The organism is Dyella sp. 2HG41-7 (assembly GCF_021390675.1).
GTDB lineage: Bacteria > Pseudomonadota > Gammaproteobacteria > Xanthomonadales > Rhodanobacteraceae > Dyella_B.
The window spans coordinates 1,206,642-1,263,917 of the sequence record NZ_JAJEJV010000004.1 but is presented as its reverse complement, the minus strand read 5'-3'; the positions used below and the strand labels follow the sequence as shown (position 1 = coordinate 1,263,917).

Annotated in this window: 54 protein-coding genes and 1 tRNA gene (2 of these 55 running past the window's edge); 27 read left to right on the top strand and 28 right to left on the bottom strand. The window is 60.6% G+C overall.

The annotated features are described in order from the left end of the window. Together L0U79_RS06945 and L0U79_RS06940 are read right to left on the bottom strand one after the other, a co-directional pair. Positions 1–1,142 carry the 5' portion of a hypothetical protein gene (locus L0U79_RS06945; protein ID WP_233841146.1) on the bottom strand. It extends 2,992 nt beyond the left edge of the window, so 1,142 of the gene's 4,134 nt are visible here — the first part of the coding sequence; it begins with the start codon at positions 1,140–1,142; its stop codon lies beyond the left edge, outside the window. A gap of 119 nt (positions 1,143–1,261) precedes the next feature. Then, positions 1,262–3,946 (bottom strand): M1 family metallopeptidase, encoded by a 2,685-nt coding sequence (locus L0U79_RS06940; protein WP_233841145.1) that lies wholly within the window; start codon positions 3,944–3,946, stop codon positions 1,262–1,264. 159 nt (positions 3,947–4,105) lie between these two features. On the opposite strand from L0U79_RS06940, the gene L0U79_RS06935 reads away from it, so the two are divergent. The 7 genes from L0U79_RS06935 (at position 4,106) to L0U79_RS06905 (ending at position 11,476) form a co-directional block, all read left to right on the top strand. Continuing rightward, a complete protein-coding gene (locus L0U79_RS06935) occupies positions 4,106–4,834 on the top strand; it encodes a winged helix-turn-helix domain-containing protein (RefSeq protein ID WP_233841144.1) in 729 nt (242 codons plus the stop codon). Between the two features lie 206 nt (positions 4,835–5,040). Further along, on the top strand, positions 5,041–6,447 hold the full coding sequence (locus L0U79_RS06930) for a S8 family serine peptidase (RefSeq protein WP_233841143.1): 1,407 nt from the start codon (positions 5,041–5,043) through the stop codon (positions 6,445–6,447). Between the two features lie 129 nt (positions 6,448–6,576). After that, positions 6,577–7,638 (top strand): hypothetical protein, encoded by a 1,062-nt coding sequence (locus L0U79_RS06925; protein WP_233841142.1) that lies wholly within the window; start codon positions 6,577–6,579, stop codon positions 7,636–7,638. 165 nt (positions 7,639–7,803) lie between these two features. Further along, entirely contained in the window at positions 7,804–8,748 is a 945-nt protein-coding gene (gene oxyR, locus L0U79_RS06920) for a DNA-binding transcriptional regulator OxyR (protein WP_233841141.1), read from the top strand. A 147-nt stretch (positions 8,749–8,895) separates the two neighbouring features. Beyond that, positions 8,896–9,312: a rubrerythrin family protein gene (locus L0U79_RS06915; RefSeq protein WP_233841140.1), complete on the top strand. Its 417-nt coding sequence runs from the start codon at positions 8,896–8,898 to the stop codon at positions 9,310–9,312. Between the two features lie 181 nt (positions 9,313–9,493). Then, positions 9,494–10,837 carry a heterodisulfide reductase-related iron-sulfur binding cluster gene (locus tag L0U79_RS06910; protein ID WP_233841139.1) on the top strand — a complete coding sequence of 448 codons (1,344 nt, stop codon included), beginning with the start codon at positions 9,494–9,496 and terminating at the stop codon, positions 10,835–10,837. A gap of 57 nt (positions 10,838–10,894) precedes the next feature. Further along, positions 10,895–11,476 (top strand): DUF3501 family protein, encoded by a 582-nt coding sequence (locus L0U79_RS06905; protein WP_233841138.1) that lies wholly within the window; start codon positions 10,895–10,897, stop codon positions 11,474–11,476. A gap of 58 nt (positions 11,477–11,534) precedes the next feature. On the opposite strand, the gene msrA is transcribed toward L0U79_RS06905, so the two are convergent. The 10 genes from msrA to L0U79_RS06855 form a co-directional block, all read right to left on the bottom strand. Continuing rightward, on the bottom strand, positions 11,535–12,188 hold the full coding sequence (gene msrA, locus L0U79_RS06900; protein ID WP_233841137.1) for a peptide-methionine (S)-S-oxide reductase MsrA: 654 nt from the start codon (positions 12,186–12,188) through the stop codon (positions 11,535–11,537). A gap of 49 nt (positions 12,189–12,237) precedes the next feature. Further along, positions 12,238–12,756 carry an adenine phosphoribosyltransferase gene (locus L0U79_RS06895; protein WP_233841136.1) on the bottom strand — a complete coding sequence of 173 codons (519 nt, stop codon included), beginning with the start codon at positions 12,754–12,756 and terminating at the stop codon, positions 12,238–12,240. 11 nt (positions 12,757–12,767) lie between these two features. Next, positions 12,768–13,700, bottom strand: coding sequence for a DMT family transporter (locus L0U79_RS06890; RefSeq protein WP_233841135.1), 933 nt, complete (start codon positions 13,698–13,700; stop codon positions 12,768–12,770). Between the two features lie 9 nt (positions 13,701–13,709). Continuing rightward, entirely contained in the window at positions 13,710–13,988 is a 279-nt protein-coding gene (locus tag L0U79_RS06885) for a DUF2007 domain-containing protein (RefSeq protein WP_233841134.1), read from the bottom strand. A 40-nt stretch (positions 13,989–14,028) separates the two neighbouring features. Next, positions 14,029–14,967 carry a Nudix family hydrolase gene (locus L0U79_RS06880; protein WP_233841133.1) on the bottom strand — a complete coding sequence of 313 codons (939 nt, stop codon included), beginning with the start codon at positions 14,965–14,967 and terminating at the stop codon, positions 14,029–14,031. A gap of 33 nt (positions 14,968–15,000) precedes the next feature. Further along, entirely contained in the window at positions 15,001–15,489 is a 489-nt protein-coding gene (locus L0U79_RS06875; RefSeq protein WP_233841132.1) for a dihydrofolate reductase, read from the bottom strand. A gap of 143 nt (positions 15,490–15,632) precedes the next feature. After that, complete coding sequence (locus L0U79_RS06870) at positions 15,633–16,427, bottom strand: thymidylate synthase (RefSeq protein ID WP_233841131.1); 795 nt, start codon at positions 16,425–16,427, stop codon at positions 15,633–15,635. A 10-nt stretch (positions 16,428–16,437) separates the two neighbouring features. After that, a complete protein-coding gene (gene lgt, locus L0U79_RS06865; RefSeq protein ID WP_233841130.1) occupies positions 16,438–17,334 on the bottom strand; it encodes a prolipoprotein diacylglyceryl transferase in 897 nt (298 codons plus the stop codon). A gap of 110 nt (positions 17,335–17,444) precedes the next feature. Next, entirely contained in the window at positions 17,445–18,581 is a 1,137-nt protein-coding gene (locus L0U79_RS06860; RefSeq protein ID WP_233841129.1) for a transglycosylase SLT domain-containing protein, read from the bottom strand. A gap of 246 nt (positions 18,582–18,827) precedes the next feature. Continuing rightward, a complete protein-coding gene (locus tag L0U79_RS06855) occupies positions 18,828–19,544 on the bottom strand; it encodes an AraC family transcriptional regulator (RefSeq protein ID WP_233841128.1) in 717 nt (238 codons plus the stop codon). A 205-nt stretch (positions 19,545–19,749) separates the two neighbouring features. Between L0U79_RS06855 and L0U79_RS06850 the strand changes: the two genes are divergently transcribed. The 7 genes from L0U79_RS06850 to L0U79_RS06820 are packed head-to-tail and all read left to right on the top strand — an operon-like array spanning position 19,750 to position 27,287. Then, positions 19,750–20,694, top strand: a complete 945-nt coding sequence (locus L0U79_RS06850) for a 4-hydroxyproline epimerase (protein ID WP_233841127.1) — start codon at positions 19,750–19,752, stop codon at positions 20,692–20,694. Beyond that, positions 20,691–21,788 carry an FAD-dependent oxidoreductase gene (locus tag L0U79_RS06845; protein WP_233841126.1) on the top strand — a complete coding sequence of 366 codons (1,098 nt, stop codon included), beginning with the start codon at positions 20,691–20,693 and terminating at the stop codon, positions 21,786–21,788. Before L0U79_RS06850 ends, L0U79_RS06845 begins: the two co-directional genes overlap by 4 nt. Then, positions 21,785–22,033, top strand: coding sequence for a (2Fe-2S)-binding protein (locus L0U79_RS06840; RefSeq protein WP_233841125.1), 249 nt, complete (start codon positions 21,785–21,787; stop codon positions 22,031–22,033). The genes L0U79_RS06845 and L0U79_RS06840 overlap by 4 nt, the downstream gene beginning before the upstream one ends. Beyond that, positions 22,026–23,315 (top strand): FAD/NAD(P)-binding oxidoreductase, encoded by a 1,290-nt coding sequence (locus L0U79_RS06835; protein WP_233841124.1) that lies wholly within the window; start codon positions 22,026–22,028, stop codon positions 23,313–23,315. The genes L0U79_RS06840 and L0U79_RS06835 overlap by 8 nt, the downstream gene beginning before the upstream one ends. Then, positions 23,312–24,217 (top strand): dihydrodipicolinate synthase family protein, encoded by a 906-nt coding sequence (locus L0U79_RS06830; protein WP_233841123.1) that lies wholly within the window; start codon positions 23,312–23,314, stop codon positions 24,215–24,217. The genes L0U79_RS06835 and L0U79_RS06830 overlap by 4 nt, the downstream gene beginning before the upstream one ends. Before the next feature lies 1 nt (position 24,218). Then, entirely contained in the window at positions 24,219–25,799 is a 1,581-nt protein-coding gene (locus L0U79_RS06825; protein WP_233841122.1) for an aldehyde dehydrogenase family protein, read from the top strand. Between the two features lie 45 nt (positions 25,800–25,844). Continuing rightward, positions 25,845–27,287, top strand: a complete 1,443-nt coding sequence (locus L0U79_RS06820; protein ID WP_233841121.1) for an amino acid permease — start codon at positions 25,845–25,847, stop codon at positions 27,285–27,287. A gap of 80 nt (positions 27,288–27,367) precedes the next feature. On the opposite strand, the gene L0U79_RS06815 is transcribed toward L0U79_RS06820, so the two are convergent. From L0U79_RS06815 to grxD, 7 genes are all read right to left on the bottom strand, one after another. Beyond that, a tRNA-Asn gene (locus L0U79_RS06815) sits at positions 27,368–27,444 on the bottom strand. Positions 27,445–27,512: 68 nt separating this feature from the next. Then, positions 27,513–28,913 (bottom strand): nucleotide 5'-monophosphate nucleosidase PpnN, encoded by a 1,401-nt coding sequence (ppnN, locus tag L0U79_RS06810; RefSeq protein ID WP_233841120.1) that lies wholly within the window; start codon positions 28,911–28,913, stop codon positions 27,513–27,515. 203 nt (positions 28,914–29,116) lie between these two features. Further along, on the bottom strand, positions 29,117–31,561 hold the full coding sequence (locus tag L0U79_RS06805) for a TonB-dependent receptor (protein ID WP_233841119.1): 2,445 nt from the start codon (positions 31,559–31,561) through the stop codon (positions 29,117–29,119). Positions 31,562–32,043: 482 nt separating this feature from the next. After that, positions 32,044–33,756: a lysophospholipid acyltransferase family protein gene (locus tag L0U79_RS06800; RefSeq protein ID WP_233841118.1), complete on the bottom strand. Its 1,713-nt coding sequence runs from the start codon at positions 33,754–33,756 to the stop codon at positions 32,044–32,046. 178 nt (positions 33,757–33,934) lie between these two features. Next, a complete protein-coding gene (locus L0U79_RS06795; protein ID WP_233843856.1) occupies positions 33,935–34,531 on the bottom strand; it encodes a YhgN family NAAT transporter in 597 nt (198 codons plus the stop codon). 59 nt (positions 34,532–34,590) lie between these two features. Then, on the bottom strand, positions 34,591–35,358 hold the full coding sequence (locus tag L0U79_RS06790; RefSeq protein WP_233841117.1) for an SDR family NAD(P)-dependent oxidoreductase: 768 nt from the start codon (positions 35,356–35,358) through the stop codon (positions 34,591–34,593). Next, entirely contained in the window at positions 35,355–35,681 is a 327-nt protein-coding gene (gene grxD / locus L0U79_RS06785; protein ID WP_233841116.1) for a Grx4 family monothiol glutaredoxin, read from the bottom strand. The genes L0U79_RS06790 and grxD overlap by 4 nt, the downstream gene beginning before the upstream one ends. A 117-nt stretch (positions 35,682–35,798) precedes the next feature. Between grxD and L0U79_RS06780 the strand changes: the two genes are divergently transcribed. Then, positions 35,799–36,380, top strand: a complete 582-nt coding sequence (locus tag L0U79_RS06780) for a Fe-Mn family superoxide dismutase (protein ID WP_233841115.1) — start codon at positions 35,799–35,801, stop codon at positions 36,378–36,380. 174 nt (positions 36,381–36,554) lie between these two features. On the opposite strand, the gene L0U79_RS06775 is transcribed toward L0U79_RS06780, so the two are convergent. Next, positions 36,555–37,703, bottom strand: a complete 1,149-nt coding sequence (locus L0U79_RS06775) for a 5-(carboxyamino)imidazole ribonucleotide synthase (protein ID WP_233841114.1) — start codon at positions 37,701–37,703, stop codon at positions 36,555–36,557. Next, on the bottom strand, positions 37,700–38,203 hold the full coding sequence (gene purE / locus L0U79_RS06770; RefSeq protein WP_233841113.1) for a 5-(carboxyamino)imidazole ribonucleotide mutase: 504 nt from the start codon (positions 38,201–38,203) through the stop codon (positions 37,700–37,702). The genes L0U79_RS06775 and purE overlap by 4 nt, the downstream gene beginning before the upstream one ends. Positions 38,204–38,271: 68 nt before the next feature. On the opposite strand from purE, the gene L0U79_RS06765 reads away from it, so the two are divergent. The 4 genes from L0U79_RS06765 (at position 38,272) to L0U79_RS06750 (ending at position 42,530) form a co-directional block, all read left to right on the top strand. Further along, the gene (locus L0U79_RS06765; protein WP_233841112.1) at positions 38,272–38,544 is read left to right on the top strand and encodes a Trm112 family protein; all 273 of its coding nucleotides are present in this window, start codon (positions 38,272–38,274) and stop codon (positions 38,542–38,544) included. 212 nt (positions 38,545–38,756) lie between these two features. Next, positions 38,757–41,036 (top strand): DUF1631 domain-containing protein, encoded by a 2,280-nt coding sequence (locus L0U79_RS06760; protein WP_233841111.1) that lies wholly within the window; start codon positions 38,757–38,759, stop codon positions 41,034–41,036. A 183-nt stretch (positions 41,037–41,219) separates the two neighbouring features. After that, complete coding sequence (gene nadC / locus L0U79_RS06755; protein WP_233841110.1) at positions 41,220–42,077, top strand: carboxylating nicotinate-nucleotide diphosphorylase; 858 nt, start codon at positions 41,220–41,222, stop codon at positions 42,075–42,077. 36 nt (positions 42,078–42,113) lie between these two features. Further along, the gene (locus L0U79_RS06750) at positions 42,114–42,530 is read left to right on the top strand and encodes a DUF3301 domain-containing protein (protein WP_233841109.1); all 417 of its coding nucleotides are present in this window, start codon (positions 42,114–42,116) and stop codon (positions 42,528–42,530) included. An 18-nt stretch (positions 42,531–42,548) separates the two neighbouring features. Here the strand turns inward: L0U79_RS06750 and L0U79_RS06745 are convergent, their stop codons facing one another. From L0U79_RS06745 to petA, 5 genes are all read right to left on the bottom strand, one after another. Then, entirely contained in the window at positions 42,549–42,974 is a 426-nt protein-coding gene (locus L0U79_RS06745) for a ClpXP protease specificity-enhancing factor (RefSeq protein WP_233841108.1), read from the bottom strand. A 139-nt stretch (positions 42,975–43,113) separates the two neighbouring features. After that, positions 43,114–43,740 carry a glutathione S-transferase N-terminal domain-containing protein gene (locus tag L0U79_RS06740; protein WP_233841107.1) on the bottom strand — a complete coding sequence of 209 codons (627 nt, stop codon included), beginning with the start codon at positions 43,738–43,740 and terminating at the stop codon, positions 43,114–43,116. Between the two features lie 88 nt (positions 43,741–43,828). Beyond that, entirely contained in the window at positions 43,829–44,572 is a 744-nt protein-coding gene (locus tag L0U79_RS06735) for a cytochrome c1 (protein WP_233841106.1), read from the bottom strand. Next, positions 44,565–45,869, bottom strand: coding sequence for a cytochrome bc complex cytochrome b subunit (locus tag L0U79_RS06730; protein ID WP_233841105.1), 1,305 nt, complete (start codon positions 45,867–45,869; stop codon positions 44,565–44,567). Before L0U79_RS06730 ends, L0U79_RS06735 begins: the two co-directional genes overlap by 8 nt. Continuing rightward, entirely contained in the window at positions 45,869–46,474 is a 606-nt protein-coding gene (gene petA / locus L0U79_RS06725; protein ID WP_233841104.1) for a ubiquinol-cytochrome c reductase iron-sulfur subunit, read from the bottom strand. Before petA ends, L0U79_RS06730 begins: the two co-directional genes overlap by 1 nt. 237 nt (positions 46,475–46,711) lie before the next feature. Here petA and L0U79_RS06720 point away from each other — a divergent pair, with 237 nt between their 5' ends. Further along, a complete protein-coding gene (locus tag L0U79_RS06720) occupies positions 46,712–47,938 on the top strand; it encodes a trypsin-like peptidase domain-containing protein (RefSeq protein WP_233841103.1) in 1,227 nt (408 codons plus the stop codon). A gap of 22 nt (positions 47,939–47,960) precedes the next feature. On the opposite strand, the gene L0U79_RS06715 is transcribed toward L0U79_RS06720, so the two are convergent. Then, positions 47,961–48,986 carry a lytic transglycosylase domain-containing protein gene (locus L0U79_RS06715; protein WP_233841102.1) on the bottom strand — a complete coding sequence of 342 codons (1,026 nt, stop codon included), beginning with the start codon at positions 48,984–48,986 and terminating at the stop codon, positions 47,961–47,963. A 239-nt stretch (positions 48,987–49,225) separates the two neighbouring features. Here L0U79_RS06715 and miaB point away from each other — a divergent pair, with 239 nt between their 5' ends. The 7 genes from miaB to corA all read left to right on the top strand — a co-directional run bounded on the left by miaB (position 49,226) and on the right by corA (position 56,038). Continuing rightward, positions 49,226–50,572: a tRNA (N6-isopentenyl adenosine(37)-C2)-methylthiotransferase MiaB gene (miaB, locus tag L0U79_RS06710; RefSeq protein WP_233841101.1), complete on the top strand. Its 1,347-nt coding sequence runs from the start codon at positions 49,226–49,228 to the stop codon at positions 50,570–50,572. A 9-nt stretch (positions 50,573–50,581) separates the two neighbouring features. After that, a complete protein-coding gene (locus L0U79_RS06705) occupies positions 50,582–51,082 on the top strand; it encodes a GNAT family N-acetyltransferase (protein WP_233841100.1) in 501 nt (166 codons plus the stop codon). After that, positions 51,079–52,080: a PhoH family protein gene (locus L0U79_RS06700; RefSeq protein ID WP_233841099.1), complete on the top strand. Its 1,002-nt coding sequence runs from the start codon at positions 51,079–51,081 to the stop codon at positions 52,078–52,080. The genes L0U79_RS06705 and L0U79_RS06700 overlap by 4 nt, the downstream gene beginning before the upstream one ends. Positions 52,081–52,091: 11 nt before the next feature. Then, positions 52,092–52,565 (top strand): rRNA maturation RNase YbeY, encoded by a 474-nt coding sequence (gene ybeY, locus L0U79_RS06695; RefSeq protein WP_233841098.1) that lies wholly within the window; start codon positions 52,092–52,094, stop codon positions 52,563–52,565. A gap of 191 nt (positions 52,566–52,756) precedes the next feature. Continuing rightward, positions 52,757–53,596 carry a transporter associated domain-containing protein gene (locus tag L0U79_RS06690; protein WP_233841097.1) on the top strand — a complete coding sequence of 280 codons (840 nt, stop codon included), beginning with the start codon at positions 52,757–52,759 and terminating at the stop codon, positions 53,594–53,596. Positions 53,597–53,761: 165 nt separating this feature from the next. Continuing rightward, positions 53,762–54,976 (top strand): DUF4105 domain-containing protein, encoded by a 1,215-nt coding sequence (locus L0U79_RS06685; protein WP_233841096.1) that lies wholly within the window; start codon positions 53,762–53,764, stop codon positions 54,974–54,976. A gap of 42 nt (positions 54,977–55,018) precedes the next feature. Continuing rightward, positions 55,019–56,038: a magnesium/cobalt transporter CorA gene (gene corA / locus L0U79_RS06680; protein WP_233841095.1), complete on the top strand. Its 1,020-nt coding sequence runs from the start codon at positions 55,019–55,021 to the stop codon at positions 56,036–56,038. Between the two features lie 85 nt (positions 56,039–56,123). Here corA and L0U79_RS06675 read toward each other — a convergent pair whose 3' ends face one another. Next, on the bottom strand, positions 56,124–57,276 hold the 3' portion of the coding sequence (locus L0U79_RS06675) for a S9 family peptidase (protein ID WP_233841094.1). The gene runs 965 nt beyond the window's last position; only the last 1,153 of its 2,118 coding nucleotides appear in the window; the start codon falls outside the window, past its right edge — the gene reads right to left on this strand; the stop codon is at positions 56,124–56,126.

Here is a 57,276-nt window from a genome sequence, read left to right as displayed (position 1 = left end):
TGCAAGCGCCACGGTTCGGCGACATCAAGACGTTGCGCGCGTTGCAATTTGCCGGTGAGATGATCGCTGATGCTCAGGCCGCGACCGTTGAAGTCCAGCCACATCTCGCGCTGAAGATGAATTTGATCGCCAGGACCGCCTTCGCCGCCGCGCACGCCTTGCTCGACGGTGAGACCATTGCTGTTGTCGAGCACATAGGCTGGCAGTTGATCCCAATCCCCAGGGACATCCGCTTGCCCCGCGTCGGTGAGGCGGCCGTCGACACGCGTTGTGCGCAACGCCGGTGCGTCGCTATAGCTCCATATTTCCTGCTTCGGCCAAGGCGCAGCGGGGAGCGACAAATTGACTGCATGCAATGTCTCGATGCCGCGCGCATCGAGCGTCACCGTCCACTCCCCTGGGCGCAGTTGCATGCGCAGACGTCCGTCGCTGTCCAGCTGCACCGGCAATTCGCTCTGCAGCGACGTCGCGACGAAGCCTTTCGGCAAAGCCGGCCCCAACAGTTGCTCGCGCGCACTGCCGGTGACGTTGACTTCGACTTGCGTTTCCAGCAACGCCGGCATGCCATCGGAGAGATGCCGATATACACGCACCGAAATCGCGTCGGCCTGGCGTTGCGCCGCAGCGGCTTCGCCCAGCGTAAGTTGATCGCCGTTGCGTTCGATGCGCTCTACAGGATGACCATCCACTTCAAGGGAAACCAACCCGATCTCAGGCGGTACGCGCAAGCGCGCGGGGCGGGAATCCCATGGCAGGCTGCCGCGCACGGTGTCATCGCCAGGCTCCAACCAAAGCGCCGGATGACCGTCGCGACTCAGCACCGGCAACACCTTGTTGTTGACCGATACTCCCTGCGGCCAGCTGTGATCTCCGCCGGGAAGTTCGACCCAGCTGGGCGCATCGATCTGTACATCGAGAATGAATCGCCCACCGTCCTTGGCCGCCTCGACACTCAATCGACCGGGCCAGATGCATTGATAGGAACCCGCATTCGGATTGCTATTGGCTAAGAACGGGCATGCGTGCGCGGGCACATCGTGCAATACCCAACCCTGCCAATCCCGCAATGCGGTCGGTATGTCTTGCGCATGCAACGACACGGCGACGAACAACAGCCCAAGCATCCATTTCCACTGGCGCATAAGGTCCCCCTGGTCGAGTCCCTTTCAGTGTACCGAGAATTGCCGGCCGCCCGGCGTGGGCAAAAAAAAGCCGGACGGCACGGGCCGTCCGGCGTTCATCGACTGCGATTAACCGATGATCAGCGCATGATCGCCGACGGATCCTGCTTGGCCTTCAACGCGGCGCACAGCAAGGTCTGTTCGCGCGTTTGCGCCAGCCCGCGATCCGCACCCGTGATGTCCTTCAAGCGCGGCTCGAAGTAGGTCTGCAAACGATCGGCTTCGGCCTTGGAACAGCCGCCACCGCCCACCAGTCGCGGCAGCATGCCGCTGCCGAAGCTGCCGGTGCGACCCAGCACTTGGTCGTAGTGACCGGTAAACCAATGCCACAACGCGTCGCGCTGCGCAGCGGTATCGCGGCTGCCACGAAGAATCGCCGCCATCTCGCCGACCTTCACTTGCTTGGTCAACGCGAAATCGCGCGCTTCGTCCGCCAGCTCAGGCGTTTCGGCGGCGCTCAAACCTTGCAGCATCGCATTGCGCAACGCCGGGTCCGTGGTTTGCGGAATTTCTGCGATCAACGCATCAACTGCCGGCTTGCCATGTTCCTGCACGGATACGGACAACGCTTCGCCGAGCAAATCCGGATCGGCGGCGGTGAGATTCAAATGGCCATCCGCTTTCTTCGTCATGGCCGCATCGCCCTGCTTGAGCAATGCCGCGCGCACTTCCGGAACCTTGAAGTCCAACGCCAGTTCGTGCGCGAGCGCCGTGCGCAGCAGGCTGTCGCCATCGGCTTCGCCTTGCTTGCGCTGATAGCCCAGCTGCTCCATACGCGGCAGATAGGCGTCTTTCACCCATGCTGCGACTTTTGCGCGCTGCGCGTCGGTGATCGCTTCGTTGCTATAGATCCAGCCGATGGTTTCCAGCGGCGTAAGTACCACTTCGCGCGTCTTGGCGCTGGCGAGCGGCTTGAGTGCGGCGAGCGCATCGCTTGCATCCAGATCGCCGTGTTGGAAACCTGCCCCGATACCGTCCGCATACGCCAACTGTTCGGTGTCGCTCAACGATCCGATGTGCTGCGTAAGATCGGCCCACTCCGACTTGGCCAGACTGAAGCGGTAATAGCCGCGACCATTCGCGTTGGGCATCACCCACGTCGGGTTGCTGGCGTCGGCAAGTTCCATGCTGCCGGTGGCCTTATCCAACATTTCGCACTGAACCTTACTGCCGTCGGCCGTGCCGTAGCGCACACAAACCGGAATACCCCACACGCGCTTGGCGTCGCCCATGCTGCCGACCGGCAGATAGCGGCTTTGCGTCAGATGCAGAACGGTTTTGCCGTTCTTGGTTTCCATCTTCGTCTGCACGTAAGGCACGCCGGACTGATTGAGGAAGCTGTTGAACGCGTGCTTGAACGCGTCGCCCTGATTGGCGGCCGTCGCAATGGAACCGACCAGATCGCTGGCCTCGACGTTGCCGAATTTATGCGCTTGAACGTACGCGCGCATGCCTTTCTGGAACACGTCTTCGCCAACATACCCTTCGAACATGCCGATCACGGCCGCACCCTTCTGATAGGTGATGCCGTCAAAGGCGGTTTCGATATCGCCATTGCCGGTAATCGGCTGACGGATCATGCGCGCGCTGACCAGGCTGTCGTTATGCATCGCGCCCTGCGCACCGAGGATGCGATCCAAATCGGCGCGGTATTCCGGATGCACCTTCATGGTGACTTTCTGCTGCATCCACGTCGCGAAGGCTTCGTTGAGCCAAATGTCGTTCCACCACGCCAACGTGAGCGTATCGCCGGTCCATTGGTGCGCGAGTTCGTGCGCCGTCACATTGAACGAACCGCGCACGTATTTCGCCGGAGAATCCGGATCGAGCAACAGCAGCCAATCGCGGAACGTAACGAGGCCCGGGTTTTCCATCGCGCCGGCGGAGAAATCAGGCGCAGCGAGCAGATCGAGCTTGCCGAACGGATAACCGAAGCCGTAGTAGTTTTCGAGTGTGTGGATGATGCTCGGCGTTTCGCTCAGCACATGCTGCATGCGATGGCCTTCGCCGTGCGCGGCGATGCCACGCAGCGGAAGCACTTCAGTGCGGTAATCGTCCGGTGCAATATCCGGACCGTTGACGATATCCCACGGACCCACCGCAAACGCGACGAGATACGTCGGCAGCGGCTGCGTCTGCGCGAACGTCAAGGTTTTCCATTTGTCGCCGGCGGCGGTGTCGCTGATCTGCTTGGTGTTGGCCACCGCAACCAGATCCGACGGAATCGTCAGCGTGATGTTGTATGGCGTCTTGAAGCCCGGCTCATCAAAACCCGGGAACGCGTAGCGCGCGCTGATCGGTTCCATCTGCGTCATCGCATACGGCACGCCGGCGTGGCTCACTTTGTACAAGCCCTGCAGCTGCTGATTGAGCGGCGCGGTATAGTCGATGGTCAGCGTCAACGCCTGCGGCTTGATCGTGCTGCCGAAATCGATGCGCGACACGCCTTCCTTCGGCGCAACCGCGACGTATTTACCGTCGTACGTTTTGCCGGCGGCGTCGGTGATCGTCACCTTGGAAACATCGAGATCGCGACCGTCCAGCCAAAGATGATCCGACGCCTGCTTCAGATCGACCTTGATGGTGGTCGTGCCGGTATACGTCTGCTGCGCAGGATCGACCTTGAAGGCCAAGCGATATGACGTGGGCACCGCCCAACGCGGCAACTGCCCATGCGGAGCCTGGTCGGCTGGCGTGGCAGCGAACGCCGCACTGCAGCAAAGCGCCAACGCTGTCATGGCGAACGGACGAATAAGACGATGCATGACTATCCCCACCTACGGTGTCTAAAACCATTCACGCTAGGTGAAGTAGGCCATTTGCCACAGTGCCAGACGGCATAGTCTGATGATCAGCCTCTGCTGAGCTGCCTATGCTAGGAGCGCACTCCAGGAACGAGTCCCGCGCCGATGACAGATCAACGGATGTCTTTCACCTATGGCGCAACCGCCCCTATCCAAGTCGCCGTGCTCGACAACGGCACCGGAACGCAGCAAAACATTTTGTTGCCAAACTTGCGCAGCGGCGGCTTTCACGCGGAGTGCATCGTCTCGGCGGGCGAACTCTATCGCGCCGTCGTAACCCAATCCATCGCGATCGTGGTGCTCGATACGCACCACGCCAATGAAGACGCGTTTGCAGTAACGCAATATCTGCGCGAAATCTCAGACGTGGGCATCGTGATGCTGATGGGCTGGGACGGACACCAGGACTCTATCAAAGCGATGCGCAGCGGCGCCGATCTCTGCCTCGCCAAGCCCATCGACACGGAATTGCTGATCGTCTCACTGCACAGCCTCAACCGTCGCTTGAATTGTCGCGCAACGTTCAGCGCAGTCGCCGACCAACCTTCCCCGCCTGGCTGGAAAATTCTAGACGATGGCTGGCGGTTGGCCGCGCCAAATGGAGAAGTGGTAGTAATGACGGCATCCGAGCAACGCATCATCAAGACGCTTGGAAAGGAAAACGGAAAGCTTGTCTTGCGAATAGCGTTGATGGAAGCCGCCGCCCAAGACGCGGAAGATCTCGATCCGCACCGCCTCGAAATGGCTATCCATCGTCTGCGTGCAAAAGTGCAGCAGCAAGCTGGCGAAGAACTTCCGCTGAAAACTGTGCGGGGGAAAGGGTATTTGCTTATATGCGAAGCACTGTGACTCAGGACGTGCCAATGAAGGCCATTGACGACTTAAATGTCGTGCACGCCTGCAACTGCTATATGAGTTGCCTGATAAGACAAGACGACTTGCGAGACTTACATGCTCAAAACGTGTGACGTCATGCTCGCGTTAGAACTTAGAACCGAAATGCCGTGCCGCCCGGAGGTCCGTGGCATGGCATTCCATCTTGACGCGGGGAGCGTATGAGCACGATGGATTATGACGCGGGTTCACGCACCAGCCGGCGTTGGCTGATACATGTATCAGTAGCTATTGGTTACTCGCTAGCCACCAACAATGTCGGCTATGACTTCATCACCGATTCGTTCGTCTCGGGCCGTGCGACGGATGATCGCGTGCCTGGAGGATGGGATCTTGGCGACTGGGATAACACGCAGCCGTATTTGATGGAATGCTACGATTCGAACAACCCTGCCGATGGTGAGGCGAGCAGCTGGCACGGCACCGTAGTGTCCGGCGAAATCGCCGAACTTACCAACAATGGTGTGGGCATGGCTGGCATTGCCTACAACGCCAAAGTGTTGCCGGTGCGCGTATTGGGCCATTGCGGCGGCTACGACTCCGATATTTCCGATGCGATCGAATGGGCCTCCGGCGGCCACGTCGCTGGCGTGCCCGACTTGGCGCAACCCGTGCAAGTCATCAACATGAGCCTGGGCGGTGATGGACAGTGCGACGCCAGCGTGCCGGAATATGCGGCAATCCAGCATGCGATCAGCCGTGGCACAACGGTGGTAGTCGCTGCAGGCAACAGCTCGGCCGATGTTTCCAACTTCACACCGGCAAGTTGTCCTGGTGTCATCGCGGTGGCATCCAATGGCATCACCGGCAAGCGCGCCTTCTACTCCAACTACGGCAAGGGTGTGACGATCTCAGCGCCGGGCGGCGGCATTTGCCCGAACGATGCGTCGTCGTGCAGTCAGCCTGCAAACCCGAACGGTTTCGTCTGGCAGGCCATCAACCTAGGCACCACGACGCCTATTTATCCGGCTGATCCCAACGGGGCCTATGGCGGCATGGCGGGCACCTCGCAAGCGACGCCACACGTCGCCGGTACTGCAGCACTGATCGCAGGCGCTCTGAAATCAGCGGGTTTACCGGCGCTCTCCCCTGCCGCGATGACCAATGTCTTGGTGAAGTCGGCGCGTGCGTTTCCCGTTACGGAAGATCACCCGATTGGCGCCGGTATTGTGGACGCCTATGCAGCCGTCAACCTCGCTGTAAGCAATGGCAACGGTGGCGGCGGTGATGGTGGCGGTCAGCAAGCGACTCCGCTTACTAAGGGCGTGTTGCTTTCCGGCCAGAACTCCGCCACTGGCGGCACGCTGTATTCGATCGCCGTGCCGGCAGGCGCCACCACGTTGAACATTCGCACGCTGGGCGGTTCGGGCAACGTGGCAATGTATGTAAAAGCCGGCAGCGCGCCTGCTAGCGACGGCAGCAATGCGGATTTTGCTTCCGCAAAACCAGGCACCAGCCAAGCTGTCGTGATTGCGTCGCCAAAAGCCGCCACGTATTACATCGAAGTGACCGCACCGCAGGGCGGCAGCTACTCCAACATCACCGTGTTGGCCGATTACAACCCGTGATGGGAAACCACAGCGCTATCGACAAACCCCGGCCAATGCTGGGGTTTGTCTTCGCGAAACCACGACTCTCGGACCGTCCGAAGTCGCATTGGCAGTGATTGCCATCTTTGTTTGTAAGGAGAATCAATCATGCAAGGAATGTTGAAGTTCATACTTTTGGCTGGCGTTATCGGCGCAACAAGTTTTCCCACTGCTTTTGCGGCGCAAGCAGCAACTGCGTTAGTTCAGAGCGAGACTCAACAGGTGGGCCCGATCGAAGCAGCTGCCCGGCAGGCATGGCGCGAGAACATGGCGCAGATCGCAACGCCCGCGGAAGGCTGTTTTCATGCCACTTATCCCAGCATCCTGTGGGAGCAGGTAGCGTGCAAACAACTGGCGTCAAACATGCACATGTTGCCGGCCAGTCTCAGGAAACAACCGTTCCAAGTCCAAACCGCCGGCAATGGTAACGACTACGTGTTGCAAGCCCCTGGTGCAAAGCTCATTTCGCAAACGGTGGGCAGCTTCCCGTCGGTGACGGGCGTAACGTCCGTGGAGAGTGTCGGGGTTCCGGCGTATGGCGGCGGCGGCATTCTGGGTCCGAACGAATACACGCTGCAGATCAATTCGCAATTTACGTCGACCACGCCGGCTTGCAGGAACCAACCTGGATGCACCGTGTGGCAACAGTTCGTGTATTCGCCCGATTACATGGTGCAAGGCGAAGCTGCTGTGTTTATGGAGTACTGGTTGGTCGGCTACGGTTACAACCCGTGCCCGGTCGGCTGGTTCAGCGATGGATACGGCGATTGCGTTCGTAACAGCAACTACGTTGCTGCACCCGACGTACCGATTAGCGAGCTTGGCAGCCTTGCGTTGACAGGAACGGCGACCGCAGCCGGCAACGATACGATTACTTTCTCCTACGGCACGGATGCTTACAGCTTCAGCGCGAAGGACAGCGTGGTGTATCTATCCACGATCTGGAATCAATCGGAGTTCAACGTGGTCGGTAACGCTGGCGGATCGCAAGCGGTGTTTAACAGCGGCTCTGCGATAACGGTAAACGTTGCGGCCAACTATGGCGGCACGGCCAAGCCGTCCTGCATTGCCAATGCGGGCACCACGGGCGAGAGCAACAACTTGAACTTGGGTCCCTGCAGCGCCTTTGGCGGCGCTTCGCCGTACATCCAGTTCACCCAGTCGAACTGAAAGCCAGCGGCTTCGTTATCGACAAAAGCCGGGGAATCCCCGGCTTTTTATTAGGTTTCTGCATGAAGCCATGCGTTTTTGACCCATAAAGGTCGTGCGCCACTTGCATTGTCAGCATCAATCCATACTATAGGAATCCATAGATATCCTCTATTAGGCTGGTAAATGAACCTGCGCGACCTCCACTATCTGGTTTCCCTGGCCGAACACCGACATTTCGGGCGTGCGGCGGAGGCGTGTTTTGTTAGCCAGCCCACGTTGTCCACGCAGATCAAAAAGTTGGAAGACGAACTGGGCGTCGCGCTGGTCGAGCGCACACCGCGCAAAGTGTTGCTGACGGATGTCGGTCGCGAGATCGCACATCGCGCGCGCGAGGTGCTCAACGAAATCGAGCAGATCAAAGGCATTGCGCGGCGCACGGTCGATCCCGAGTCGGGAACGGTGCGGCTCGGCATCTTCCCTACCCTCGGCCCGTATCTGCTGCCGCATGTGGTGCCGATGGTGCGCGAGCGTTTTCCGCGCCTTGAATTACTGCTAGTGGAAGAAAAAACCGAAACCGTGTTGCATCGTTTGCGCGAAGGAAAACTCGACGCGGGCATTCTTGCGCTGCCGATTCATGACGACAGTCTGCACACCGAATTCCTGTTCGAAGAACCGTTCCTGCTGGCAGTACCGCAATCGCATCCGCTCGCCAAACGTCCGCAGCTGAAGCTCAACGATCTTTCCGATCAAAGCCTGCTGCTGCTGGAAGACGGCCATTGTTTGCGCGATCAGGCGCTGGAGGTTTGCCATATGGCAGGCGCTGGCGAAAAGAGCGGTTTTCGCGCAACGAGTCTCGAAACCTTGCGCCAAATGGTGGCGGCCAACGTCGGCATCACGTTGTTGCCGACGCTTGCGGTGAAACCGCCGATCGCGCAAGCGCCCAATTTGCAGCTCATCGAATTCAGCGGCCAGGCGCCCAGTCGTCGCATTGCGATGGTGTGGCGCAAGAGCTCGGCCATGGGCAGTTTTCTCAAGCAACTCGCCGACGTGTTCAAGCATTTGCCGGACGATCTACTCGATCCGCACAGCGTGAATGCACCGCCTGCGAAACGTCGCCGAACCGCGTGATGTCACGCGGCAAGCGATAGTCGCAGTCAATCGTCCTCATAAGAACAATCAATTTCTTAATCGCCTCGCGCGGCGCTACCCTCGATGGGTCCGACCGACGAGGTCGCTCTGAATTCCCTCTCAAGCCCAACGCCACGAGGTGATGTCATGAGCAAGCTGAAAGGCTCCAAGACGGAGCAAAGTTTGAAAGATGCGTTTGCCGGCGAGTCGATGGCCAACCGCCGCTATCTCTACTTCGCATCGAAAGCCGATGTCGAAGGCTATAACGACGTATCCGCGGTATTCCGCTCCACGGCCGAGGGTGAAACCGGTCATGCCCACGGCCATCTGGAATACCTTGAGCAATGCGGCGATCCCGCCACCGGCAAACCGTTCGGCGGCACCAAGTTGAATCTCGAAAGCGCCATCGCCGGCGAAACCCACGAGTACACCGATATGTACCCGGGCATGGCGAAAACCGCGCGCGACGAAGGTTTCGACGAAGTGGCCGACTGGTTCGAAACGCTCGCCAAGGCTGAACGCTCGCACGCCAACCGTTTCCAGAAAGCGCTCAACGAACTTTGATCGATCGCGTCGACAAGCTCGCATGAGCTTGTCGCGCATGTCCAAAACCCTCCCCGCGTGTCGGGGAGGGATGGAGGGGACAAGTTGCGCGCCAAGCATCCTGCCTTGCTGCGCGACTTGCTTGATGTAAGCGAGGAAAACCTGCGTTACGAGTGCTGACTATCCGTCGGAGGCAGTAGCAATGGCAGAACCCACTGGCACTGCCCGCGAAGGCAGCCTGGAAGCGCCCACCCGTCACCCTCTGGATTGGAACAATCCCGAGTTCTGGGATGCGCAGGCGCTTGAGACGGAACTGGAGCGCGTCTTCAATATATGTCACGGCTGCCGTCGCTGCGTGAGCTTGTGCCACGCCTTCCCTACATTGTTTGATTTGATCGACGCATCGGAATCGATGGAAATCGACGGCGTCGCGAAAAGCGATTACAAAAAGGTCGTGGATCAGTGTTATCTCTGCGATCTCTGCTATCTCACCAAATGTCCTTACGTGCCGCCGCATCCGTGGAACGTGGATTTTCCGCACCTGATGCTGCGCGCCAAGGCCGTAGAGTTTCGCGAGCACGGCGCGCCGCTATCTGCGCGCATTCTTTCCAATACGCGCGCGGTCGGCAAAATCGCCTCGATTCCGGTCGTCGTGCAGACCGTGAACGCGGCGAATAAAAACAAGACTGCGCGTAAATTGCTCGAGAAAACTCTGGGCGTGGATACCCAGGCGCGCGTGCCCACGTATCAGATACCCACCGCACGCAAGCGCCTGCGCAAACTCGACGGTGCGGGCGACGCCAAGCCCGCTGGACGCACGCGCGGCAAGGTTGCCCTCTTCGCCACATGTTATTGCGATCACGCCGAACCGGGCGTCGTGGAAGATCTCGCGGCCGTGTTCCAGCACAACAAAATTCCCGTTCGCATGGTGGAACAGGAGAGTTGTTGCGGCATGCCGAAATTCGAGCTTGGCGATTTGGAAACGGTGCGTAAATACAAAGAGCGCAATATTCCCATCCTCGCCAAGATGGCGCGCGAAGGCTGGGATTTCACCGCAGCGATTCCATCCTGTGTGCTGATGTTCAAACAGGAATTGCCGCTGATGTTTCCGGACGACGAAGAAGTCGCGTTGGTGCGCGATCGCTTCTTCGATCCATTCGAATATCTAGCGGATCGCCATAAAGCCGGATTGCTGCTTACCGACTTCAAGCAATCGCTTGGCAAAGTCGCGTGGCAGGTTCCGTGTCATCAACGCGTGCAAAAAATCGGCCCAAAAACAGCTGAGATTTTGCAGTCGGTGCCCGACACAGAAATTACGACCATCGAGCGCTGCTCCGGCCACGACGGCACCTACGGTGTCAAACACACCACCTACGCGCTGTCGCGAAAACTTGCCAAGCCGGTGGAAAACCGCGTCGCGCAAACCGAAGCAACGCACTTCACCAGCGATTGCCCGATGGCCGGCAACCATATTTCGCACGGCCTGGGCGACAGCCCTGCAGCGGAACATCCGCTGACGCTTTTACGCAAGGCATACGGCATTTGAGCGCTTCCGCATGCCGTGAGGTTACCGATGCAAACTTCGCAACACGACATACAGGCCATGAATAAACTACAGCGACACGACCTGCTTTCGCTCGAATCGTACGCGGCACAGCGCCAGGACTTCCGTGCTCGCGTGATGTCGCACAAGAAAGCGCGCAGCGTGCATCTTGGCGAACATATCAACCTCAGCTTCGAAGACAGGCTCACCATTCAATATCAGGTACAGGAAATGCTGCGCATCGAGCGCATCTTCGAAGCGAAAGGCATTAACGAGGAATTGGAAGCCTACAATCCGCTGATCCCTGACGGGAAAAATCTCAAGGCCACGTTGTTCGTGGAATATCCCGACGTCGAACAACGCAAACGCGAACTCGCGCGTCTGGTCGGCATCGAACACGGCATCACCATGACCGTCGCGGGACACGCACCGATCACCGCGATCGCGGACGAAGATATGGATCGCAGCACGGAAGAGAAAACGGCCGCTGTGCATTTCCTGCGTTTTGAGCTGGATGAGGGGATGATCAAGGATTGGAAAGCGGGCGCGCCGGTGACGCTCGCTTCAACGATTCCCGCCATGCGCGAAGAAGCGGCGCTGCCCGAGTCGCTGCGCAAAACCTTGGCGGAAGATTTCGAGTAAGCCCGCTTACGGCGAATCGCATGCGCAGATCGGATAGCCCGACCCGCGCACGGCTTGCTCACGCATTCATCAGGCCGATCGGACAAACGACTCCCGTCCCGCCCAATCCGCAGTAGCCATCCGGATGCTTGGACAGGTATTGCTGATGTTCGTCTTCGGCAAAGTAGAACGGCATCGACGCACCGATTTCAGTCGTGATGTCGCCATAGCCCTCGGGCGCCAGCTCTGCCTGAAAACGTTTGGCGGATGCTTCTGCGGCCGCGCGCTGCGAGTCGCTGGATGTATAGATGGCCGAACGGTATTGCGTGCCGGCATCGTTGCCTTGGCGCATGCCTTGCGTCGGGTCGTGACTTTCCCAGAACGCTTTCAATAACGTATCGAACGAAATCACAGACGGGTCGTACACCACTTGCACCACTTCGGCATGACCGGTCATGCCGGAGCACACTTCACGATACGTAGGGTTGGGCGTATAGCCGCCCGCATAGCCCGCGGCGGTGGTCAGCACGCCGGGCAGACTCCAGAACTTGCGCTCCGCGCCCCAAAAGCAACCCATCCCAAACAGCACCGACTCGCTGCCGGGGAACGCTTCTTTTTGCAAAGGACGCCCATGCACGTGGTGGCCGTGCGCGATCACCAGGGGCACATCGCGTCCGGGCAATGCATCTTCCGAACGCGGCATACGTTGTTTCCACGCGCCAATGCCAAGCATGACGGCAACCTCCAGTAAGGGTGACTAGGCGTGAGGTATGTCCGGAAACTCAATAATGCAACACCGTATGCAAGGGAATGTTGCCCGGCCATAGCTTGCGGCCCTGCAACGCCAGCAATTCAATCACCACGGATGCGCCCACGATATCGGCGCCCAATTGCCCGAGCAGATTGCGGGCCGCGCCCAGCGTACCGCCGGTCGCGAGCACATCGTCCACCAGCAAGACGCGCTCGCCCTGGCGCAAGATGTCGACGCCGGCCTCAAGCCGATCAGTGCCGTATTCGAGCTGATAATCCGCATGCTTCACCGGCGGCGGCAGTTTGCCTGGCTTGCGCAGCGGCACGAAGCCCGCCTTCAGTTTCTGCGCGATGGCTGCCGCAAAGATAAAGCCGCGCGACTCCACGCCGCAAACCGCCTGAATACCACTGTCCATCCACGGTTCCACCATCGCATCGACGCAGCGCGCGAAGGCGGCGCCGTCGGCCAGCAATGGCGTGATATCGCGAAACAGGATGCCCGGCTTCGGGAAATCCGGCACGGCGCGAATCAGACTTTCGAACGAGGACATGAGCACTCCCTTTAGGCTTGTGATGCGTTTCGGCGTGGACGCAACGCGCCCAATAGGATACCCGCGAGCGCAAGCGTCAGTCCGGCCCAATCGCCGATATCGGTGGGTCTGCCGAGCAGGACTACGTCCAGCACAAAGGCCAGCGCAGGCTGCAGCAACAGCAGCAAGCCAACGAGCGAGGCAGGCAAATGCGGCATCGCCCGCACCATCAACAACCACGCCATCACCTGGCCGAAAAAGCCGAGGGATAGCAATACGATCCAGCTTTGCGTGTCCGTCAATAGAAAAGCGTCGCCTTCGCCCTTCCCCCACGCCCAAAGCAACAGCGCGCTAAGCAGACTCATCACGCCGAGAAACTGCGCCGGCGACAATCGCGTATGCGTTTTCAACGCATGCCTGAACGTGACGAGGTAAACGGTATAAGCGACGCCGCTGCCCAAACCCAGCCACACGCCCAAACGATGTTGCGCATCGAAGACCGACCAGTGCGCGCCGACCAGCAGCCACAGACCCACCATGGCCAGGAGCATGCCGGGCAAGAACCAGCGCGCCGGACGCTCCCGGTAAAACAGGAATCCCGTCAGCGCCATGAGGAATACCTGAAAATTGGTCAGCAGCGTCGCAATACCCGGCCCCACCCACAGGATGCTGCGATGCCATTGGATCAGGTCCGCCGCAAATCCTACGGCGGGCAAAATCGCCAATAAAAGGTCGCGCCAAATAATGCGTTGCCAGCCGCCGCTGATCATCACCCACGCCAGTAACATGCTGCCGCCGAAGAGCATGCGGTAGAAGCCGGATACGGTCGGTGCGGCATGCGCATACACGACGAACAAGCTTGTGCTGGACAACAGCGCCGCGCCCACCGCCATCTGGACCACGTGCGCACGCCGATGCGTGTCGCTGCCGGCGCTCGCGGGCGCCGCGGCGGAAGAGTCGGCCATGGAAATCCCTTAAAGCGGTTGCGGCACGAGGCCGTCGCTATCGTCGTCGAACGCTGCGATCGCGTCCCGGGCTTCGGCGAGGGCGTGATCGATCTCGCGCACGATCTTTTCGGCGACATCCACGCTGGATTCCGGCACCAAGACCGCCACGTAATCCAACGCCGGAAGTTGCCCGACGCCGCCCGTCAGGTATTCGCCTGAGATAAAAGCAGGCACGTCGGCGCCTTCCAGCGCATCCTTCACCAGATGCGCGTCGATCAGATTTTGGGCGCGATAGACGATACGCATAGCCGCACGCTACTGCTGCATGCCCGGATGGGCAAGCCGTTCACCAAAATGCACGGATGCCGGCGACGCCTTGGGCGCCGTATCCGCGCGCTTCGTCGGCATTCTCGGGCGCCATGCCGCCGAGCGCGTAGACGGGCAGTGAAGCGGTTTCGGTCAGGGCCTGAAAACGCGACCATCCCAAAGGAACCGCATCCGGATGACTCGCCGTCGCCGCCACCGGCGAGAGCACGGCGAAATCGGCGAGATCCACGCTTTTCGTAAGCTGCGCTTGGTCGTGACAGCTCGCGGCGACGGGCTGCGACCATGGCAGCGGACGCTGCGCCAAAGACCGCACCTGCGCGGTTTTTAAGTGAACGCCAACGCCTTCGCCCAGACGCGACGCCCCTTCGATATCGCCATTGAGCAAGAGGCACGCGCGATGCTGTAACGCGTGTGCTCGCAAGCCTGCGGCCAGATCGCGTACCTGTTCAACCGGCCAAAGCGGAAATCGCAACTGGATAAGTCGAACACCGTGTTCGATGGCGGCCTTCACGCGCGCGTGCCACGCCGATGCCTGAATCGCCGACACATCCGCAGGCGTAATGGCGTAGATCGAAGGCAAACGCAGCGCATGCAAAATGGGCCTATCGGCAGGTGTCAACGTCGCTAGATCGACCTCGGACGGTGCGACCCATTGCAATGCCTGATCTTCCAGCGAGGCAGGCGTACCGTGCCAGCGCTCGAACTGCCAGGCGTCGAGCAACAGACCGCGTTCGCCGTGACGCCAGGGAATGCGGATCAGCGGCGTGCCGTCGCGCGGTTCGACGCGAATGCCTAGCTCTTCGTGGAGCTCGCGCACCAGGGCGTGCTGCGGGGTTTCATTCAGCTCCAGCTTACCGCCGGGAAACTCCCAAAACCCCGCAAAATTCTTGCCTTCCGGGCGCTGAGCCAGCAACACCCTGCCCTGCGCGTCGCGCAGCACGCCAGCCATGACGTGCATCGGAGCGCCGTTGGTGTGCGTCACAGGTGGCGATCAGCTGTTGCGGATGTACTCGACCATGTCGAAATCGAAGCTATGGTTCGCATCTTTCTTGTGATGCGTGCGCTTCACTTCGACCCAGTCGCTGAAATGGATGCCCGGAAAGAACGTGTCCGCCCCGTCGACCGCGGCGCTGACCCAGGTGAGGTAGAGGCGTTGAGCCATCGGCAGCGCTTCGTGATAGACCTTGCCACCGCCGATCACGATCAGGCCGGCGCCATCGCTGCGCGCACGCGCTTCTTCGATCGAGCGGACCGTCACCTGACCGGGGAACGGCGCCTCATGACGACGCGACAGCACCATGTTCGTGCGGTCCGGCAGCGGGCGGCCGATCGACACCGCGGTGTTGTAGCCCATCAAGACGTGCTTGCCGACGGTCAATTCCTTGAACCACTTCAAGTCATCCGGCAGATGCCAGGGGAGCTGGCCCTTGCGACCGATTGCGAAGTTCTCGTCGAGGGCGGCGATCAGCGAAATGGCCATGGAAGCTCCAAGGAATCACGTTAGGTTGAACGGGTGGCCAGGCTGAGCGCTTCGCCATCCGACCGGCCATTATAGCGTCTCACGACGACAACCGAGTGCATGGTAACCACCCGTTTTGCGGCGGAGGGCGTTGTCACAAACGTCTAGACGGCCACGGGCGCCTTAATCGCGGGATGCGGGTGGTAATCCTCGATCACTACGTCCTCGAACCGGAAATCGAAAACCGAGTCGACGTGCGGATTCAGCTTAAGGCGCGGTCGCGGGCGCGGCTCGCGCGTCAGCTGCAGACGGGCCTGCTCGAGGTGATTGTTGTACAGATGCGCATCGCCCAGCGTATGCACGAAATCGCCGACACCCAGTCCGCACACCTGCGCGATCATATGCGTCAACAACGCATAGCTGGCGATGTTGAACGGCACGCCGAGAAAAATATCGCCAGACCGCTGATACAGCTGGCAACTGAGCTTTCCGTCGGCGACGTAAAACTGGAACAACGCGTGGCATGGCATCAAGGCCATCTTCGGCAATTCACCGACATTCCACGCGCTGACGATCAACCGACGCGAATCCGGATTGCGTTTGATTTCCTCGACCACCCAGCGGATTTGATCCACCACGTGTCCGTCCGCCGTCGGCCATGCACGCCATTGCTTGCCGTACACCGGACCAAGATCGCCGTTCGCGTCGGCCCACTCGTCCCAGATGCTGACGCCGTGTTCTTTCAAATACGCGATGTTGGTGTCGCCCTGCAGAAACCAGATCAGCTCATGCACGATCGATTTCAAATGCAGCTTCTTGGTGGTGACGAGCGGAAAGCCTTCGTTGAGATCGAAACGCATCTGCCAACCGAACACGCTGCGCGTGCCGGTGCCGGTGCGATCGGTTTTTTCCGTGCCGAGTTCCAGCACATGACGAAGCAGGTCGAGATAGGCGTGCATGCGCTTAAGTTTACGCCTTCTGCACAGGCGCGGGGCTAGCCAACGGCAAGGTCGGCGCGTTGCGCGACATCCACAGCAGCCACAACCCCACCACGATCAGCGGCACCGATTGAATCTGCCCCATGGTCAACCAGCCCCACGCGAGATAGCCCAGCTGCGCGTCCGGCACGCGAACAAACTCCACCGCAAAACGGAAGCAGCCGTACATCAGCGCGAACAATCCCGAAATCAAATAGCGCGGACGCGGCTTCAACGACACCACCCACAACACCGTGAACATCACCACGCCTTCCAGCGCCAGTTCGTACAGCTGCGACGGATGCCGCGGCAAACCGTTGAATTGCTGCATGAGCTGCGCGAGGTGCGGATCGTTCGCCGCCATCGCCGCATCTTCATCGTGCGCGTTGGGGAAAATCATCGCCCACAGCACGTCGCCAGGTTTTCCCCACAGTTCGCCGTTGATGAAATTGCCCAGACGTCCTAAACCCAAACCGACCGGCACGAGCGGCGCAACGAAATCCACCACGTCGAAGAAATGCAGCTTGTGCCGACGCGACCACCACAGGCCCGCCACCAACACGCCGATCAAGCCACCGTGGAAACTCATGCCGCCATCCCACACGCGAAACAGCGCGAGCGGCTCGGTCCAGATCCAGCGCGGGCCACCGGCGTAATAGAACAGCATGTACCAAATGCGGCCGCCCAGAATCACGCCCATCATTTCGTAAAACACCAGATCGCCCAGCGCGTCGCTGGTCACCGGCAGGCGCCCGCGCCGGCGGCGATATTCACCCAGCGCCCAGCCACCCATAAACCCGAACAGATACATCAGCCCGTACCAGTGGACCTGGATCGGGCCCAGATGGATGGCCACGGAGTTGAAATGCACGACAAAGGGCTGCGACATGGCTCAATCGGCAAAGATCAAAGGTGGGCAGTGTAGCGGGCCTGCGCCGCCCCGTCAGGCGCGGGCTGCGCCCTTTCCTCTCGCCGGGCGGAGGGGAAAGGCTCGGCGTCTTAGCTGCCTACGTGCGACGAACCGGATTTCGACGCGAAAGCCACCGCGCTCGACGACGACCTTCCCGTCGCCGTTTTCAATTCGCGATACACGTCCAGCACCTGCTGACCATAACCGCGCGCCAGCGTCACGTCGTGGCTGTGGTAGTAGCCGATACGCAGCACTGGATCGGTGCTTTCGTGCATCGCCTTGTGCAAGAGCTGCGTACCAATTTCGATATTGCGCGCCGGATTGAGCAATGCGATCGGATCGGGCTCGATGTCGCGATGCATCGGGTAATACACCTGCATGATGCCCACGTCCTGCACCGGCGCCGCAAGCAAATGGGCCAACTCGATCGCATGTTCGGTTTCCGCACGCGTGCCGCTATGCAAGCGTCCGTTGATGCGCACGATCCACGGACTCGGAGCAACAGAGCCGTCGGGCTGCGTGCCGCGCGTTTCCACCAAGGCCACCGCATAGATCAGCAACGGATCGATGCGATAACGCGCACCGGCTTTGGACCATAGGCTAGAGCGCGAGGTGATATCCAGATCAAATCCGGCCGCGTAGTTCGCGCGCGGCGGCGCGACGACAATAATGGTTCCGTCGTCGGCTAGCCCCAACGTGGTTTTAGGTAATGGCTTGGTTGCGACGTGCGCGAGGACCGGCGCTTGTTGACGCATCGTCGAATGCGTTGTCGTCGTTGCCGTAACGGGTTGCACGGGCGCACTTGCGATAACGCGTGTCGCAACGTCAACCGTTTGCGTCGAAGCCGAAATCTTCTGATTCGTGTGCCACATGTGCACGCTCATCATCACGGCCGCAGTTCCTGCAACCAAGCCGACACCGCCGATGATCGGGGTGCGATACATCCGCGCCTGCTCTTTCATGGAGAGCAACACGCCAGCCGCATCGATAGGAAGCTTCGCTTGCCATGACGGAAGTACGGTCAGCGCGCCTCCGATATTGACGAAGTCGCCTATGCCGACATCGGGTCGAGACCGTTGCGAGATACGACGATGCTTGGCCCACCCATGCGGATCGACCATCAGAATCTTTTCGTGAGTGCGCGTCGGCGCACGACCCTCTCGCCGACCGCGAAATGCCGCCGGGGCACACAAATAGACCCGTTGCGTCACCGTCGACTGGCTCATCGCACGGCCACCCACGCCCGCATCACGCGCGCCAAAACGGGTTACTGCGCTGGAAATGTTTCAGGAACAGCACGTCTCGTCATCCGTTCTGCAGCAGCCAGGGTCTGCTAGACAAGCACAAATCGGGCCGTAGGCCAAGCCAAATCGACCTCGCGGTACGAAACGTCGCCTTTCATGGCTGGAGGGAGGCCCCGTAACGACAGAGGAAATTGGCCGTCGCGAAATCCTGCGACAGCCTTCGAGCGTCTATGGCCTATTCGCGTCGTTCGCGCTGACCATGGTTCGATACACGCGCGGCGACATGCCCACCGTGGCCTTGAACTGGCGCGCGAAAGCGCTTTGATCCCCAAAGCCACACGCCATGCCGATGGATGCAACCGTTTCGTCCGTACGCAACAAGCGCATCGCCGCTTCAATACGCAGCTTGGTTAGCACTTGCTGCGGCGTGAGCTGGAATACGCGACGAAAATGCCTTTCCAATTGTGCAATCGAGAGACCGGCCAATTCCGCCAGCGCCTGCACGCGAATGCCTTCGGCGTAATTCCCCTGCATATGCGTCAGCACGCGCTTCAAGCGGTCGTACGTCGGATGCTTACCATCGGGAATACCCAGATCGCGCGAGATGCCGATCAATCCCTGGATTTTTCCGCGCGAGCGCAATGGTCGTTTGCAGGTGAGGCACCAACCGGGAACGCGGTTGGCGAAAATATGTACCTCAAGCTGGTTTTCGATGGTTTCGCCCATCAGCACGCGCCCATCTTGCGCCGCGTAGGAGCCGCCCATGGTGGCTGGAAAAAGCTCGGTGACGGATTTGCCGATGATGTCGCTGCGCTGCTTCAACCCGAGTCGACGCAGCAGCGTGAGATTGGCGTGCGTATAACGGCCGGCCGTGTCTTTGACGAAGAACACCACGTCCGGCAATGCATCGAACAGGGGTTCCAATTCATCGGCTGAAATCTTCATAGGATGAAATGCTGCAACGCAACGCGGCGAACCCCCCCCCGGAAATTTCGAACCAAGCCATTTTTACTGCAACAAAACCTCTTTTGCCACGATGGCGCGCGCATGAAACTCTTACATGCGCACGCGTTCGACTATGCCGAATTCCGCATTCAAGGTCCAGAAGCTTTTCTAGACGCTCGCTGCCCGCAAGGAAGAAGATGGCCGGATGCATACCATCGACTTTATCGATTCCCATACCGGCGGCGAACCGACACGCGTCGTGCTCGCGGGCTTTCCCGACCTTGGCAACGGCACGATGGCCGAACGCCGCCAAGTATTCCGCGAACGCTACGATCGCTGGCGTCAAGCCATTGCCTGCGAACCACGCGGATCGGACACCATGGTCGGCGCGCTGTTGTTGCCGCCCACCGATCCGTCGGCATGCGCCGGCGTGATCTACTTCAACAACGTAAGTTACCTGGGCATGTGCGGACACGGCACCATCGGCTTGATCCGCACCCTGCATCATCTGGGTCGTATCGCGCCGGGCCGGCATCGTCTGGAAACGCCCGTCGGTATGGTGGGCATCGAATTGCATGCCGATGGCCACGTATCCATCGACAACGTAGAAAGCTACCGGCACGCGAAAGATGTGACGCTGGATGTCCCGGGTTACGGCAAAGTAAAAGGCGATATCGCGTGGGGTGGCAATTGGTTCTTTATCACCAACGACACACCACTCCCGCTCACGCTCGCCAACCAACGCGCATTGACGCAATACACCGAAGCGATTCGCGTTGCACTGGAAGCCGCCAATATTCGCGGCGCCGATGACGGCGAGATCGACCATATCGAAATCAACGCGCCTTCTACGCAAGCCGACGCGGATGGGCGCAACTTCGTGTTGTGTCCCGGGTTGGCCTACGACCGCTCACCCTGCGGCACCGGCACCAGCGCAAAGGTGGCTTGCCTCGCCGCCGACGGCAAACTCGCGCCGCATCAGGTGTGGCGTCAGGCCGGCATTCTCGACAGCGTGTTCGAAGCGCAATACACGCCCGGCACGCGCGGCGTACTGCCACGCATCACCGGCAGCGCACATATCACCGCGCAAGGCGAACTGCTGATCGACGACGCGCACGATCCGCTGGCTTGGGGTATCGGCGCGGCGTGAAAAGCTACGACCTCATCATTGTCGGCGGCGGCATTGTCGGCACAGCGTGCGCGGATTACGCGAGCGAACAAGGGCTGCGCGTCGCGATTGTCGAACCCGGTCCGATTGGCGGCGGCGCCACGGCGGCGGCGATGGGTCATTTGGTGGCGATGGACGACGATCCGGCGGAACTTGCGCTCGCGAACTATTCGCTCAATTTGTGGGAAGCGTTTACCGACGTCGAGCAACTCGAATACAGCCGCTGCGGAACGTTGTGGGTAGCCGGAAGCGAAGCCGAATTCGCGCATATTCCGGCGAAAATCGCGCGACTCGCGGCGGTCGGCGTGCATGCCGAGTTGATCGACCGCAAGCAACTCTATCGCCTCGAACCTGCGCTATGCCCTGGTCTATTCGGCGGCATGCGTGTGCCGCGCGAAGCCGTCGTTTACCCGCCCGCCATGGCGCGGCATCTATTGCAGCGTGCACGCGCGCGCGGCGCCGAGTTGTACGACACGCGCGTCACGGCCATCACGAATCAGGGCGTGCAATTGGCCGATCAAACGCAACTCCACGGTTCGGTAATCGTGGCGACCGGCTGTGCGCTGCCGCAGCTATTGCCTCAGTTACCGATGCGCGCACGCAAAGGTCATTTGGTGATCACCGATCGCTATCCAAACGTAGTGCGTCATCAACTTTTGGAACTCGGTTACGCGGACAGCGCGCACGGCGATGCGGACAGCAGTGTCGCATTCAACGTGCAACCACGGCCGACGGGGCAGATTCTTATCGGCTCGTCGCGCGAATACAGCAGCGAGTCGCCTGATGTTTCGATGTCGATGGTGCGACGCATGCTGGAACGCACGTTCCACTATTTGCCTGCGCTGCGCCAACTCGATGCGATCCGCATCTGGACCGGCTTTCGACCGGTGAGCGCGGACGGTCTACCTTATCTCGGGCGCGTGCCGGATCAATCGCATGTGTGGGTGGCCGCCGGTCACGAAGGTCTTGGCATCACCACCTCGTTGGGCAGCGCGCGATTAGTGATCGATCAATTCCTCGGGCGTGCGACAGCGATCGATCCGAAACCTTACGATCCTGCACGAGTCGCCGCATGAATACCGCGCTGATACGTATCGAGATCGACGGACAAGCGCTGGACGTTCCGAACGGCATTAGCGTGGCGGCGGCCATCGCCCGCGCGCAGCGTCCTTTTCGACGTTCCGTGAGCGGACAAGTGCGTGCGCCGTTTTGCGGCATGGGTATTTGTTTCGAATGCCGCGTACGTATCGACGGCATTGCTCAGCAACGCGCGTGTATGGCGACGGTGCGAGAAGGGATGCAGGTGATGACAGATGACTGAGCGCTACGACGTTGTCATCGTCGGCGCCGGCCCGGCCGGCATAGCCGCAGCGGATGCAGCACTGGCGCGCGGCGCACGCGTCGCCTGGATCGATGCGCAGGCAAACGGTGGCGGTCAGGTGTGGCGCAAAGACAGCGAACACGGCTGGCCTCGACGCGCGCAATCCATCATTGCTCGCGTGCTTCGGCATTCCAGCATGACGTGGATGCCGCAGACTGAAGTGATTGCCGCCGAGCGCGACGAACTCCTGTTGCAGAACACGCACAATGCGCGACGCGTCGCGTATAACGCATTGATCCTCGCGACGGGCGCGCGCGAATTGCTACTGCCATTCCCCGGCTGGACGTTGCCGGGCGTCACCGGCGCCGGCGCTTTGCAAGCGCTGGCGAAGCAAGGCTGGCCGCTTGCGGGACGTCGCGTCGTGATCGCCGGCGCCGGTCCGCTGCTTTGGGCCGCCGCCGCAACCGCGCAACGACACGGTGCGCGCGTGCTGGGCATTTACGAACAAGCCGGCGCGAAAGCCGTGCACGATTTCGCGCGCACGCTGTGGCGCTGGCCTGGCAAAGCCGTGCAAGCCGCCGTTCTGCGCACGCAATTGGCGGATGTTCCGTATCGCTACGGATGCGCTGTGCGTCGCGCGATGGGCGACGACGCGCTGCAAACGATTGAAGTCGACGGACCGCACGGCGTTGAACGTATCGAGTGCGATCAGCTCGCCGTGGGCTACGGCTTGATCCCAAACACGGAGCTCGCACATATGCTCGGTTGCGCGCTGAAGCTTGAAGGCGCGCACCCCTATGTCGCGGTGGACGCCATGCAACGCAGCAGCATCGCCAACGTATACGCGGCTGGCGAACTTTGCGGCATCGGCGGACGCGACACCGCATGGTTGGAAGGCCGTATCGCAGGTTTGGCCGCAACCGGCGCAACGATCGACGCATCGTTGCAACGGCAACACCGCCACGCGCGCGCCTTCGCCACCGCACTGCGCACGCACTTCGCGCTCGATCCACGCATCCGCAATCTGGCGACGCCAGACACCTTGATCTGCCGCTGCGAAGACGTATCGCTGCAAACACTAAACAACTACACCGACGCGCGCAGCGCCAAACTCGCCACGCGCTGCGGCATGGGCGCCTGCCAAGGACGCGTATGCGGCGCGGCGCTCGCCGAACTCGGTCGCTTTGCGCGCAGCGGCCATCGTCCACCCTTGTTTCCAGCCCGACTTGCGACATTGGGCGACCTCCCTACTCCATCCGAACATCAAGGATTCATCGCATGAGCAACGCATCGATGTGGCACGGCGTACTGCCCGCCATCACCACGCCCTTTACCGCCGACGATCAGGTCGACCACGCGTTTCTCGCCAAACACGCAAAGCAGATGATCGATGCTGGTTGCCGAGGCATCGTGCCGCTGGGTTCGTTGGGCGAAGCGGCGACGCTGAGCTTCGAGGAAAAGCTCGAGATATTGCGCACACTGGTGAGCGCGCTGGAAGGTCGTGCACCGGTGATCCCCGGCATTGCCGCACTCTCCACGCGCGAAGCCGTACGTTTGGCCAAGGAAGCGAAAGCCATCGGTTGCGGCGGATTGATGGTGTTGCCGCCGTACGTGTATTCCACTGACTGGCGCGAAATGGGCGCGCATGTGCGCGCCGTAATCGAAGCCACCGATTTGCCTTGCATGCTTTACAACAATCCCGTTGCGTACAAAACCGACTTCACGCCCGCGCACATCGCGGAGCTCGCGGCGAAATACCCGAATCTGCAAGCCGTGAAGGAATCCTCCGGCGACGTACGTCGCTTCGCCGGCATTCGCGCGTTGCTCGGCGATCGCCTGCAATTGCTGGTGGGGATGGACGATGCCATCGTCGAAGGTGTCAGCATGGGCGCCGTGGGCTGGATCGCCGGTCTGGTGAATGCGTATCCGAAGGAATCGGTAAAGCTGTTCGAGCTCGCGCGCGACGGCGGACCGAAAGCGGCCGAAAGTTTGTATAGCTGGTTTCTTCCGCTGTTGCGCCTGGATACCGTGCCGACCTTCGTGCAACTGATTAAGCTGGTGCAGGAAAAAACCAACACGGGCAGCGAGCGCGTGCGCGCACCACGCTTGCCCGTCGCCAGCGCCGAACGCGAGCATGCGCTGAAGATTATCGATCACGCGATTGCGACCAAGCCGGGTATCTAAGATGACTACGTTCGAGCAAGTGCTGATTGGAGGTCGCTGGTGCGCATCGCTGGATGCGCACGGCAGCTTCCGCGCGGAAGATCCCAGCCGCGCTGAGGCCATCGGCCCAGCTTTCCCGATCAGCGGCATCGCCGATATCGAAGCGTCGATGCGCGCCGCCATCGACGCGGCCGATGCATTGAGCGCCACCCCACCGGAACGCATCGCGGATTTTCTCGACGCCTATGCTGCCGCCATCGATGCCGATGCCGATCGGCTGGTGGCGTTGGCGCACGCGGAAACCGCGTTGCCCGCCGAGCCGCGCTTGCGCGCGGTGGAGTTGCCGCGCACCAGCCATCAGCTTCGCCTTGCCGCCAAAGACGTGCGCGACTATGCATGGACGGATCCGGTGATCGACACCCAAGGTGGATTGCGTGCGCATCGCGCGCCGCTCAACAAACCTGTGCTCGTGTTCGGCCCCAATAATTTTCCGTTCGCGTTCAATGCCATCGCCGGCAGCGATTTCGCATCGGCCATAGCCGCGCGCAATCCGGTGATCGCCAAAGCGCATCCGTCGCATCCGGAGACCAGCCAACGTCTAGCGCAGCTTGCGCACGACGCGTTGCTCAAGACGGGATTGCCCGCGGCGGCAGTGCAAATGCTTTATCACTTCGACAACGCGCTTGGCCTTGCTTGGGCTGGCGATGTGCGATTGGGCGCCATCGGCTTTACAGGCAGCCGCGCGGGCGGCCTCGCACTCAAGGCCGCCGCGGATAAAGCGGGTGTGCCGATTTATGCGGAGCTTTCCAGCGTCAATCCGGTGTTTCTGCTTCCAGGCGCACTCGCTGAACGCGGCGATGCGTTGGCGCAGGAATTCTTTGCGTCGTGCACGATGGGCAGCGGACAGTTCTGCACCAATCCCGGCATTGTGATCGTGCCCAGCGGCGCACATGGCGATGCGTTCCTCGCGGCAGCGACACGATTGTTTGCTGAGGCCGAACCCAAGGTGTTGTTCTCGCGTGGCGTGCAGCAGAACCTTGTGCATGCCGTGAACGATCTGCGTACCGCAGGCGCGCAGCGGTTGACGGGTGGCGATGCTGGCGAGGGCTACCGATTCCAACCCACCTTGCTCAGCGTAAGCGGCGACGCTTTTATGGCGCAGGCGCAAGCGCTGCAGACGGAAGCATTCGGCCCAGTCAGTTTGATCGTGCATGCGCCCAATACATCGGCCATGCAAAAAATCGCCGCGTCGTTCGAAGGCAATCTCACCGGCACGATCTATCGCGCCAGCGATGGTAGCGACGACGATGCATGGCATGCACTTGCGCCGACGTTGCGCACAAAGGTCGGCCGACTGATCGCCAACAAAATGCCGACGGGCGTTGCCGTAAGCGCGGCGATGAATCATGGTGGCCCCTACCCAAGCACCAGTCATTCGGGTTTCACGTCGGTGGGCATGCCCGCATCGATTCGTCGTTTCACGATGCTGCAGAGCTACGACAATGTGCCGGAACATTTACTGCCGACCGAATTGCGCAATCGCAATCCCGGTGGCGTGCAACGACTGATCGACGGGACGTGGACGAACAACGATATTGCCTAAGCGAAACGTCGTGGGCTGATGCGAATTCAACGGCAGGGGAACAGCATGAGCGTGATCACCGACATGGCCCGACGCAAATCCGTCGCGGCCATGCAACAAGAAGCCGGAGCACGCAGCGGACTGCGACGCGTGCTTGGTTTGTGGCAGCTCACGGCGATCGGATTGGGCGGCATTATCGGCGTCGGCATTTTTGTGCTCACAGGCACCGTCGCCGCGACGCAGGCGGGGCCCGCCGTCGTGGTGTCTTTTCTGCTCGCCGGTATCGCCAGCGCGGCGGCGGCGCTGTGCTATGCCGAATTTTCCGGGCTGATTCCGGTATCAGGCAGCGCGTACACGTATGGCTATGCCGTGCTCGGCGAATTCGCCGGATGGATCATCGGCTGGGATCTGCTGCTTGAATACGCATTGATTGCCGCCGTCGTTGCGGTGGGATGGTCCGGTTACGTGCAAGCGCTGCTGGACGCGGCGGGCCTGCATCTGCCGACATGGGCGCAAGGGGCGTACGGCAGCGCGCCAGGGCGTTGGTTCAATCTACCGGCCGTCGCGATTTCGCTGCTCATCACCGTATTGCTCGCGATGCGCATGCAGTGGGGCGCACGATTCAACACCACGATCGTGGCGATCAAGATCGCCGCTGCAGCCGGCATCGTGATTGCCGGCGTCGCTTATGTGAAACCGGAACGATGGCATCCGTTTATGCCGTTCGGCATGCACGGCGTCGTGACTGGCGCGGCTGTGGTGTTCTTTGCGGTATTCGGTTACGACATGCTCACGACGGCAGCAGAAGAATCGCGCCATCCGCAACGCGATCTGCCACGCGCGGTGCTGTTATCGCTCGGCATCGCGATGGTGCTGTATTTCGCGATCTGCCTTGTGCTGACGGGCATCGTGCCGTACACGACGCTGGATACGCCCGCGCCGGTTGCGAGCGCGTTCAGCGCCATCGGCATGCCGCAGGTGATGGTGGCAATTTCGCTAGCCTCAATCTGCGGCATCACCAGTGTGATCTTCGCCAACTTGCTCGCCGGTGCGCGCATCTGGTTTGCGTTGTCGCGCGACGGTTTGCTGCCTGCCTGGTTTTCCAAGGTGCATCCGCGCTGGCATACACCTCATCGCACTACTTTCTTGTTGGGCGTGGTGACGGCCACGGCATCCGGATTGTTCCCCCTGGATGAGCTGGCCAAGCTGGTCAATATCGGCGTGCTTGGCGCGTTTATCGTGATCTGCACCGCGGTGGCCGTATTGCGCTGGCGTCATCCCGAGATGGAGCGACCGTTCCGCACGCCGTGGGTGCCGCTGGTGCCGCTGATCGGCGTCGGCTTCTCGTGCTGGCTGATCTGGGGATTGCCCACGATCACGTATTGGCGGTTTGCGCTGTGGCTGTTGCTAGGGCTGTTCGTGTACTTCGGCTACGGGCGCCGGCATAGCCATCTGAACGCGGCGAACGATTCGGCAAAAACCGACTTGTGCGCCGATCCGCATCCGTAGCGCGATATTTTTTGTCGCCGCAGCGGAGCATGTCCGTGAATAGAAAAGGGCCTACCGCGAGGTAGGCCCTTTTCTGAATTTGGCGCCCGAAGTTGGACTCGAACCAACGACCCCCTGATTAACAGTCAAGTGCTCTAACCGGCTGAGCTATTCGGGCGGGGAGCTGCATAGTGTGCGGAACGGCCGCTGGGCTGTCAAGCCAGCGCGTGGATTTCCGCCCGGTATTCAGTTCGTTAGCACGCGATAGCACGGCACATAGGCGCTGCTGCCCGGGAGTTTCATGCGGTGCTGCTGCACAAAAGCCTGCAGCAGGCGGTCGAGCGCGCGCATGATCTCCGGCTCGCCATCGATTTCGAACGGGCCGTATTGTTCGATGGCGCGCACCCCTTCGTCCTTCACATTGCCCGCGACGATGCCCGAGAAGGCGCGACGCAGATCGGCGGCGAGCTCGTGACGCGGACGATTGCGATGAATCGCCAGCCCACGCATCGCCTCGTGCGTCGGCATAAAGGGTTGCTGGAAAGTGAGCGGAATGTTCAACGACCAGTTGAAGAAGAACGCATCCTTGTTGTCCAGGCGATGATTGCGAACCTTGTCGACACCACGCGTCGCGGCGTGCGCGACGGCGATCGGATCGTCCACGATGATCTTGTAGTGCTGCGCCACGTCGTCGCCCAGCGCCAATTTCAGGAACATATCGATCTGCTCGAAGTACGCCGCCGATTGCTTCGGTCCGGTAAAGATCAGCGGAAACGGAATGCCCGCGTTATCCGGATGCAGAAGAATGCCGAGCAGATAAAGAATTTCTTCCGCCGTGCCGACGCCGCCGGGGAACACGATGATGCAGTGTCCCATGCGCACGAACGCCTCAAGTCGTTTCTCGATATCCGGCATGATCACCAGCTGATTCACGATCGGATTCGGCGATTCGGCCGCGATGATGCCCGGCTCGGTCACGCCGATATAGCGATTGTTGCGATGACGCTGTTTGGCGTGCGCAATGGTGGCGCCTTTCATCGGCCCTTTCATCGCGCCCGGACCGCAACCCGTGCAGATATCCATGCCCCGCAAACCGAGCTGATAACCGACCGACTTGGTGTATTCGTATTCGTCGCGCGCGATCGAATGACCGCCCCAGCACACCACTAAATTGGGATCGATCTGCGGCTTGAGAATGCGCGCGTTGCGCAGAATTTCGAACACGGCGTGCGTGATGCCTACTGAATCGTCGAGATCGAAACCGCCCTGCTCCAGCTGCGTGGATACGTAAACGATGTCGCGTACCACCGCCACCAGCAGTTCGTTGATACCACGAATGATATGTCCGTCGACGAACGCCTTGGCCGGCGCGTGCGATAGCTCGATCTTGATGCCGCGATCTTGCTGCAAGACTTGAATGTCGAAATCCGGATACTGCTCGAACATGCCGCGCGGATCGTCGCCGATATCGCCCGACGTCAACACCGCGAGCGCGCAACGACGCAGCAAACCGTGCAGTCCCGAACCGCTGGCGTCGCGCAAACGAATCACTTCGTTGCGAGAAAGAATATCCAGACCGCCGGCCGGCGAAATGCGGGCGCTGACGGTGGCGGGTTTGCCGGACTTGTCGATCTGCGTATCGTTCATTCCATCATTCTCCAGGGTCGCATCCTCCACGACGCGTGAATGCTTCGGCGTTCGCGGCCGTCTAGCATCTCGCCTGAGGCACAGCGCGGTCAACGTCGATCCACACAAAAACGCCCCGTTCGAGACAGGGCGTTTTGCTTGGAGCTAGGTAACTTTCGATACCCCTCTCCAAAAACGAAGAGGGGTTATCGCATGGACGCCTATCAGTTAAACGAAGCGCCCACCGTCACCATGTACGTGCGCGGCTGCAGCAAGCCGTAGTACGGCGTGGTGGAGTACAGCGACGGGAACTGCTTCGCAGCCGCGGCGGCCAAGAACTGCGCCGAACCGACGTAGGAGAAAGCGCGCTTGTCGGTGAGGTTGGACACGTTCACCTTGACGTACGGCTTCTTCAACCAATCCCAATCGCCGAAGCGATAGCCGGCGTTGAAGGTGAACGTGGTGAATCCGCCGACGTGTTCGGTGTTCATGTAGTCGCCGTACAGCGAGCTGGTGACGCGGCCAGTCAACTGCGCCCACAGATGCGTGTCGTCGTAGCTCAGGCTGAGGTTGCCGATGTGCTTGGCCGTATCGGGCATCATCTTGCCGTCGGTCGGATAGATGCCGTCGCCGCCACCATCGATGCTGCCGACGATTTCAGCCTTGGTGTAGGTGTAGGAGCTGTACACCGTCCAATCCTGCGCGAACTTGTAGCTCAGCTCACCGTTGAAACCGCGCATGTGCATGCGATGGATCGCGGTGTAGTAGGTCTGGCCCGTGGCGTTGTCGTACGAGCTTTCCTGCTTGTTGTTGTAGTTGCTGTTGTACAAGTCGGCGTTGGCTGAGATCGAATCGCCGTAGTAGCGCCAGCCCAGATCGGTGTTCCACGACGTTTCCGGCTTGGCCAAATCGGCGCCGGCGAACGAGTTGAGCAGCACCACCGTGTTGGTCGGCACGCGGAAGGTCTTGCCGCTGCCGAGGTAGAACTGGTTCTTCTCGTCGAGCTGGAATTTGATGCCCGCGGTCGGCAGCAACTTGTTCCAGCTGCGATCGACCGTGGTGTAGGTTTGCTGCTTGCTGACCGAACCGGCGAACGAGTTCGGATAGTCGTAACCCCAGCCGCTGCGGTTGGCGCGCAGGAACGCGGCGCCGCCGGTGAAGGTCCACTGGTCGCTCGGCGTCCAGTTGTCGGTAACGAAGCCCTTCTCGATTTCGGTGTTGGTGTACTCGTGGTAGTAGGTCATCGGCGCACCGTTCGGGTACGTGATGAAATACGAGTTACCCCACAAGCTGGCCGGCTGACCTTCGGCGCTCACCTGGAAATAGCTGTTGTCCTGCGTCTTGCGCGAATCTTCGTACCAGAAGCCATATTCCAGGCTGTTGTCCAGACCAAAATCCTGGTTGAACTTCACCAGCACGCCCGGACGATACGTCAGCGCGGCGGAGTACGAATACACCACGCCCTGCTGGCCGTTGACGACCGAACCGCTGTTGTTGACGTCCATATCGGCGTTGCCGAAACGGTTGGTCGTCAACGTGCTTTCGGTTACGGTGGCCGAACCGCCGCCGCCGCCGTTGCCGTACCAGAAGTACGGAATCACCGACAAATGCAGCGTGTCGGCCAGCTTGAATTCGCCGTCGAGGCTGAAGAGGTAGCTGCGGAACGGGTTGGTGCGCAGACCGTAGTAATTGGAGTCGTTGCTGAGCGCGCTCTTGAGCTTGGTGCCCGTGAGGCCGGCGAGCGGAATCCACGTGGTGTTGTAGTCGGTGAAGTAGCCGTTCTGCGCAACCTGCGTCTTGGAAACAGTCTCGTAGGCGAAGTTGTTTTCGCGGTTGTACTGCAGCGAGGCGCTGACCGAGTCGTCGCTGTCGATCGTCCACACCGACTTGCCGTCGACCTTGGTCACGTCCATCGTGCCCTTGCCGCGCCACTTGTCGGCGGTGTTGTCGGAGTACGACAACCAGGAACGCACCGGACCCATGTCGCCCGTGTTCAAGCGCACGAAGGTGCGACGATAGTCGTTGCCGCCGATGGTCTGCGTGACGTCCACGCCGCCCTGATGCGGCGGATCGATGGTGGCCCAGCCGATATGGCCGCCGCTGGCGCCGGAGTCGGGCATGTCGACATCGGGAATGCCTTGCAGCACGGTGATGTCGCCCATGTTTTCCGAATCGCCGTACTCGGTGGCGTACACGGAGTAGCTGCCGGTGTCGGTGATCGGCGCGCCGTTGACGGTCATACCGATGTCGGAAGAGTCGTAACCGCGGATGCTGTAGTGGCCGTTCGCCAGACCGGTCACGTCGTCAGTCGCTGCATTGACGCCCGGAATGCTGGAGATCATCTGCGTGAAGTTGCTGCCCGGGCTCGCCTTTTCGATGGCGTCGCGGGTGATCGTCGACACGGCTTTCGGAGCGATCTGCACCGACATCAAACCGCCGCCGAGCGACAGCGATTGCGCCTGCACCGTCACGGCCGACATTTGCTTCACGTCGCGCTGCGTGGCGTTGGACGTCGTGGTGTTGGACGTGCTGGATGCGTTGACGCGCTGCTGGGTGTTGTTGCTCTGGTTTGCCTGCGCCTGATCGGTGCTGGCGGTTTGCGCCATGGCAACGCTGGTGGTGATGCAACAAGCCATCGCAATCGCTGCGGAAAGATGCGTACGTTTCATGAAGAGCCCCGTAGTCCTGTTTTTGAATTCGAGATTTCTAGGTACCGCTTGTCATGACCGTTCAACCATTTTTGCGATAACACGACATCAGCCGGCCTTCCTGACCATTGCTACGCGGCGATCCTTCGACACAAAAAAAGCTCGGGCTCATGGGTCTCATGAACCGCAGCGGCCTTTCTTGGATTCCCTAGGTTTTTTTGTTTCTAGCGAGTCGACGCCAAACGAGTTCGACCCTGGAACATGACCCTAGACAACTTCGTGCAAACAGCTGATCCGTGCGCTTAACCCAAGCGCTCTAACGACGCTCAAGCAGGGAGGAAGCGGTCACGTTTCCTTAGCGATACCTTAGCACAATCCCACATATGCTTTACATTAATTTTACAGAGGCATCTCATCTGTGAAGTATTTGCGTCCACGTGCTGTCTTTTGCGCACAATCTTGCCCCCGCTCAAAAGCAGGCGCATGCAAAAGGCGATGAACGCTTAGGCGCTTTTGCCGAGATAGCGCGCGCGCTTGGCGGGCTTGAGGCGGGAGAGATCGAGCATCACCAAGCCATCGACGCAGCCGGAGAAACCCGGGTCTTCGCCGAAGTCCAGGAACTGCACGCCATCGGGCTCGACCAAGTCTACATATTGGCGATAGAGCACAGGCAGGCTCACACCGAGCGCATCGAGGTGATTGCGCAGCTTGCCCAATCCGCTGACCGGATCCAGGCCTTCCAGTTCGTGGCGCACGCTTTCGAGGACGTCGGCCGAAACCTTGAACGGCTGACGGGCCGACGCAAGACCCGGCGCGCCGAAATAATGCTGATGCGCCGCCGCGATCCACTCGCGCGCCTGGCGCGGCAGATTCACCGACATGCTGACGGGGCCGAACACGTAATGCAGATCCGGATGGCGCTGCAGGTACAAACCGATGCCCTGCCAGAGTTGATCCAGTGCGCGCGAACGCCAGTAGGCCGGCGCGATAAAACTGCGCCCCAGTTCCATGCCTTGCGCGAGTCGCGATTCCAGCGCTGGCGAATAATTGAACAGGCTGGCCGTATACAGACCGGCCATGCCACTTTTCGCGATCAGGTTTCCGCCGTGGCCGAGGCGATACGAACCGACGATGCGCAACGCCTTCGGGTCCCACAACACGAGATGTTCGTAATGGGCGTCGTAAGCGTCCAGATCGCGCCGGGTATTGGTGCCCTCCCCGACTTTACGGAACGTCAGTTCGCGCAAACGGCCGATCTCGCGCAAGGCGGCGCCGTCGGTTTGCCCACGCAAGACGAACAGCTGCTTGCCATCGGAGAGATCCGCGAGCTTTTCGCTCTGCGCCAGGTCCATCGCCACGCGATCGACCGGCTCCGGATGCGCCAGCGGAACCTGTCCGCCGAAAATCAGACCACGACGACGGCCAAGGCGATACACATGGCGACGCATCAGATTCGCCGCGCGCTGCGCATCGTCGCCGCTGCGCTTGGATATTTCTTCCGCGCTGATCAGCGCGCCGACATTGAAACCGATGCGGCTGACGTGCGTGGCCACGGCCTCGCGCGGCAGCATCGCCGTGCTGAGCGGCTTGGCCAGCATCGACAAGCCATAGAACATCGCGGAGTTGCGCGCCGCCACGTGGATCGGCAGCACCGGCACTTTGCCGCGCATCGCAAGACGCGCGAATCCGTCCGACCAACGACCATCGCGCACACCGGACGGCCCCATGCGAGACACTTCGCCGGCGGGGAAAACGATCAGCGCTTCGCCGCGCTCCAACGCGCGATAGAGGTTACGCATACGCGACGCGGTGCCACCGCCGAAGACATCCACCGGCAACAGCAACGGACCGAGCTGCGGAACGGCCGCAAGCCAATCGTTGCCGAGAATGCGCACGTCCTGGCGCACCGAACCAACAAGCTGCAGCAAGGCCATCGCATCGAGCATGCCCAGCGGATGATTCGCAACGATGAGCGCCGCGCCCTCGACAGGAATATGTTCGCGTTCGCGCTGCACAACGTGATAGCTGCAGCCGAGAAATTCGAGCACCTTTTCGACGAAGTCGAAACCCTTGGTGTCGGCCAGCGCATGCAGGACCCGATTGAAACCTGCCTCATCGGCAAGTCGACCCAATACGCCCGCGACGGGCTTGCGAATCATCGGATGTTGCGCAAGCCATGGCAGACGTTCGGTAAGGGCCTGTTCGACGTGAAGCATGACCGCCTCCCTGGGTTTAGCGCCCATGTTGCCGATCAAGTGTGACAACTGCGAGAAATCGCGCAATCAAACTTGTGGTGGCGCAAGAATACACGAAGGGTCCAGGACCGTTTCTTAAAAGCTCGTTCACGACGGGCCAGTCTTATGGCCTAGCGTGGATTTTGCCTTGCTCGACACATCACACGGCCAGGTGCAAATACGCCGCAATACCGCCGAGGAACATCTGCACCGACAGCGCGATCAGCAGCATGCCCATCACACGTTCCAGCGCGGTGAGCACGCTTTCGCCCAGCCAGCGGAACAAATACGTGGAACTGAGCAGAATCAGCGCCGTCGCCAGCCACGCACATAAGAGCGCAATCGCCCAATCCGCGGTGCGTCCCGGTTCCGTATTGGTGAGCAGCAGCAACGCCGCCATCGCGGATGGTCCGGCGACACCGGGAATCGCCATCGGCACGATGAAAGGTTCGCCCTCGCCGGATTTTCCGAAAATGCCGCCTTCCGCAGGCGGAAACACCATGCGGATGCCGATCAGGAACAACACGATGCCGCCTGCGATGCTGATCGATTCTTCGCGCAACTGCAGCAGCTTGAGAATCAGCTGCCCGCCCATCAGAAACACCAGCAACACCGCCAGCGCGATCAGCAATTCGCGAATCATCACAAAGCGACGGCGCTTGGGCGGCACATCTTTGAGCAAGGTCAGAAAGATGGGGATATTGCCCAGGGGATCCATGATCAGGAACAGCAGGATCGCTGCCGACATGGTCGTCATCTGCGTTTGCATGCCGTCCCCTTTTTATGCGGCGGTTTGTGCGACAGCGTCGAGTGCGATCATGCCACGCGCAGATCAAGTACGCCGCCGCGCATCGCGGCAGCCTCATCGCTAAGCAAATACACGGCGGCGTCTGCGGTGGCGTCTGGCAACGGCTGCTGCATCGTGTCTTCGCCGAAGTACGCGGTACGTCGCAACGTCGTGCGCATGGGCGCAGGCAGCAAGGCATGCACGCGGAACGCGCCGGTGTCGTGCTCGTCGTGAAGGATCGCCACGAAACGCTCCAGCGCCGCCTTGGATACGCCGTACGCACCCCAATGAGCACGCATCACCAGATCGGGATTGTCCAACACGAAAATCGCTGCGCTGTCTGGCGCGGCCGTCAACAACGGTAGGCACGCCTGCGTCAGCGCGAACGGCGCCGACACATTGACATGCAGCGCGCGCAACCACGCGTCCGGTTTGTGCATCGACATCGGCATAAGGCCGGCGAAGCTTGCGGCAGCATGCACGATGCCATCGAGCCGGCCGAGATCGCGCTGCAAGCCCTCGGCGAGCGCCTCGTAATCGCTGGGCGTGGCGGCTTCCATATCGAGCGGATGGATCACCGGCTCGGGTAGGCCTTCGCTGATCATCGCGTCGTAGAGTTTCTCCAATTGCCGCTTGCGCTTTCCGGTCATCACTACGGTGGCGCCGGCGCGCGCGGCCGCGCGCACGACGGCGCTGCCCAGTCCGCCATACGCGCCGGTAACCAACACAACACGACCGGCCAGCGCGTTGCCGGCAGGCGACCAGGACTGCGGCAATCGATGCAACGGCAGACTCATGCGGGACTTCCTCCCGCCACGTCGCACGCCATGCGCGCGAGCTCGCCGGAAGCTTTCAGATCTTCCGCGATATCGCAGCCGCCGATCAGCTCGCCCTGGATGAAAAGTTGAGGGAACGTCGGCCAGTTGGCGTAGTGCGGCAAGGCGGCCCTGATTTCCGGATCGGCCAGCACGTTGACCGGATGGAACGTCGCGCCCGCATCGTTCAACGCCTGCGCCGCGCGCGCGGAAAATCCGCACATCGGAAACTGCGGCGTGCCCTTCATAAAAAGCACGATGGGGTGCTCGGCCAACACGGCCTTGATTCGCTCGTTGACGTCCATAACTTCAGATTCATCACTACAATGCAGGCAGCTTAGTAGTGTACCAGCCGTCCGGGCGGCCCATCCGGCCCGCACGCCCGTTACCCCTTATCCTCAGCCAACGCCCAGGAGTTACCCATGGCGATCGAACTTCCCCCGTTGCCTTATGAAAAGAATGCGCTAGAGCCGAACATTTCGGCCGAAACGCTGGAGTATCACTATGGCAAGCACCACCAGGCCTATGTGACCAACCTCAATAACCTGATCAAGGGCACCGAGTTCGAAAGCGCCGCGCTCGAAGACATCATCAAGAAGTCCTCCGGCGGCGTGTTCAACAACGCAGCGCAGGTTTGGAATCACACGTTCTATTGGCATTCCATGCACCCGCCGAAGAAGGACAACGCACCCGCCGGCAAGCTGGGCGATGCCATCAACAAGGCGTTCGGCTCGTTCGACAAATTCAAAGAAGAATTCACCAAGTCGGCCACCGGCAATTTCGGTTCGGGTTGGACCTGGCTGGTGCAGCGCCCCGATGGCGCGCTGGGCATCGTCAACACGTCCAACGCCGCCACACCGATTACCGGCAGCGACAAGCCGCTGTTCACCATCGACGTATGGGAACACGCGTACTACATCGACTATCGCAACGCGCGCCCGAAGTATGTCGAGTCGTTCTGGGAATTGGTGAACTGGGATTTTGCGGCGAAGAATCTGGTTTAATCTAATTAAACCGCCTTTTCGCGTTCGCTTCCTCTCCCCTTCGGGGAGAGGATTGAGGTGAGGGGTCACGCTCGCGATGATCTTGCTTGCGAAGCGCTGCTCGAATCACCCTTCTAGCAAGATTGGCCCCTCATCCGCCCTTCGGGCACCTTCTCCCCGCAGGGGAGAAGGACATCAACCAATCACGCGCAGTGCGGGCGCAACTTGATCGTCGCGCTTGAGCACACGCGCAATCTCGCCGATGCGCGCCGCAAGCGTCTTGGCATCTTCGGCGCGCACCGTGGCGTGTCCCACTTTGCGGCCCGCGCGCGGTTGTTTGCCGTAATCGTGCCAATGGCCGTCGACGGTTTGCAGCACAGGCGTGGGATCGGGCAGATCGCCGATCCAATTGAACATCGCAGAAAAACCATGCGCCGAGGTGTCGCCCAACGGCAAGCCAAGCACGGCGCGCACGTGGTTTTCGAATTGGCTGGTGATCGCGCCTTCGATCGTCCAGTGACCGGAGTTGTGCACGCGCGGCGCCATTTCGTTGCCGAGCAATTGGCCGTCTTTGACGAACAGCTCCAACGCGAACACACCGACGTAATCCAGACGTTCGGCCAGCGTACGCGCCAAAGATTCCGCACGCACCTGCAATGCGCCGACGTTTGGCGCAGGCGCAAGACTGAGACTGAGCACGCCATCGGTATGCCAGTTCTGCGTGAGCGGCCACACATGAAAATCACCGTCGCGCGTGCGCACGGCAACGACCGAGAGCTCGCGCTCGAACGGCACGAACGCTTCGAGAATTAAACCATGCGCGTTGGCGCCCAGCGCTTCCCACGCGGCGTCGGCATCCGACAGTTGCTTGATGCGGAATTGTCCCTTGCCGTCGTAACCCAAGCGACGTGTCTTGAGAATAGATGGCGCACCGATGATCGCTAGCGCGCGGTCGAGATCTTCGCGCGTATCCACGGCTTCGAAGGCGGGCGTTTGCAATCCGCATTCGCGAAACAACGTCTTCTCGGCGAGACGATCTTGCGCGACGGCCAACGCACGCGGATTGGGAAACACTGCCACACGCTCCGCCAACCAATGCGCGGTATCGGCCGGCACATTTTCGAAATCGAAGGTGACTACATCGACTTCAGCCGCAAATTTTTCGAGCGCGGCGTAATCGCTCCAGTCGGCGAGCAGCAGCGGAGATACCTGTCCGGCGCACGCATCCGGCGCGCTATCGACCACCAGCGTTTTCACGCCGAGCGGCGCAGCAGCGAGCGCAAGCATGCGGGCGAGTTGTCCGCCGCCCAGAATGCCCAGCACGGATTGTTTGCGTTCGGTCACGAGCGAGGGTCCGGATTGTCCAGCACGGTCTGCGTTTGGCGCGCACGGTATTGCTCGACCGCCTTGGCCAGCGCCGGGTCATGCAGCGCCAAGACAGAGGCGGCAAGCAGGCCAGCGTTGACGGCGCCTGCACGCCCGATCGCCAACGTGCCGACGGGAATACCGGCCGGCATCTGCGCGATGGAAAGCAGGGAATCCATACCGTTCAGCGCCTTGGACTGGACGGGAACGCCGAAGACCGGCAAACGGGTCTTGGCCGCCAGCATGCCTGGCAAGTGCGCGGCCCCGCCGGCGCCGGCGATGATGACCTGAATACCGCGCTGCACCGCCTCTTCGGCGTACTGGAACAGCAGGTCCGGCGTACGGTGCGCAGACACCACGCGCACCTCATGCGGTACGCCCAGCTCCTGAAGTACGTCGGCCGCGTGCGTCATGGTTTCCCAATCCGAACGCGATCCCATCACCACACCCACTCGCGGCGCTGCAGCTGTTCCCGTCATGGTCCGGTCGTCCAAAAGGGGTTATTGTACGGACTTCGCCGCATTGCAACGAGATCCAGCCGTTATTCATGGATAAGCGCCTCCTCGACATCCTCTGCTGCCCGGTCAGCAAAACCCCGGTGCGCCCGCTTAACGCTGGCGAGCTCAATGCCGTGAATCGAGCCATCGAGGGCGGTCAGGCGCTCAACGTGGCGGGGGCTGCGGTGCACAACCGCTTGGCCGAAGGCCTGATTACCGTCGACCGCAAGGTGATCTATCGGATCGAAGACGGCATTCCCGTCATGCTTCCCGAAGAAGGCATCGGCACGACCCAGTTCACCGACTTCCCCGCCGTTTCGTAGGATTTTGCTCCTATAATCGGAGACAAAACGTCGTCTGAACGAACACTCCACAAAACCATGACGCCGGACATGGCGAGGAAAGCCGATTTCGCTTATGTTGCGCTGATCGGCGGCATTCCTGGCTCAACCGTCCTCGGTTGTTCAAGGTGTGAGACTGTCGTTTACGGCAGCAATCGGCACCGGCCTAGCCAGCCAACCACAGGGGTGTGGCGATGAAAGAAGCCAACGAGTCGTCGAACATCGTTAATCTCAGCCAGCGCCTGGACCCCTCCAGCGGTCGGGGAGGCGATTTGTTGAACGCTGTTCGGACGATCGCCGCCCGCCGCCTGCAGCAGTACATCGGCAACATGTTCGAGCACGTCGACGACGCGCTGTTCGACCTTGCCGAAAAAGCCGAAAACAACGCCGCGCAGATGCATTACTTCGACGGCATGCGCGAAGTGCGCAAGCGCCGCCCGGTGATCGAGCGCAGCTTTCTGGCGCTGGTGTCGCGCGAATTGAACGACTTCGCAGGCGGCCAGGGTTCGCCCTCGCAGCCCGGCTCGCCATCGCCCGCCCCCGGTTCCGTCGAGCTGTCGCTGGTCGCGGACAACGAGTTGGAAGAATCGCTGGCTATCACCAGCATGATCGGCAAGAACGAAGCGCGTCTTGCGCGCGATCTGTTCGCCGTGAATCAGCGCCTGTCGGTGATCTGCGGCGGCGCGCGTATCGAAGACTCGACCAATCCGATCGGCCCCGCGCTGTTGACCCAGGCATACCGCCAGGCGATGCGCGAACTCAATGCCGACATGCGCGTCAAGCTGATCATCTATAAGCTGTTCGACCGCTACGTGCTGGCTTCTTTGGATGAGCTCTACCAAGAGGTCAATACCGAATTGATGCGCGCCGGCGTGCTGCCGCAGCTCCGTCAAGAAGGTGCGCGCAACGCTCCGAGCGGCACTGCAGCGGCGGGCGCCGGTGGCGAAGTACCGGCTCCGGTGCAAGCGGACGACAGCGAAACATCGGCCGAATTGCTGCAGACCTTGCGCGCGCTTTTCAGCGCCCGCCGTGCGCATCCGAACGTACCGCTTTCTGCGATGACGGCGGGTCCGCTGCCGACCGCCAACGAATTGATCGGCGCGCTGAGCGTGCTGCAAAGCCAAGCCGCCATGGTGCCGATGCAGCCGATCGTCACCGGCGCGAGCACGCTGGATATCGCCGAGCAGGTGTTGCATCTGAAAGAGCAGCTCATGCTGCAGCTCGGTTCGCTGCGCGGTCAGCGTCCGGGTCAGATCGCTACGATCGATGAAGACACCATCGATCTGGTCGGCATGCTGTTCGAGTTCATCCTCGAAGACCGCAACCTGCCGCCGCAGATGCAGGTGTTGCTGGCCCGACTGCAGATCCCGTACCTCAAAGCCGCCATTCTCGATCGCAAGCTGTTCGCCCATCGTCAGCATCCGGCGCGTCGCTTGCTGGACGGCTTGGCGGACGCCGCCAAGAGCTGGTCGGAGGAATCGGATCGCGACGGTCGTTTGCACGATACCGTCAAGGCCATCGTCGAGCGCCTGCTGCAGGAATTCGACGACGACATGACGATCTTCGATCGCCTGACCGCCGAGCTGCAGCAGTTTCAGGAAACCAATCGCCGTCGCGCAGAGCTGGCCGAACAGCGCGTCGCCGAATCTACGCGCGGTCGCGAGAAACTGGAACAGGCGCGCCGTCGCGCCGCACGTGAAATTCTCAACCGCATCGGCGATCACACGCTGCCGCCGCTGATCCACGGCGTGCTATCGCGCGCGTGGGCCAACTATCTCGTGCTGACGATTCTGCGCAAAGGCGAGGAATCGACCGAATTCCGCGAAGCGCTACGTTTCGTCGATGCGTTTATCGCCAGCACCAGGCCGGTGCGCACGCCGGAAGCCAAGCGCGATCTGCGCCAGCTGCTGCCCGGCATCGAACGCGCGCTGCGCAAAGGGTTGGCGAACGTCGCGTTCCAGGACGCCGACATCGAGAAGCTGCTCGGTCAGCTCCACACCTACTATCGCCAGCAACTGGGCGAGGCCGCACCGCAGACGGAAACGCCGGCCGCCGAGGCGGCTCCCGCGCCGCTGCCGATTCCGGAAAGCATCCAGCCGATCGCCGAAAACATCGCCGATCTGGACGACGATTCGGCCAATGCCGAACCCGAAGAAGAAGCCATCGCGCCGGAAGTGCGTGACGAGTTGGAGCACGTCAAGTCGCTCAAGCCTGGCACGTGGCTGGAATTCAATAGCGAAGGCGATCATTTCGAGCGCGCCAAGCTGTCGTGGATCAGCCCAATGAGCGGGCGCTACTTGTTCGTGAATCGTCGCGGCTTGAAGGTCGCCGATTACTCGCCGTACGAACTGGCCGTGGTGATCACCGAAGGCCGTGCGCGCATCCTCGCCTCGAACGCCTTGTTCGATCGAGCGATGGACGCCATCGTCGACCGGTTGAGTCACGAAGAAACCCGGACCGACGAATCGCCCTGATTCGTCGTTCTCTCGGTCCATTCACATACACATCGCATAAACAGGCTGGGGTTCGCGCAAGCGAACCCCACTTCGTGTGATGCGCCGATTTCTTCGCGCAGTGAAGTAGCATGCGCGCTGGATCGTCCCTCGCCCAACCTCTGCCACCCCGGAGAGGACAACTCTTTCGATGCAGATCACGCTATGACAACTGCCTTTCGATTCTCGCCACCCGATCAGACACTCATCAACGCCGATGTGGAGCGCGCGTTTGCGGAAGATATCGGGCATGGCGACGCCACGGCCAGCCTTCTTCCGGAAGGTGCGCAGGCGAGCGCACAACTCGTCTGCCGGGAAGATGCCGTCGTCGCCGGCATCCCCTGGTTCGACGCCTGCGTGCACAAGCTCGATCCGCATGCGCGCATCACGTGGCACGTCAGCGACGGTGATCGCGTGACGCCAAATACGATCCTTTGCGACATCCAGGGCCGTGCGCGAGCGCTTGTCAGCGCCGAACGCTCCGCCTTGAATTTCCTGCAGCTGCTATCCGCAACGGCCACCACCACGGCGTCGTATGTCGCCGCCGTCGCCGGCACCAAGACGCGCGTGCTCGACACCCGCAAAACCATACCGGGCTTGCGACTGGCGCAGAAATACGCCGTGCGATGCGGCGGCGGCCACAACCATCGCATCGGGCTCTACGACGCAATTCTGGTGAAGGAAAACCACATCATCGCCGCCGGCAGCATCGCCGCCGCAGTGCAAGCGGCGCGTCGACTTCATCCAACGTTGTTGCTGGAAGTGGAAGTGGAAAACCTGGACGAACTGCAGCAGGCGCTGGATGCGGGCGTGGATCGCGTCATGCTGGACAATTTCACGCCGCCGCTAATGCGTGAAGCGGTCGCGCAAGCCGACGGCCGCGTGCCGCTGGAGATTTCCGGCAACGTCAACCTGCAAACCATTGGCGAGTACGCGAGCACCGGCGTGGATTACATCTCAGTCGGCGCACTGACCAAGCATGTGAAAGCAGTCGATCTTTCGCTGCGTTTGCAGATCGACTGACTTGCGGCATCCGCCAGTCGCCCACACACTGCGGGTATGGGCGACCTCGCTACCCTTTTATTGCTTATCGCGTTATTGGCCATTGTTGGCGCCTGGCTTGCGCTAAGCCGCGCCCGCGACCGCGCCATCCAGGAAGCGCGGTGGCGTTGTCAGCAGCATGGATTGCAGTTGCTCGATGAAACGGTGGGCCTGAGCGGCGTGCGTTTTCGCCGCTTCCGGGGGCAACGCATGCTGGAGCGCCGCTACAGCTTCGAGGTAAGCATCGACGGCGACGACCGCGAAGCCGGGAATTTGTGGATGATCGGCAACATGCTCACGGCGCTCATTCTTCCTACGATCGAGCTGTATACGCCGGAATATCCGGAACACGCTGCGGACGAAGCGTCCGTGCCACCGAGCGGCAACATCGTGCCGTTTCGGCGCCACCATCGCGATAAAGACGTACGCCACTAAAAGACGCGTCGCGCCTCGTCACTTCACCACGCGCAAATGCGAACCGGCGCCGCGCTTGGGTTTGTCGCCATCGGTCGAAGGCGGTTCGGACGAAGGCGGCGGGGACGGCGGATCGTGCGGCGGCTCACCGTCTTCTTCGTCGGCCGGAAACATCATGCCCTGCCCGTTTTCCTGCGCATACAAGGCCAGTACCGCGGGAATGGGAATCTGGATGCTGTGGCTGACGCCGGAAAAACGCGCCTGAAAACTGATCCACTCGTTGCCCAAGTCCAGGTTGGCCACCGCGCGCATGGCCAGGTTGAGCACCACTTGTCCGTTCTTGATCACATGCGGCGGCACGCGCACGCCGTTGCGCGTGGCGTCGACCAGCATGTACGGCGTGAGGTTGTTGTCGCTGATCCAGTCATAGATCGCCCGCAGCAGATACGGACGATTGGAGGACATTTGATGCGAGTCTTGCTGGGTCACCTGAAGGGCGCTCTGACTGAAGTTGGGTGGATGTCACCGGTTCTGTCTGGTCGCAGACCGCAGGGCAACGACGTATTGAATGTGAAAGGACGGGGTGATGTCCAGGCCGCCGCCGCTACGGCGCCCTCAACGCTCGTTCTTCCGTGGTCAGGCTACGAGCATACCCTTGGCTGTGGAAGAGGCGTTCGCCGTAATCCATGATCGGCTTGCCTTCGCGCCCCAGGTCCACCCCCAAGGCAGGCAAACGCCACACCACGGGCGTGACCAGGCAATCGGCCAAGCTCATTTCGGGGTTGAGAAAGAATTTGGACGCCTTGAACAAAGGCAGGGCTTCCAGCAAGTGTTCGCGCAACCGTTTGCGTGCGACGTCCGCCGGCTTGCCGCCGGCCTTGATGTGCTCCACCTCCGGCAACCAATCGCGTTCGATGCGCACCGTGGCCAGCCTCAACCGCGCGCGGGAAAGCGGATCGATCGGCATAAGCGGCGGATGGGGGTAGCGCTCGTCCAGGTATTCGCAAATCACCGCGGTGTCGTAGAGCGTTAGCTCGCGATCGACCAGCGTCGGCAGGGTGGCATAGGGATTGAGATCGAGCAGATCCTGCGGCGGCTTGGCCGTATCGACCGGGATCAGATCGTAGGTGACCCCTTTCGCTGCCAGCACCAGCCGCACGCGATGACATTGGATGTCATCGGCCGCGGAGTACAGGGCGAGTACTGTCCGGGAACGAGCGTTCTGGACCATGCACCATCTCCCCAGGTGAGGTGGCCGCAAGAATGGCGTTTGCCATCTGCGGCCACAAGTCCCTTATACCTTTTAGGGACGTATCTTTTTAGTGGACGTCCTTCCAATATTCTTTTTTGAGCAAGTACGCCAGGAAGGTAAACCCAAGCAGGAACAAGACGACCCAGATGCCGTAACGATGACGCTGCAACGCAGCCGGCTCGGACACGTACTCAAGGAAATTGGTGATGTCGCGAGCGGCTTGCTGATATTGCTCCGGCGTGAGTTTGCCCTGATGCAGCAAGGTCAGCTTTTCCACTTCCGGATCGTCGCCCGGCTTGGCGGGTTTCATCACCGGCACTTGCTCACCTTGCAACTCCCACAGTGGGAACGGCATGGCGGCGTTAGGCAGCACCGTATTGTTCCAACCGATAGGACTCTTGGGGTCGAGATAGAACGAATTGAGATAGGCGAAGACCCAATCCGGACCTTTCGCCGAGACTTCCAACGAGAGATCCGGCGGCGCCTTGCCGAAGAACTTCTGCGCGTCGTCCGGCGGCATGTGCGAGATCACCGTGTCGCCGAATTTCCCGCCGGTGAAGTTCAAGTTGTTCATCACGTCTTCCTGGGTCAGACCCAGGTCGTCCGCCATGCGCTCGTAGCGCAAGTACTTCAGTGAGTGACAACCCACGCAGTAGTTGAAGAACAGATGCGCGCCGCGCTGCAACGATGCCTGATCGCGCAGATTGGTCCCTGCCGAAGGCAGCTCCGGACCTTCTTGGGCCATGACCGACGTAGCGCCAAACAACAGGCCGAACGCCAGCGCAAAAATGGAGATGTAGCGCTTAGTCATGCGTGGTCACCCGTTCCGGAACCGGCTTGGTTTTTTCCCAGCCAAGATGCGTGTAAAGCCACAGGAAAACGAAGAATCCGAAGTAGATGAGCACCAACACGCGACCGAATACGTTGTCCCATGCCGTGATGTCGATATCTTGGCCAAACCATTTCGGGAAGTAATCGTCGGTGAGGTCGGTGCCGATAAACACCAGGCCGAAGAAGGCCAGGATAAAGAGCGTCAATGCGACTTTGTAGCCGGTACCGCGATAGCGGATCGACTTGACCTTGCCCGCATCGATCCACGGTAACGCGAAGAGCAGCGCGATGGAGCCGAACATGCCCAGCACGCCCCACACCGCCGTGCCCATCGCCGAAGGAATCATGCGCACGATCGCGTAGAACGCGGTGAAGTACCACACCGGTTTGATCTGCAGCGGCGTGACCAGGTTATTGGCAGCGACTGAGTTGTCGTGTTCCAAGAACCAACCGCCCAGCGTCGGCTGGAAGAAGATGATGAACGCGGCAATGGCGAGGAACAAACCGACGCCAACCAGATCCTTCAGCGTGTAATACGGATGGAACGGAATGCCGTCGGCCGGCTTGGTCGGATCCCAGCGATTGCCCTTCGGGCCATGCTTGACGTCCACGCCGTCCGGATTGTTCGAGCCCACTTCATGCAGCGCCGCCAAGTGCAGCACCACCAGCAACAGCAGCACGATCGGCAGCGCGATGACGTGCAACGCGAAGAAGCGATTGAGCGTCGCGTCGGCAGGCAGGTAATCGCCCATGATCCATTCGACCAGATCCTTGCCGATCACCGGAATCGTCCCGAACAAGGAAACGATCACCTTCGCGCCCCAGAACGACATATTGCCCCATGGCAACACGTAGCCCATGAACGCCTCGGCCATCAGCACCAGGAAGATCAGCATGCCGAGCAACCACACCAGCTCGCGCGGCTTCTGATACGAGCCGTACATGATGCCGCGAAACATATGCAGGTACACCACCACGAAGAACAGCGACGCGCCCGTGGAGTGCATGTAGCGGATCAGCCAGCCCCACTCCACGTCACGCATGATGTACTGCACCGAGTCGAACGCACCGGTCGCGCTCGGGTCGTAATTCATGGTGAGGAAGATGCCGGTGACGATCTGATTGACCAACACCAGTAAGGCCAGCGAACCGAAGTAATACCAGATGTTGAAATTCTTCGGCGCGTAGTATTCGGTCATGTGCTTGCGATACACGGGCATCAAGCCCGGCGCACGCTCGTTGAACCATTCGCCGATATTCGAGAAGACGTTCGCCATTACGCTGCCCCTTCCTTATCGACGCCGATCTGCACCGTCGTGTCATCGAGAAACTGATAAGGCGGAATCGCCATGTTCTTCGGCGCCGGCACCCCTTGATACACGCGTCCGGCCATGTCGTAGCGCGAGTGATGGCACGGGCAGTAATAACCCCCTTGCCAATTCGGATCGAAGGGTTCGGGCTTCATCTCGCCCACGTAGTTGGGCACGCAGCCCAAATGCGTGCAGATACCGATCATCACCAGCCACTCGGGCTTGATGGAACGGGTCGCGTTCTGCGCGTACTTCGGCTGCTGATCGACGGATGAGCCGGTGGACGCCGGATCGACCAGGCGAGCGTCTTGCTGGGGCAATGCCGCCAACTGCGTCTGCGAACGATTGACGATAAAAACCGGAAGGCTGCGCCACGCCACGATCAACTGCTGACCGGGCTCGATCTTCTTGAGCGACTGCGTTACCGGAGCGCCGGCGGCACGAGCTCTTGCACTGGGTTCCCACGACTTGATGAAAGGCACTACTGCCGCCACTACGCCTACTCCCCCCACTACGGCCGTAGTCGTAGTGAGAAAGCGGCGGCGGCCTTGATCGACGACTTCGTTCGCCATCAGGCTCTCCGGTATTGCATGCCATTGACACTGCAGAAACCAGATACTGCCGATGCGGACGAAAAAGATTGCGCTTCGCCGACCGCCCCAGGATCGTGCCCCTGCAAAATCCAAAATCGAACTACTTAAAAAATCGCGTTAGTCTAGCCTCAGGCTAAGAACCCTACAATAAAACCGCACAGGCGGTCACGTCGCTCTGCCACACTTACGCGCTTACCTTCCACAGACTCATACGACATGAAGCATGCCGCCGGCATCGTCGCCTTTATTGCCCGATTCGTCGTACTGGGGTTGGCGATCGCGTTCGTAATCAGTCTTGTGTGGCCGGGTGTCGGCGATCGCTTGCGCGCCCGCTTCGGACTGCAATCGTCGACAACCCCCGCAGCGAGCGCGACATCGCCCGTTGCGTTACAAACCGAATCACCTCAAGCGAGCGCGCCAGCCTCCTACGCGGATGCCGTCGCCAAAGCCGCGCCATCGGTGGTCAACATCTACGCCAACAAAGTCGTGACCGAACAAGCCGTGCGCATGTTCACCGATCCGTTGATGCAGCAGCTGTTCGGCGGCACGCCCGTCGGTACGGTGAAGCGTCGCGAACAGAGTCTCGGCTCCGGCGTGATCGTCAGCGCGGACGGTTACGTGCTTACGAATAACCACGTGATCGCCAACTCCGACAACATCCAGGTTTTGCTCTACGACGGACGCGTCGCCAAAGCTACCCTGGTCGGCGCGGACGAAGAAACGGATCTTGCCGTGCTGAAGATCGCGGACGCCGGAAACTTGCCGGTGATTCACATGGCCGATCCGAGAAGGTCGCGCGTCGGCGATGTGGTTTTGGCCATCGGCAATCCGCTCAATCTCAATCAGACCGTAACCATGGGCATCATCAGCGCCCTCGGCCGTCAGTTGAGCAACAGCAGCCCGGAAGATTTCATCCAGACCGATGCGGCGATCAACCTCGGCAACTCCGGCGGCGCACTGGTCAACAGCAACGGTGACTTGGTCGGTATCAACACCCTCCTGATCGGCAAGGCAGCCAACGCCGAGGGTATCGGTTTTGCCATTCCGGTCGATACCGCCACCAACGTACTGCGACAATTAATCGCAACCCACCGCGTCACACGCGGCTGGCTGGGCGCCAACTACGGCTTCGTTCCCGTGGCCGCCGACAGCGGCCTGCCGGCGGCCGCTGCACGCGGCGCGCAGGTGACCGACGTCACCCCTGGCAGTCCCGCCGCGCTGGCAGGGATCCAGCCGCACGATATTTTGCTGCGCCTGGGCGACGACGACATTCGCGACCCCGCCGATCTCAGTCGGCAGGAAGCGGCGTTGAAGCCCGGCAAAAAGGTCGAAGTATCCGGCCTGCGCAATGGCGTGCCGTTCCATGTGCTGGTGAGCGTGATCCAGCGACCACCGCAAACGCCGACGGCGGCCTCGGCGTCGAGCAGCGGCAGCGACACCTGATTGGCGATCGCTCGCTTGGTCGCTAGAGACTTGCCGACAGCGGCGGATGCAAGGCTTTGGAATAGCGCTGCAGCAATTCGCCAACGCGCTGCACGTAGACCTGCGTTTCCGCATACGGCGGCACGCCGTTGTAGTGCTGCACGGCGCCGGGACCGGCGTTGTACGCCGCGGCAGTCAGGCGCACGTCACCGTTGAAGTTGCGCATCAGCACGCCGAGATAACGCGCACCGCCGCGAATGTTCTGCACCGGGTCGAACGCATCGAGCACACCCATATCGTTCGCGGTACCGGGCATCAACTGCATCAACCCTTGCGCGCCTTTCAACGACATCGCGCGCGGATTGAACGCACTTTCGGCTTGGATGATCGCGCGCAAAAACGCCTCATCCACGCCCGATTCCAAACTCGCCTGACGAATCACTTCTTTGTAGGCGTCGAGATTGAGCGCGACCGTGCCCCAGTTGATCGTCGAATGCAGATTGCACGCCATGCACGTGGCGATGTAGCTGAAAAGACGTGTGACGTTGTTAGCTTGCGCACCGGCTGGCGCGATGTTGGTGTATTCCACGCTGCCGTCGCGATGAACCACGCGATAGACCGCGCCGCGTAATACGCGATTGTCTTGCGAGTCTTGCGAACCTGCCGACGCGAAGGCATCCGGCGATGCGGTACGCGATTCGTCGTATGTCCATTGCCCCGGCTTTCCGGTGGGCGAAGGCGCCGTCGCGATCGCCCGCGCTGTCGTCTCGACATTGCCCGCGACCCGGTCGAGTGAAACGACGATCGGCGCGACCGCCGTGGCCGTGGTTTCGGCCCAGCCTGTGACCCAGGCCAACGAGGTGACTTGCCGAGACATCACCCGACGCGGCCCTGAGTGAGCCACCTCGGTCTGGATCGATGTCATCGCCTTGCAGTCGCGGTAACCGGCTTTGGTGGTCGTAAACACCGTCTCGCCCTGGGACCCGGCGCATCGATAAAGCACGCCTGCCTTGGCCGGCCGTGCCGCCAGCACCAAGACACACCCCAGCATGACCAGCAATGTGATCAAAAAATGTGCAGGGAGATCCGCTGACCGGCGGCCGTGGCCTCCCCTTTGGCGTACGGCGGCAAACATGGCGGCAGTTTGCGCCCATGTCTGGCTTACGCCAAGCCTCAATCATGGGTTTCGTGAGCCAGGACATGCCCGCAAGTGCTTGATCCGTCAGTGGCAGGCCGGTCGGACGGCTAGTATCATGTCGGGTTCGACGCCATCCGCGCCACGCCTTCAGACCCACGGTACCCATCGCCATGAGCGGCAAGCTTTTCATCAAGACCCACGGCTGCCAAATGAACGAGTACGACTCGGCCAAAATGGCCGACGTGCTGAAGGCATCGCACGGCCTGGAATTGACCCAGGACGAGTCGGAAGCGGACGTGATCCTGGTCAACACCTGCTCCATCCGCGAAAAGGCACAGGAAAAGGTCTTCAGCCAGCTCGGTCGTTGGAAGGAATACAAGCAGGGCGGCAAGCCCGTGCTGATCGGCGTGGGCGGTTGCGTGGCCTCCCAAGAAGGCGAGGCGATCATCAAGCGCGCGCCGTACGTGGACTTGGTGTTCGGCCCGCAAACGCTGCATCGCTTACCCGAACTGATCGAAGCCAAGCGCGCCACCGGCAAGCCGCAGGTGGACATCAGCTTCCCCGAAATCGAGAAGTTCGACCGCCTGCCCGAACCGCGCGCCGACGGCCCGACCGCCTTCGTATCGATCATGGAAGGCTGCTCCAAGTACTGCAGCTATTGCGTGGTGCCGTACACGCGCGGCGAGGAAATCAGCCGCCCGTTCGACGACGTGATCGTGGAAGTGGCGCAGCTCGCCGAGCAAGGCGTGCGCGAAGTGATCCTGCTGGGTCAGAACGTCAACGCCTATCGCGGCCCGACGCACGACGGCGGCACCGCGGATCTGGCCGTGCTGATCCACGCCATCGCGCAGCTCGACGGCGTCGGCCGCATCCGCTTCACCACTTCGCATCCGCTGGAGTTTTCCGATTCGCTGATCGAGGCGTACGCAAACGTGCCGAAGCTGGCGAACTTCCTACACCTGCCCGTGCAAGCCGGTTCCGACCGCATTCTCGCGGCGATGAAGCGCGGTTACACCACGCTGGAATTCAAGCAGAAGATTCGCAAACTGCGCGCCGTGCGTCCGGACATCTGCATTTCGTCCGACTTCATCGTCGGCTTCCCCGGCGAAACGGACGACGACTTCGAGAAGACCATGAAGCTGATCGACGACGTCGGCTTCGACCAGAGTTTCTCCTTCATCTTCTCTTCGCGCCCCGGCACGCCCGCGGCCAACCTCGACGACGACACGCCGTCCGAGGCGAAACATGAGCGCCTCGCACGCCTGCAAGCCGTGCTCAACGCAAACGCTAAGCAGATCAACGATGCGATGGTCGGCACCGTGCAACGCGTGCTGGTGGAAAAACCCAGCCGTAAAGACCCGAACGAACTGACCGGGCGCACCGAAAACATGCGCTACGTGAACTTCCCCGGCCCTGCGCGCTTGATCGGTCAGTTCGTCGATGTGGTGATCACCGAAGCGATGACCAATTCATTGCGCGGACGTGTCGCCAGCGTAGGCAGCGAAGAAGCCGCCTGAATCGCGCGCATGACCGTCGACGCTGATCTGATGATTCGGCAAATCGGCGCGGACGAGTTCCCGCGCGTGTGGCCGATCTTTCACAGCGTGATCGCGGCGGGCGACACTTACAGCTATCCACCCGATCTTAAAATGGAACAGGCGCGCGAGTGGTGGACGACCGCGCCTTCCCGTTGTTTCGTAGCCGAGCGCGGCGACGAAGTACTTGGTTGTTACCTGCTTCGCCCCAATCAACCAGGTTTGGGAGATCACGTCGCCAACGCCGGTTACATGGTGTCGCCCAGCGCGCGCGGACAAGGCATTGCCGGAAAGATGTGCGAGCATTCGATGCAGCAGGCGCGCGAGGCGGGCTTTACCGCCATGCAATTCAATTTCGTGGTTTCCACCAATACCGCCGCCGTGCGCCTATGGCAGCGGCACGGATTCAACATCGTCGGACAGGTGCCGGGCGCATTTCGCCATGCAGAACACGGCCCCACCGACATCTACGTGATGCATCGTTACCTATGACTAACGGTTTGAACCAACGCGACTTCGCGCTCGACCCGGAAGACAACGCCCGGCTCGCCAATTTATGCGGCCCGTTCGACGAGCACCTGCGCCAGGTGGAATTGCGCCTAGGCGTGGAAATCGATCATCGCGGCAATCTGTTCCAGGTGATCGGCGAAGAAGCCGCCGCACGCGCCGGCGAAAAAGTGCTGCGCGCGCTTTACGCCACGACGGAAAACGAATCGCTCAACGGTGCGAAGATCAATCTGCACCTGGCCGAATCCGGCATCGATGCGATTTCGGAAGAAGCGGCCGAAGGCGCGCAGGAAGTCGTGATCAAGGTGAAGCGCGGCGTGATCAAGGGCCGTGGCCCGAACCAGGCGCGCTATCTGCACGCGATCACCACGCACGACATCAATTTTGGCGTCGGTCCGGCCGGCACCGGCAAAACGTATCTCGCCGTCGCCAGCGCGGTCGAAGCGCTGGAAGCCAATCGCGTGCAGCGCATTTTGCTGGTGCGCCCGGCCGTGGAAGCCGGCGAAAAACTCGGTTTTTTGCCGGGCGATCTGTCGCAGAAAGTCGATCCGTATTTGCGCCCGTTGTACGACGCGCTGTACGAAATGGTCGGCTTCGAGAAAGTCGCCAAGCTGATCGAACGCAACGTGATCGAGATCGCGCCGCTCGCGTATATGCGCGGCCGCACGCTCAACGATTCGTACGTAATTCTCGACGAAGCGCAGAACACCACGGTCGAGCAGATGAAGATGTTCCTCACGCGCATTGGCTTCGGCTCGGTGGCGGTGATTACCGGCGACGTCAGCCAGATCGACTTGCCTCGCCACGTTCGTTCGGGTTTGCGTCACGCGGTGGAAGTGCTGCGCGGCGTGGATGGCATCAGCTTTACCTTCTTCACGTCGCGCGACGTCGTGCGCCATCCATTGGTAGCGAAGATCGTGCGCGCATACGAGGCGTTTGAAGAACAAAACGACCCCCAAGACAAACCCAAGTCCGCGCACTGATCGACACCTATATGCCCGCCACGACGAACCTCGCCACTGTGCATTTGAGCTACGGCGTACCGCGCGCCGGCGTGCCTGCGCCCGCTAGTTTTCGTCGTTGGGTGGACGCAGCTCTGGCTGGCGCTCGTCGCCGCCAACCGGCCGAGCTAGCGATACGCATTGTCGGCACGCGCGAAGGCCGCACGCTCAACCGCTCGTATCGCGGCAAGGATTACGCGACCAACGTGCTTTCGTTTCCCGTGGACCTGCCGCCCGGCGTTCGTCTGCCCTTGCTCGGCGACATCGCCATTTGCGCCCCGGTGGTCAACCGCGAATCCCGCGAACAAGGCAAGCTGGCGGCTCATCACTGGGCTCACCTCACGGTGCATGGCGTGCTGCATCTGCTCGGTTATGACCATATCGTCGAAACGGATGCCGAACGGATGGAGACCCTGGAAACCCGCATCCTCAAGGGCCTGGGTATCGCCGATCCCTACCAGGCGTGAGCGTTCGCAACTGCCCGCCCGGCAACGACAATTTGGCGTGGGGCTCGGCTTGATGGCGAGCGAAATCGCCCCATGTCTAGCTTGTCCCGTAACCTTTTTGGCAGCCGACCACGTGTCCTAAGCTCTGAATTGTCACGGTTTTTCCGCTAGACTCACTTTTCCGCCCTGCATGGGCTGTCTTTTTAAGAGTAATGAACGAGGACCCTGGCAGTACCAGCGGCCCGGTCCACCGAACATGGTGGGATCGACTGGGCCATCTGTTTTCCGGCGAACCGCGCAACCGCGAAGAACTGATCGACGAGTTGCGGACCGCCCAGGCCAACGGCCTGCTTACAGCCGACACCCTTCCCATGCTGGAAGGCGCGCTGCGAGTTACCGAGCTCAATGTCGACGACGTGATGGTGCCCCGCGTACAGATCGTCATGATCGACGTGGACTCGCCGCTTCCCGATATCCTTGCCGCCGTGGTGGAATCCGGCCACTCGCGTTTCCCTGTGCACGGCGAAGACAAGGACGACATCCTGGGCATTCTGCTTGCCAAGGACCTGCTCAAGTATTTCGGCAACGGCCACGATTTCGATCTGCGCACGATCCTGCGCCCGGCGGTGCTGATTCCCGAATCGATGCGTCTGAATGTGTTGCTGGCGGAATTTCGCCGCAGCCGCAATCACATGGCGCTCGTGGTGGATGAATACGGCGGCGTCGCCGGCCTCGTCACCATCGAAGACGTGCTGGAAGAAATCGTCGGCGAAATCGACGACGAGCACGATGACGAGGAAGAACCCAACCTGGTGAGCGAGCAGTCCGACGGCGAATGGATCGTCGATGCGCTCACGCCGATTGCCGACTTCAACGAAGAAATCGGCGCCGCATTCTCTGACGAAGAATTCGACACCATCGGCGGCATGGTCACCTCCGAATTCGGCCACCTGCCGGAAGTGGGCGAACAGATCGGCATCGGCAACTTCGAATTCCAGGTCACGCAAGCCGATGATCGCCGCGTGCAGCAATTCCGCGTGGTCCGTCGGTAATCGCGCTCTTGCTCCCTCTCCCCTACGGGACGCGGGGAGCGGCCATGGATGGCCGCGTTCTGAGGAGCGAGGAAGAGGGTTGGGGTGAGGGGCCAACCTAGCGAACAAGCTCCCCACTTCGCACACATCCGCTACCCTAACGCGTCCCCCACCTTTGCCCATCCCATGACACTGGCCGGCCGCATCGCTCTCATCGCCCTGATCATCCTGTGCAGCGCTATCGCCCCCGCGCGCGCCAGCGTTGCCGAAGCTCCCGGCGAAAACCTCGACATCTCCCTGATCACCTACGGCCCCGGCGACATCTACTGGGAACGCTTCGGCCACGACGCCATCGAACTGCGCGACACGGTTAGCGGCGAAGAGATCGACTTCAACTACGGCGTCTTCAACTTCGACGAGAAAAACTTCTTCTTCAACTTCGCACGCGGTCGCATGCACTACCTGATCGATGCCGAAGTCACCACCGACGAAGAAAGTTTCTACCAACAAGCCGGACGCTCCATCACCAAGCAAAAGCTCGCGCTCACGCCGCAACAAGCGGCCGCATTGCGCGACTTCCTGTTCTGGAATCTCCGTCCCGAAAACGCCGTCTACAACTACGACTACTACGTCGACAACTGCACCACCCGCGTCCGCGACGCACTGGATCGCGCACTCGGCGGCGCCATCAAAGCACGCTTGACGCAATCGCCCGGCGGCATGACCTACCGTCAGCAAACCAATCGATTGATGAGCGCACAACCGTGGCTGATGCTGATTCTCGATCTCGGCCTTGGCCCGTATGCCGATCAACCGCTCAATGCTTGGCAAGAAAGTTTTCTGCCGGAAGAACTGCAAAAAAGCCTCCGCAATGTCGCCGTTCCCGACGGCCACGGCGGCACGCAGCCGCTCGTGCAAAACGAAGCGCGGCTGTCGCCCAACCGCCTCGACGTCCCACCCGTCGCTGCACCAGATTTGCGCATCCCGCTAGGCATTGCAGGCTTGATTTTCGCAGCGCTGATTGCGATTGCGTCGCGCCGCGCACGGCTTGCATTCGCGTTGCTATCAAGCCTCTATCTAATTCTCGCGGGCCTGGTCGGCATCGTGATGCTGATCCTCTGGACGCTCACCGCGCATCATTCCGCCTGGGCCAATGCAAACTTGCTGTTGTTCAATCCACTCGCTTTCTTGCTGGTGCGCACAACATGGCGCGCACACCACTACATCACGCCATCGCGTCTCGCCAATGGCGCCCTCATGGTGCAATTGATCGCATTGCTGGTCGCTTTGTTGGCGCATCTTCTGCCTGGTGTTGTCCAGCAAAATCAACCGTGGATTCTCTTTGCATTACCTATCTGGCTCGCGTTGGCATGGTCGCTTCGACAAACGACGCGAGCTTGACCTCGACGCAGCCTGCACACGTGCGCGTAGGATCATCACCCAATGCCCAAATCCAACACCGTCGCAGCGGCTCAAAATTCCACCGATAGCGCCATGGTCGTCAATTGCGTGGCTTATCGAACCGATGGAACACGCCTTCGCGACATCAGCATCGACGACATCAGCGAAGCGCTGAAAGAGGACGACACCTTCGTCTGGGTAGGTCTGCACGAACCCGATAGCGCGCTGCTATTGAAGCTGCAGGAAGAATTCAATCTGCACGACCTCGCGGTGGAAGACGCGCAACTGGCGCATCAGCGCACCAAAATCGAGACGTATGGCGATTCGCTTTTTATCGTGGTGCAAACCGCGCAATTGATAAACGGACATATCGCCTTTGGCGAAACGCACGTTTTTCTTGGGAAGCGCTATCTCATCACCGTTCGGCATGGCGCCTCGCTTTCCTATAAACCGGCGCGGCAAGCGTGCGAAAAGACGCCGGACTTACTAGCGCTGGGCCCGAGCTACGGCTTGTACAGCGTGCTCGATTACATCGTCGACAATCTGCTCCCTATCGTGCGCGAATTTCGTCAGGAACTGGAGGAGCTGGAAAAAGATATTTTTGCCGACACGTTCAACCGTCATACGGTGCGTCGCCTCTACGACATGCAGCGCGATTTGATGACATTACGCCTGGCGGCGGCGCCGATGCAGGACGTTATCAACCAGCTCGTACGCATGCACCCCGAGTTGATCCCGGACGAACTCCGCGTGTACTTCCGCGACGTATACGACCACGTTTTTCGCGTCAATGAGTCGATCAGCGCCATGCGGGAAATGCTCACCGCCGCGATCAACGTCAATTTATCGCTGGTCACGTTCGGCCAGAACGAAGTGATGAAGAAGCTCGCCGGTTGGGCCGCCATGTTGGCGGCGCCGACCTTGGTAACGAGTTGGTACGGCATGAACTTCACGCATATGCCGGAGCTCACCAAGCCTTGGGCCTATCCGACGATCATGGTCGTCGTAGCGGGCTTAGTCGGGCTGATCTATTTTTCGCTCAAACGCGCAAAATGGTTCTGACACCCGAGCGACTTTTCGCGAATTTGTTATCGACGGAACAAAGCGATGGCGCACATGCCGCCATCGCTCCGCCCACTACTGTCGATTAAGGCGATTTAGCAGGCGCGTCCTCGGCCGTCCATTTCTTCAACCACGCATTCACCGTCTCGTGCCACAACACGCTGTTTTGCGGTTTTATCACCCAATGATTTTCATCGGGGAAGGTGAGCAGCTCACTTGGAATGCCTTGACGCTGTAGCGCCGTAAATGCGCCCAGCCCTTGCGTGATCGGAATACGGAAGTCGTTACCGGAGTGCACCACGAGCATCGGCACACGCCAATCTTTCACGTGATTGACCGGATTGAATTTCTCGTAATTCTGCGGCACGTCGAATTGCGCACCACCGTTCTCCCGCTCTTCGAACCACAGCTCTTCGGTGGCGTAATACATCATTCGCGCATCGAATACGCCGTCGTGATCGACCAGGCATTTCCAAGGCTTATTCCAGACACCGGCGATCCAATACGTCATGTAGCCGCCGTAACTGGCGCCAAGCGCGCACGCGCGATCGCCATTCAGGAAGTGATATTTGTCCAGCGCCGCTTGCCAACCAAGCTTGAGATCGTCGAGTGGCTTGCCACCCCAATCGCCTGAAATGGAATCGGTGAACGCCTGGCCATAACCCGTCGAACCGTGGAAGTTGATCGTAACGACGGCGAAACCCTGGCCGGCGTAGGTTTGCGGATTCCAGCGATAGCTCCAATCGTTGCTCATCGCACCCTGCGGACCGCCGTGGATAATGAACGCCACCGGATATTTATGACCGGCTTTGTAGTCCACCGGCTTCACGACATAACCTTGCACCGTTTCGTTATTCCAACCTTTGAAGGTGAAGAACTCGGGCTCGCCCATCCGAACATTCTTCAAGCGCTCGGCGTTGAAGTGCGTCACTTGCTTCAGGTCTTTGCCTTGCGTCGTGGCGGTGTAGAGATCTGCCGGGCGCTTAAGGTCGTCCCTCGCCAACAAGATGCGCTTACCCGCAAGGGAATAGCTGCTTATGCTGCCGCTATCGACCAGCTTGTTTACCTTTCCATTGGCGACATCCACGGCGAACAGCGGATGTTGTCCGTTGTCATCGGCCGTGACAAACAAGGTTTTGCCATCCTCGCTTACCTGCATGCCACCCGCGGAACGATCCCACGAAGGATCGACTTCACGTGTCGCGCCCGTCGCAAGATCCAACGCCATGATGCCGAAG

What these genes read in the sequence shown, in the direction of transcription:
- L0U79_RS06855 (WP_233841128.1), bottom strand. Translation starts at nt 19,544, where the DNA reads ATGAAGATTTCAGCCGATGAATTGGAACCCCTGTTCGATGCATTGCCG.
- msrA (WP_233841137.1), bottom strand. Translation starts at nt 12,188, where the DNA reads ATGCTTGGCATTGGCGCGTGGAAACAACGTATGCCGCGTTCGGAAGAT.
- petA (WP_233841104.1), bottom strand. Translation starts at nt 46,474, where the DNA reads ATGGCGAACGAAGTCGTCGATCAAGGCCGCCGCCGCTTTCTCACTACG.
- grxD (WP_233841116.1), bottom strand. Translation starts at nt 35,681, where the DNA reads ATGGACGTCAACGAGCGAATCAAGGCCGTGTTGGCCGAGCACCCCATC.
- L0U79_RS06860 (WP_233841129.1), bottom strand. Translation starts at nt 18,581, where the DNA reads ATGAGCCAGTCGACGGTGACGCAACGGGTCTATTTGTGTGCCCCGGCG.
- L0U79_RS06825 (WP_233841122.1), top strand. Translation starts at nt 24,219, where the DNA reads ATGACTACGTTCGAGCAAGTGCTGATTGGAGGTCGCTGGTGCGCATCG.
- L0U79_RS06835 (WP_233841124.1), top strand. Translation starts at nt 22,026, where the DNA reads ATGACTGAGCGCTACGACGTTGTCATCGTCGGCGCCGGCCCGGCCGGC.
- L0U79_RS06805 (WP_233841119.1), bottom strand. Translation starts at nt 31,561, where the DNA reads ATGAAACGTACGCATCTTTCCGCAGCGATTGCGATGGCTTGTTGCATC.
- L0U79_RS06705 (WP_233841100.1), top strand. Translation starts at nt 50,582, where the DNA reads ATGACCGTCGACGCTGATCTGATGATTCGGCAAATCGGCGCGGACGAG.
- L0U79_RS06740 (WP_233841107.1), bottom strand. Translation starts at nt 43,740, where the DNA reads ATGGTCCAGAACGCTCGTTCCCGGACAGTACTCGCCCTGTACTCCGCG.
- L0U79_RS06820 (WP_233841121.1), top strand. Translation starts at nt 25,845, where the DNA reads ATGAGCGTGATCACCGACATGGCCCGACGCAAATCCGTCGCGGCCATG.
- corA (WP_233841095.1), top strand. Translation starts at nt 55,019, where the DNA reads ATGCCCAAATCCAACACCGTCGCAGCGGCTCAAAATTCCACCGATAGC.
- L0U79_RS06730 (WP_233841105.1), bottom strand. Translation starts at nt 45,869, where the DNA reads ATGGCGAACGTCTTCTCGAATATCGGCGAATGGTTCAACGAGCGTGCG.
- L0U79_RS06890 (WP_233841135.1), bottom strand. Translation starts at nt 13,700, where the DNA reads ATGGCCGACTCTTCCGCCGCGGCGCCCGCGAGCGCCGGCAGCGACACG.
- L0U79_RS06935 (WP_233841144.1), top strand. Translation starts at nt 4,106, where the DNA reads ATGTCTTTCACCTATGGCGCAACCGCCCCTATCCAAGTCGCCGTGCTC.
- L0U79_RS06750 (WP_233841109.1), top strand. Translation starts at nt 42,114, where the DNA reads ATGGGCGACCTCGCTACCCTTTTATTGCTTATCGCGTTATTGGCCATT.
- L0U79_RS06930 (WP_233841143.1), top strand. Translation starts at nt 5,041, where the DNA reads ATGAGCACGATGGATTATGACGCGGGTTCACGCACCAGCCGGCGTTGG.
- L0U79_RS06940 (WP_233841145.1), bottom strand. Translation starts at nt 3,946, where the DNA reads ATGCATCGTCTTATTCGTCCGTTCGCCATGACAGCGTTGGCGCTTTGC.
- lgt (WP_233841130.1), bottom strand. Translation starts at nt 17,334, where the DNA reads ATGTCGCAGCCCTTTGTCGTGCATTTCAACTCCGTGGCCATCCATCTG.
- L0U79_RS06735 (WP_233841106.1), bottom strand. Translation starts at nt 44,572, where the DNA reads ATGACTAAGCGCTACATCTCCATTTTTGCGCTGGCGTTCGGCCTGTTG.
- L0U79_RS06790 (WP_233841117.1), bottom strand. Translation starts at nt 35,358, where the DNA reads ATGAGTCTGCCGTTGCATCGATTGCCGCAGTCCTGGTCGCCTGCCGGC.
- L0U79_RS06830 (WP_233841123.1), top strand. Translation starts at nt 23,312, where the DNA reads ATGAGCAACGCATCGATGTGGCACGGCGTACTGCCCGCCATCACCACG.
- L0U79_RS06720 (WP_233841103.1), top strand. Translation starts at nt 46,712, where the DNA reads ATGAAGCATGCCGCCGGCATCGTCGCCTTTATTGCCCGATTCGTCGTA.
- L0U79_RS06800 (WP_233841118.1), bottom strand. Translation starts at nt 33,756, where the DNA reads ATGCTTCACGTCGAACAGGCCCTTACCGAACGTCTGCCATGGCTTGCG.
- L0U79_RS06780 (WP_233841115.1), top strand. Translation starts at nt 35,799, where the DNA reads ATGGCGATCGAACTTCCCCCGTTGCCTTATGAAAAGAATGCGCTAGAG.
- L0U79_RS06880 (WP_233841133.1), bottom strand. Translation starts at nt 14,967, where the DNA reads ATGCACGTCATGGCTGGCGTGCTGCGCGACGCGCAGGGCAGGGTGTTG.
- L0U79_RS06745 (WP_233841108.1), bottom strand. Translation starts at nt 42,974, where the DNA reads ATGTCCTCCAATCGTCCGTATCTGCTGCGGGCGATCTATGACTGGATC.
- oxyR (WP_233841141.1), top strand. Translation starts at nt 7,804, where the DNA reads ATGAACCTGCGCGACCTCCACTATCTGGTTTCCCTGGCCGAACACCGA.
- L0U79_RS06915 (WP_233841140.1), top strand. Translation starts at nt 8,896, where the DNA reads ATGAGCAAGCTGAAAGGCTCCAAGACGGAGCAAAGTTTGAAAGATGCG.
- L0U79_RS06700 (WP_233841099.1), top strand. Translation starts at nt 51,079, where the DNA reads ATGACTAACGGTTTGAACCAACGCGACTTCGCGCTCGACCCGGAAGAC.
- L0U79_RS06885 (WP_233841134.1), bottom strand. Translation starts at nt 13,988, where the DNA reads ATGCGTATCGTCTATCGCGCCCAAAATCTGATCGACGCGCATCTGGTG.
- ybeY (WP_233841098.1), top strand. Translation starts at nt 52,092, where the DNA reads ATGCCCGCCACGACGAACCTCGCCACTGTGCATTTGAGCTACGGCGTA.
- L0U79_RS06850 (WP_233841127.1), top strand. Translation starts at nt 19,750, where the DNA reads ATGCATACCATCGACTTTATCGATTCCCATACCGGCGGCGAACCGACA.
- L0U79_RS06905 (WP_233841138.1), top strand. Translation starts at nt 10,895, where the DNA reads ATGAATAAACTACAGCGACACGACCTGCTTTCGCTCGAATCGTACGCG.
- L0U79_RS06760 (WP_233841111.1), top strand. Translation starts at nt 38,757, where the DNA reads ATGAAAGAAGCCAACGAGTCGTCGAACATCGTTAATCTCAGCCAGCGC.
- L0U79_RS06840 (WP_233841125.1), top strand. Translation starts at nt 21,785, where the DNA reads ATGAATACCGCGCTGATACGTATCGAGATCGACGGACAAGCGCTGGAC.
- L0U79_RS06690 (WP_233841097.1), top strand. Translation starts at nt 52,757, where the DNA reads ATGAACGAGGACCCTGGCAGTACCAGCGGCCCGGTCCACCGAACATGG.
- L0U79_RS06895 (WP_233841136.1), bottom strand. Translation starts at nt 12,756, where the DNA reads ATGTCCTCGTTCGAAAGTCTGATTCGCGCCGTGCCGGATTTCCCGAAG.
- L0U79_RS06870 (WP_233841131.1), bottom strand. Translation starts at nt 16,427, where the DNA reads ATGCACGCCTATCTCGACCTGCTTCGTCATGTGCTGGAACTCGGCACG.
- L0U79_RS06910 (WP_233841139.1), top strand. Translation starts at nt 9,494, where the DNA reads ATGGCAGAACCCACTGGCACTGCCCGCGAAGGCAGCCTGGAAGCGCCC.
- L0U79_RS06685 (WP_233841096.1), top strand. Translation starts at nt 53,762, where the DNA reads ATGACACTGGCCGGCCGCATCGCTCTCATCGCCCTGATCATCCTGTGC.
- miaB (WP_233841101.1), top strand. Translation starts at nt 49,226, where the DNA reads ATGAGCGGCAAGCTTTTCATCAAGACCCACGGCTGCCAAATGAACGAG.
- L0U79_RS06765 (WP_233841112.1), top strand. Translation starts at nt 38,272, where the DNA reads ATGGATAAGCGCCTCCTCGACATCCTCTGCTGCCCGGTCAGCAAAACC.
- L0U79_RS06875 (WP_233841132.1), bottom strand. Translation starts at nt 15,489, where the DNA reads ATGGCCATTTCGCTGATCGCCGCCCTCGACGAGAACTTCGCAATCGGT.
- nadC (WP_233841110.1), top strand. Translation starts at nt 41,220, where the DNA reads ATGACAACTGCCTTTCGATTCTCGCCACCCGATCAGACACTCATCAAC.
- L0U79_RS06795 (WP_233843856.1), bottom strand. Translation starts at nt 34,531, where the DNA reads ATGACGACCATGTCGGCAGCGATCCTGCTGTTCCTGATCATGGATCCC.
- purE (WP_233841113.1), bottom strand. Translation starts at nt 38,203, where the DNA reads ATGACGGGAACAGCTGCAGCGCCGCGAGTGGGTGTGGTGATGGGATCG.
- L0U79_RS06925 (WP_233841142.1), top strand. Translation starts at nt 6,577, where the DNA reads ATGCAAGGAATGTTGAAGTTCATACTTTTGGCTGGCGTTATCGGCGCA.
- ppnN (WP_233841120.1), bottom strand. Translation starts at nt 28,913, where the DNA reads ATGAACGATACGCAGATCGACAAGTCCGGCAAACCCGCCACCGTCAGC.